The organism is Paraburkholderia sp. IW21 (genome assembly GCF_041321145.1).
In the GTDB taxonomy this organism is placed as follows: Bacteria; Pseudomonadota; Gammaproteobacteria; order Burkholderiales; family Burkholderiaceae; genus Paraburkholderia.
This window is the reverse complement of sequence record NZ_JBGGWA010000021.1, coordinates 1-57671: the sequence shown is the minus strand read 5'-3', so window position 1 is coordinate 57671 and position 57671 is coordinate 1. Positions and strand designations below refer to the sequence as shown.

Below are 57671 nucleotides of genomic sequence, written 5' to 3'. Positions count from 1 at the left end.
AGCACCTCGAAATCGAGCGCGTCGTAAGGCGTCTTCAGCGACATGATTGGCTGCATTTCGAGGAACAGCCCGGCAAGCGGCAACTCGCCGTTGAAGCGCTCGATCAGATTCAGATCGCGTGCGCGTTCGACAAACATCGCTGCATCGCGCGTATAGACGACGACCCGCCCACTACCGTTGAGTTTGGCTTCCCGGCAGGCTGCATCAGCGGTGGAGATCGCATCCTCCGCGCTGAGCCCCGGCGGAGACTCGATCAGTCCAAGCGATGCACGGACATGAAAGGCCCGCCGACCGATCTGGTAGGGCTCGCGATCAATCGCATCGATGATCGACTGCGAAATCGACGCGGCCTGCTCGATCGAGGATTTCCGGAAAAGAATGACGAATTCGTCGCCGCCGATGCGGCACACGCGGTCGCTCGGACGCAACTGCGATTCGATCCGCAGGCAGACCTGCTTCAATACCTCGTCGCCAATGTGATGGCCGAACAAATCGTTGATCAGCTTGAACCGGTCGAGATCCAGGTAGGCGATGATGAGCGATGCCGCTGGGTATGCAGACGAATTTTCCGTGTGGCCGATTTGTTTATCGATACCGCGCCTGTTCAGCGCGCCGGTTAGCGGATCGTGATCCGCCAGAAAGCTCAAAGTGCGTATCGCCTGTTGCCGCTCAGTGACATCCTGAATGGAACCTTCCAGTTGCGAGCCGGCGTAAGCGGCCCTGACAAGATAATGTCTCCGTTTGTCGCCGCCAGATCTGGGGGCGGCGATCACGCCTTCATACGTCGGCAGGCCGATGCCGGGTGTGGCCGCGGTATCTGCGACGCAGTCACTTCTCTCGCGCGACAATTCGACTTCAGCCGAGTCGCTATTCAATGCGTGGCTATAGATCAGTTGCCAGCTGTCGGCGGCGAAATAATCGTCCCAGTGGCGGCCTGTTGTGCCGCCTTTCATGTCCAGCATGGTTTCGAGTGCTGTGTTCCACCGTACGAAGCTACCGTCCGAGGCAAGCGTAAAAAGACCGACCGGTGTGGCTTCATAGGCATGACGCAATTCGGCCTGCACCCGCAATCTCTCGGCCCGCTCGGCGCGGATCTGCTCGGCGATCGCCAACGCGGCCATCAGGCTGGACACTAGCGCTGCGGTTACGCTGTTGAGCGCCGGAAAGAAGAAATGCGTTTTGAAGGCTGCGGAGGCGACCTCGGAGAGACTCGCGAGCAGCGCTACACCCAATGCCGCGCTGTACCAGAGCGCCGTTCTCGACGGGGCGAGCACCAGCAGGCGCGCGAGCATAAAAATCAGCACCGCGATCGCGCAACTGGCTATTCCCCACATCACAGGAAGATAAAGGGGCACCGGCAACAGGATCGATGCCAGAAGCAGGACCGGACCCAAGGCAAGCACCGTTTGGAAGAGGCGTCGATATCCCACGCGGGAGAGATCGTTCCTGAAAAGATTTTGAAATAGTGTGCAGGTCAAAATGTAATAGACCGGCACGGTGATCTTGCGGATTAGCGAAATCCAGCCAAAGGGTATGGGATAGCCGAGCCAACGATCGTCCCATCCCATCGAGATCGCACCGAGCCGCAAATTACCGAAGAGCCACGCGGCGAAAAGCACATAGACCCAGTCACGATTAACGACCGCCGTAATCAACACGAAGGCGGCCAGCGTCACCAGCCCGCCCTCTAGCAAGCCGGAACGCCGATAGAACGTGTCGTTTCTTCGTTTTAGCTCGTCCGTTGACTGCTGAGACGCGCTTAGCACCGCGGGTCCGCTGAAGATGGCCCGGCAGATCACGCCGCCTGGCCGCTCGGAGATGAGCGCAATTCCGCTGCCTGAGAGGGTCATCTCGCCGGATGACGCCTGGTTCCTTGATACGCTGCCGATCGGTACCCGCGTCCTTGCATCGAAACAGGCGATCTGCTGGATATGGCGGGACGGGAACAGTGTCGTCGTCGCGTTCGCCCTCTCCGACCGAGACGTGTGGATATCAAACCAGATCGGCGTCTCGCTAAGATGCGTGTCGTAGCGTGTCTGCAAAGGCTGAGAGGGAAGCGCGGCGGCGGCGCCGTCCACGCCGAGGTGGCCGTCCGGATCGCTGAGTACGTGCATCCACAGCGGTGTACCGCTCTCGGGCTCCGGCGCGGCAGCTGGGTACAGCGACACGAGCAGCGACAGAATGCCGATGGCAACCGGCACTGCATAGTAGGAAAATAGCTGCGAGAATGCGTTAATCGTCAGGCCGGAACGGCTCCAGGTCCGATACCGCTTGGCTTCAAACCATTCCATGCAAACCTGCCCGTCAAGGTGGAGCTTTGTCATCTTTCCCGCCAGTGAAGTCGTGGGTTCGGGCGGCGGGGCTTCGTTAAGCATCGTCAGCACCAGAAACGCGCTGACGATGCTTCTTCATCGTTTTACGGCAAATCAACACTTAACATGAGGCTGTCTCGTGTATCGACTACCGAAGCACGGCGCGGTCAATCAAGGCAGGCAGCCTAGACGGGCAGAGCATCTGCGCTGTTCTGCAGCGAGCCAGACGAGCTCGTCGTATCCCCGAAGGAACTCGCGCTTCTGACCCAGTTTAGAGAAGGCGCAGCGCTCAGGTCGATGTCCTGATGATGCGTTACCAGCATGAACTCGTAGAGCGGGTGCCGCGCCTCACGCCACCGCCGCTCGGTGGTGCCGACGTCAAACGCCATGATACGGTGCGGGATGTTGGTTGCGTGGGCAAGGGGAATAAACTCTTTGTCGCCATAAACGTCGCGAAAAAGCAGCGCTGCGTATTGCCGGTCAAGTGGCGTCCGGGCTGCGATGGCCATCCAGTCGATCTGCTCACGTACGCAGTATAGATACAGCGCCTTGAAGAGCCCCAATTTGACCATCCGGCCTGGCTCGCCGGCCTCCACGCCAAGTCGCGTGGCGCCGACAAGTCGGCCGGACAGCCAGTCCGGCAGTTCCAGAGACTGCTCGAGTGCGAGGGGGCGGAAACAGTTGCTCTGGATCCTCATCGTCCCGACCGGACTGCGGTCGAGCTTGGACTCGGCGAGTAGCACGAGTCCACCCGGATCGCGGTCATACGGCTCTTCCCGATCCATCGTTCGTGCGAACTCCGGCACGTGTCGATGATAGGCCGCCTGCCGCATCCTGAGTGCGCGTAATAGCGCTTCATCGTTATCGACTACACGTACCGTGAATGGCAGGCGCGCTTCGGCTTTGCGCCGCGACATTCTGTCAGTATCGTAGTCCGTGGTTGCCGGAATGGAAAATGCCCCGTGAGTATCGTCGGCGTTCGCGGTTTGGTTCTTGTCTAGCATTGTAAAAACTCCCGATTGAGCTGCCCCCGGCTGGTGGCAGTAGAGGGAGCTTCGCACGGCCACTAACGGGCTGTTTGAAACGGCGCCGTGGCGCACCGTTTCCGCTTTTTTCGCCAATGCGTCGCTGCCGAGGAAGTCTGGAGCGGTCGCATCTTGCTGATTGGCGGCCCAACTGCGTGGGGAGCCGTCACGCCCAGTCAAAAATGCGGCGATCAACCGTGGTTGGCCAGAATGGACCGACGTTGGGTAGCAGATGTTGGATCTCGATGCATCCCGGCCAGTGTGATGGCGCATGGCGTGACGGATACTGCGTTGCCCGGCGATTCCGCGTGGCGGATGGCTGCCGGAAAAGGTAGTCCCAAGCGACGACACGCTGCGACCGTTGCCACCGGCGTCATTCGCAGCCACCGGTCACCCGTTGGCTGGTGCATGAGAGCTTGTGAGCAGGCACCCCGTTGCGTGTCCGAAATCCAGCAGGAAGCAGAGCCGCTGCGCAGCCGGCTCCCCCAAACTGCCCGAATGCTCGAGCGGTTCGCGGCAGGCGCATGACATTCCCACCTGCATTCTGTCAACGCGCGGACGATGCCAAAGGGCGTGGCTTGACCGGCACCGCAAACCTTGATGCCGCCGAACGGGTTGGCCAGCACATAGATAGCGCTACTCGATCGATGGGCCTACGGAACGGGCGCGCGATAACCCCCTCGCTACCAACGCACTCCGGTTGGGGAATGGCCCGATTTATGGGCTCGTGTCTTCGTATCAGCCTTTCCTGGAAGGCTCACCTCGCCAGCGACATAGGTTTGGATGGAGCGCCAACTGACGGTTGAATTTATTGATTCCAGCATCCGTACTGCCGTACCGTGCCCCGCAATAAGGATTTTCATCCCAGAGCGACCACAATATCTTGTGATGGAATCGGCAACTATCTGTTCGCCGGCGCTGACTCGGGTGGCGAACGTGCCGCCGCGATGTGTTCGCTGATTGGCACCTGCAAGTTGAACGGCATCAATCCGCGTGTTTACACGGACTTTGTACTGGCCCACATAGCTGACCATAAAATCAATCGCATCGACGAACTCCTGCCCTGGCGCGTAGCCGACAAGCTCCGCAAACAGACCAGCCCACTGCCTCCTGATGCCTGACGCGACCAATCCAGATAGATCATGTCCATGATCGACGACCATGGACATGATCTCACCCGATCTACCCGTAACTATCCATGTCATCATCATGCCTCACGCGCGTGTGCGAAATCGAGCCCGCGCGTCGTGAGCCGCTTACAATCCGGCAGCATTTCGCGTTGCCCAGACATCAAATGAACGCGGCACGTCATCGTGCCGTACTCAAAGAACGCTTCGCGACATGGCATGGTTGGACTGTTACTGGCGCAGTCGAGAAATTTATCTGATAAGGATAACTACTCTTGAGCTATACAGGTAGTCTACGCCCGACAACTTGACGGAGCCCTCGTGTGTAACGCGGGTTTGAACCACGCCCTTTACATGAAGACTTCGACGCCAGCGGCATCGAACGTTCCCTCTTCGATGACGAAATCAGAGCCGTCTTTGGTGCTTGACACCTCGAGTCGACACGAGTGCACATAATGGGTCGCCCTTCATGACGACACGTCTAACCAGAGGTGATTCATACGCTTCGCTACAGCTGCTCACTGACTGCCATTAGCCAACCGAGTCACCAGCACGCGCAGCCGCTACTCTGTCGCCGATCATGAAACGGACACTTCGCGCTGCCGAATGTCTGTCTAAATATGTTCGGTGTCACGCAGTCGCTTCAATGATCGCATGGCGTAATCGTTTGCACGCGGAAAGAATTTAGCCCGCCAGCACAACTCGCCGCCGTGTGAAGCCATAAATAAAGGATTGCCATGCCTACGCGAACCGCCTCCCTCGCCTTGCGTGAAGCCTTTCGATGCTCTGGCCAACAGTTGGATGCCATACTGCAGTTTGCCCAGGAACAGGGCCTAGAGGAACAGCCATTTTGGTCAGTGGTCCTCGAATGGTGCCGTATCGTGACTCCAGCTAGCTCGCTCGATCTGCTTCGAGAAGGTCATCCAAAGTGACACACCGCCGCCTCGAAGCGGCAGCATAGCCAGACGGCTCGACTTCGTGACTGATAGTGGGTAGACGCAGGCCACATACACGCTGAAAAACGCGAACGACAGCGCAAGGATCAACAGTCCAGTCATCGAGGATTTATCTTGAGGTAGTCGTCCTTTCCGTGCATGTACGGACCCGACGCCTTCCTTCAATCCAATGGGCATGCGCACCCAGCGCGTACCGCTATTTCGCCGCCATCCGCAACGCGCCATCAAGACGAATCACCTCGCCGTTGAGCATGACGTTCTCGCAAACGTGTGCGACGAGCGCTGCGAACTCGTTGGCCCGTCCAGGTCGCGCGGGAAACGGCACGGACTGTCTCTAACGCTTTCTGCACCGCCCGGGGCATTCCGGGTAGATGGGTGTCTCGAAGATGCCCGGTGCGATGGTCATGACGCGGATGCCATCACGCGCAACTTCCCGCGCGATAGGCAAGGTCATCCCGCAGATCCATTCCATTTCCTTGTTGCTCAAGTTAGAGACACTGCATGCCGCCCATGCGCGGCAGCCGACGTTACAGCGCGTCTTTTGCGTTGCGTTCCCTGCCCGGTGTGCGATCAAAAAACTTCCGGTAGCAACGGCCAAGATGGGAGGCACCGGTGAACCCGCAGCGCATCGCGACGTCGAGCAGCGAGTACGTCGATTCATGGAGCAGCTTCTGCGCCGCCTTCAGCCGCAACTCAAGATAGAACTGTGACGGGCGTACGTTGAAGTGCTTGAGCCACATCCTTTCGAACTGGCGAGGCGAAATTCCGACCAGTGATGCGATGGTCTTCATCGGAATAGGACGTTCGATGTTCTGTTCCATCAGCGTAATGGCGTTGACAACGCGCCGGTCCTCAATACCGTAGCGCCACTGGATCGCCATTTTCTGGCTTTCCTGGGATGCCCGCATTCGCGTATGGATAAACTGGTCGGCAACTTCGGCCGCTAGTTGATGACCATGCTGACGAGCAATCAGGTCAAGCATCAGGTCAATCGCGGCGGTACCTCCCGCACAGGTCAGGCGATCGCCGTCGATGCAATAGAGCTCGCGGGTCACTTCGATGGATGGAAATTCGTCGGCAAGCGCCCTCAAGGCCTCCCAGTGGATCGTGCAGCGCCGCCGCTCGAGCAGCCCGGCCCGCGCAAGGATCAGTGTGCCGAGACTGATGCCTCCCACAGGCCGACCTGTCGCGGCATACCGCCTCAGAAACTCGAAAGTCTGCTCATTGCGATAATTCTCCACGCCGATGCTTGCCACCACAAAGAGATGACTGAATTCGGGTGCCGAGGTCATCGCGAACCCGGGCAGTAATGCAAAGCCGGAACTCGAGGACACCGGTTCGCCGTCAGCACTGATGAGATGCCAGCTATAGAGAGGCTTGCCAGCCAGCCTGTTGGCCGCGCGCAGCGGCTCGGTGGCCGAACTCAGCGCCATCATCGAGAAATGCGGAACGAGGAAGAAGCCCACCTGCTGGGTCGTCGGGTTGCCTTTAGTGTTTTCTGATGGGTCCATGAGGGCGTGTGGATCGATGACGGGTGAGGTCGCCAGTATTCGGGCAGGTACATATGACGGCCCCTTCGTCGAAGTCTCGAAGGGACGTGCTGGTTGACCTTGCAGTTAGACCCGGATTTCGCCAAGCACCAGGTCGAGGAATGGCGCGATCGGGGTGTCTTCCGAGCCCAGTTCGTCGACGCGGGCCGCCAGTTCCTTCGCCAGCCGCTCGCCGCACGTGCCCTCTGCAAAGCGGCCGAACTTCTGCCGGATCGCGGTGGCGCCGAACGGCAGGTCCGGATCACCCAGCGCCTGGGTCGGACCGGACTCAAAGCGGCGGCCGTCGTTCAGTTCCACACTCACCTCAGCCATCCGTTCATTCGGAAAGCGCGCGGTAAATTCGGCCTGTTCCTCCGTACGTATCACGTGGCTGAGGCGCAGCACTTCGGCGTCTGTGAGACCGTCGCCCTGGATCGCGTCGAAATTGACCATGCCGTGCTTCAGCGCAACGGCCACGGAAAAAAGCAGGCTGTACTGCGCCTCCTCCGTCGTCGCCGGCTGCGCATGGGCGAGGCGCGTTGCATGATGGAATGTTGCGACGCGCACCGAGCGGATCTGTTCGCTCGCGAAACCGTGCCGCTGTTTGAGTGCCTGCGCCGCATCGATGGCCGGGTGCGCCCAGCGACATACCGGTTGCGGCTTGAAATACTGTTCCATGATGCGCCAGCGCTCGCCGAGATCACCCCAGTACGCCTGTGCTTCAGGCTGCTCGACGGTAATCGCCGGTGCCCCGGTGAACCCCTGCTTTGCCAGAAAGCCGGCGCTTAAGCCCGCCATGCACCCCCATCCCGAACCGTCCTTCACCATCGTCGGATGGTCGATGCACCGCATCATCTGGCTGCGCGGTCCGTGGTATTCGGCAATGCCGAGCGCCTCGCGCGTCTGCTGCGCATCGAGCGGCAGCAGGCGCGCGACGAGCGACGCTGCGGCCAGCGCGTTCCACGCTCCCGACGTGTGATAGTCGCAGGCGCTGGCATGCAGGGCAATGCCTGCACGCGTGCCGATCTCGTAACCCAGCACGAGCGACGTGAGGAATTCACGGCCGCTCATGTCGGGACGTTGCTCTGCGAGCGCAAGCAGCGCCGGAAGCACGGTCACGCCCACGTGACCCTTCGTTTCCGCATGGCCGTCGTGGCCGTCGCAGCTATCGATGGTCATCGCGCCCGCGAGGCCTGCGCCGATCGGGCTGGCTATGCGGCCGTCGAAGAGAATGCGCGAGCGCCGCCTGCCAGCCGCGAAGAATTCGACCGCGTGATCGCACGCGATGCGCGATAACGCGGTCTGCCGGCCCGCCAGCGCAACGCCCAGCAGGTCAAGCAGACACAACCTGCCCTGTTCGACGACGGTGCCAGGCAAGTCGCCGAACGTCAGATGATGGATGAACGGAATAGCCGGGGTGCCCATCAGTCAGTCTCCAGTAAAAATCGGGGGGCGTTTCTGAAAAGTCGCCGCGAGCGCTTCGCGATGGTCTGTAGTGCGATGCGCAATGCCCTGAAACGCGGCCGATAATTCCAGCAGGCTGGGCAGGTCCATCCGCTGCCCTTCCCGGATGAGCCGCTTGGACATCCGCAAAACGCCAGGCGGATTGCTGGCGATCGCCCGCGCGAGCGCGAGCGCGGCATCCATCAATTCCTCGTCGGGCACGACCCGGGACACCAGCCCCCATTCGTGGGCGCGCTGCGCATCGATCGGCGTGCCGGTAAAGATCATTTCACTGGCTCGCGAAAGCCCGATCGCGCGGGGCAGCAGCCAGGCCCCGCCGTCGCCTGGAATGATCCCGACTTTGGCGAAGCTTTCCGCGAACACCGCGCTGGCCGCGGCGATGCGGATATCGCACATCAGTGTCAGGTCGCAGCCGGCGCCATGCGCCGGACCGTTCACGGCCGCGATGCACGGCACATCCAGCTCATGAAAGGCCTTGGGAATGCGCTGGATGCCGCGCCGGTAGTTCTCGCGGATCTGCGCCGAGTTGCCCGCAAACGTGCCGACGTCGTCGCGCATGTGCTTGATGTTGCCACCCGACGAAAAGGCTGGCCCCGCGCCGGTCAGCACGATCGCGCGCACGGCGGTGTCCGCCTGCGCGCGCTCCAGACTCGTCACCAGGGCATCGACGACGTCCATCTCCGTCAACGCATTGCGCGTGGCCGGCCGGTTGAGGGTCAGCGTTACGACATGCTCGTCCTGCTCATACAGTACTGCGTCGCTCATGATCAGGCTCCTATCACCAGTTTTTGATAGACCGCTCCGGCCAATTCGTGCCGCAACACCTTGCCGCTCGGATTGAGCGGTAGCTGGTCAATGAAGAACACTTTTTTCGGGCGCTTGTACGGCGCGAGGTCGTCGCTCGCCTTGCAGAACGCGACGACGTCCTCTTCAGTGAGCGCGGCATCGCTGCGCACCACGAACGCGGTAACCGCCTGCCCCCACTTCGGGTCAGGTACGCCGATAACCGCTGCCTCCTGCACGCCGGGGCAGTGATACAGGACTTCCTCGACTTCCCGCGGATAGATGTTTTCGCCGCCTGACACGATCATGTCGTCGGCCCGGCCGTGGAAGTGAAAATACCCGGCTTCGTCGACACTGAAGAGATCTCCGGTATACAGCCAGCCGCCCTTGAACTTCCTGTCCGTTTCGACCGGATTGTTCCAGTAGCTGCCGGCCAGTTGCGGACCCTTCACGATGAGCTGGCCCACTTCGCCCGCGGGCACGATTTCGACCGGCGTCACCGCCCGCTCCGGATCGTTCGTCACCACCCGGCAGGTGCTGATCAGCGTCGGCTTGCCACAGGAGCCGAGATAGGCCAGCGCATCGCGCGGATGCAGCAGCAACGTCAGGCTCGCTTCGGTCATCCCGTAGCCGTTGAAGACATTCGGGCAGAACGCGTCGATCACGCGCTGCATGGTGGCGGCCGGGATCGCCGCTCCGCCCGTCGTGATCATGCGCAGACTGCTGACGTCGACCGACGCGAAATCCGGGTGGAACAACATGTCCTGGATCTGCGTGGGCACCGCGAACAGCGTCGTGATGCGATGCCGGGCAATCGCTTCGAGCGTGGCCAGCGGCTCATAGCGCGGCAGGATCACGTTCGCCGCGCCCACCATCATGTGGGGCACGAAATAGGCCTGCATGCCGCCAACGTGGTAAAGCGGCGCGATATGCAACGCGGCGTCAGTGCTCGTCAGGCTGTATTCCATCACGCAGTTGGTCGCGATCGCCACGTCGTTGCCGTGCGTGTGGATCGCGCCCTTCGGCCGGCCGGTGGTGCCGGACGTGTAGACGAGCGCGGAGATGTCGTCTGGTTTCAGTTGAGGCAGCGGCGCATCGAGCGCCTCAATGCCGTCGATCAGCGCGTCGAAGGAATGGTGATGCGCGGGCAGGCCCGACACGTCGGGTGATTCGCCGCAAACACAGACGAAGGTGCGCAGGTCCGGCAACGCCAGCTCGATCTTGCCGATGACCGGCAGCATCGAATCGTCGTAGATGACGGCGCGCGCACCGGCGTCCCGCAGGATGAACGCCGCTTCGTTGGCCGAGAGCCGGTAGTTCATCGGCACAGCAATCGCGCCGAGCAGCTGGCACGCCATATACGCCGTTGGCGTCGCATCGGAGGTTTTCTGCAGGATCGCCACGCGATCCATCTGCCGGACACCGAGGTTGAACAGCGCCTGCGCGAAGCATCTGACACGGTGGTTCCATGCCGCATAGGTGAACGTAGTGTCGCCGCAAACGAGTGCGAGGCGGTCGGGATATTTTGCGACCGTGTTTTCGAAGAGGGACGTGATCGTGAGCATGGGACGGTGTGAAGCTATCTAGAGATTGATCCGGATGTCCGGAAGGTCGCGACCTGCGATCAGGTATTTGGCGATCTCGGATGTGCCGCCGACGATCGTGAGCGCGCGGGCATCGCGATACAGTTGCTCGGCGCGTCCGAACTCCTTGGTGATCCCGTCGCCGCCGAGGATCTGCACCGTTTCGTTCGCGCAGTAATTCGCGGTTTCGGTCGCTACCAGTTTGGCCATGGCGGCCTCCTTCATCAGCGCCTTGCCATCGGCCCCCGCGTCGTACATCTTTGTCGCCCGGTAGGTGAGCAGTTCCGCTGCGTCGATCCGCCAGCTCATCTGCGCGATCTTGTCCCAGATAAGCTGCTTGCAGCCGAGGGCCTGCCCGAACGATTGACGCTGCTGCGCATGCGCCGTGGCAATATCAAACGCGCTGCGCGCGACGCCCAGACCCGAACCGCCCAGAATGGCCCGCTCGAAATTGAACATGCCGCGCATGATGCGAAAGCCGCCGCCCTGCTCACCGAGCAGGTGATCAGCCGGCACACGGCAGTCGTTGAATTCGACCTCACCCACGATGCAGCCGCGCCGACCCATGAACGTGTAATTGCGCGGAAACCGGATGCCGGGTGCGGTGCCAGGCACCGCGACGGCCGTCATGCCGGCCTGGGACGGATCTGTGCCGGCCGCGATGCCATAGACGATGTAGACGTCGGCTACCGACGCGTTGGAGATATATCGCTTGAAGCCGTTCATGACCCACTCGTTGGTCTTTGCGTCAAAATCGATCCGCGTTTCCATGCCTGCGGAATCGCTGCCGACGTTGGGTTCGGTCACGCAGATCGCACCGATCGCGGTCCCATCCAGAATCGGTGCGAGATAAGTGTCACGCAGCCGCTCGCTGGCATGACGGTGCAGCGGATAGGCGCAACTCAGCGCGGTCGCAATGGTGGTTTCAAACGCGTAATTGAGGTACGCGGCTTCCTCGGAAAGGATCGTGGCATGGGTGAGCCCAGGATTCGTCAGCGTGCCCCGATACAGATCGGGAAACATCAGCCGCAGATAGCCGGCCTCGCCCAGCGAGCGGACGACGTGCTTCACGGCCGACCAGTCCTGACGGTCCTCGATGTCGGTGACCCGCGGCGCCAGTTCACGTCGAAGGAAGTCGCGCACTTCTACACGAAACGCCCGGTCGGCGTCGTCAAGAAGAAAATCCTGCATCGTCGTACCTCAGGCCGGTTGGAAGTTGAAGTCACGCGTTCCCGCACGCTCGCGCGAGGCAAACGCCCTGGCGTCGCGCACCGTGGGCAGCAGGAAACGCGCACGACGGACCGCTTCGTAGTCGAGCTCGCCGACGACGAGGCATTCTTCTGCCTCCGGACCCTGCGCTACCGTCTTGCCGAACGGATCGAGGATTCGCGATCCCCCCCAGAAACTCATCATCCCTTCGGTGCCGATGCGGTTCGCCATCACGATGCCGACGCCGTACGTGAGTGCATGAAAGCGCAGATTGACATCCCAGCCGGCAGGATTGTCGAAGCCCTCCCCGACCGCTTCGCGCGCCGAACTGATCGATGCAGCAAGCAGCGTAACGCCATCACAGGCGAGCTCATGCACAAGGGCCGGATTCCACAGGTCCGCGCAGATCGGCGTCGCAACGTGCCAGCGTTCGTCTAACGCGAAGCTCTTCGGCGCCGGACCCGCCGCGAAGTACAGCCCCTCTCTCAGCTTGCCGTATGTGGCGAGCATTGCCTTTCGATGGACGTGGATCAGCCTGCCGTCCGTCACCGTCGCGGTGCTGTTGTAGAACTGCCCGGCAGGCGCTTCCTCGATAAAACCGAACACCGTGTGCATACCACCGCTTGCCTCGGCGAGTTCGCGGATCGCCGGGTCATCCCGCCTCATCGCGAGGCGTAACGCCTCCTTGCCGGCGCTGTGGCCATGGAGCGAGAGCTCCGGAAACACCAGGAAACGCACACCGCGCGTGCGCGCGTCGTCAATATGCGCAAGATGTTTGGCGACATTGGCCAGCGCATCGCCATATGCAGTTTCGACCTGCGCGGCGGCCACCTTGATCAGGGTGGGCCCGGCGGCGCTCGCAGCAGTCTGTGATGTCATGGTGTTGATCCTGTTAGGCGTTGTGCGGCGCGGGGTTGCCTTGTGTTGCTGGCAGCTCAGATCAGATCAGATCAGACCGGACTGTTTCAGGAATTCGTGGGCGACGTCACTGAAAGACTTCTTCGACACGTCGACGCTCGCGTTGAGCCGGGCCATCGTCGGCGCATCGAGCTTCGCCGACAGTGAATTCAGGATCGGTCCCAGCGTCGGGTTCGCGTCGAGCACCGCCTTCCGGATCACCGGGGTGAGCGCATAGGCGGGGAAGTAGCCCTTGTCGTCTTTCAGGATCACAAAGTTGAACGCCGGCACGCGGCCATCGGTTGCGAACACCAGCGCGATGTCGACCTGACGGTCCTTGAGCGCCTGATACGTGAGACCCGAGTCCATCCGCTTGACTTCATCCTGCGTAAACTCGAAACCGTACATTTTCTCCAGCGGACGCAGGCCATCGGGGCGCGCATAGAATTCGGAATTACACGCGAACGTCAGTGTCTTGCCGGCCTTGATCGCTTTCGCCAGATCGCTGATGGTCGAAATGCCGAGCTTTTTCGCTTCGTCCTGATTCATCGCGAACGAATACGTGTTGTTCGCGCGCGATGGGTTGAGCCACACGAGACCCTTCGCTGCGTCGAGCTCCTTGACCTTTTTATAGGTGTCTTCGGGACTGAGCCGGTCATTGACCTTGTTGTAGGTAATCAGCGAGGTACCGGTGTACTCCCAGTACACGTCGACCTGACCGTTTTCCTGCGCCTGCCGCAGCACGGCACTCCCCATCCCGTCCTTCTTGGTCACCGTGAAGCCCTTCGCTTCCAGAAGCTGGGATGTCATCTCCGCCATCAGTTGCTGTTCGGTGAAGTTCTTGCCGCCGACCACGACCGTCGCAGCAAGCGAAGGAATCGCCCACAGCGAGGCAAGCAGGACACAGATCAGCGCGAACGCGCACGCAAAGATTGAATTTTTCATGGTCTCCTCAACAGGTGAATACAAGCAACAGGGGGTTCAGCTTTAGGGGGTGACGCCGGGCGAGACGAGCCGGCGCTGCATCTGGCCGACGAAGGCGTCGGTTAAAATCGCCAGCAGCGCGGTGGGTATCGCGCCCGCCAGCAACATGGTGAAATCGTTCAGGTCGATGCCGGTAAAGATCAGTTCGCCAAGTCCGCCGCCGCCAATCAGGAAGGCGAGCGGCGCGGTGCCGACGGTAATCGCCAGCGCGGTCCGGATGCCTGCAAAGATGACGTACAAAGCATTGGGCAATTCGACGCGCCAGAGAATCTGCAGCGGCGTCATCCCCATCCCCGTGGCCGCCTCGATCAGCGGGCGCGGCACGGCTCGCAGCCCCTCATAGGTATTCAGGGCGATGGGCAGCAACGTCGCCACCCACAGGCCGAAGATCGCCGGTACCCTGCCGATGCCCAGCACACTCATTGCCAGCGCCAGCAGGGCGAGTTTCGGAATGGCCTGCCCGACGTTCAGCGTCTGCATCACGACGGCCGAGCCGTGCCGTTGCGACGGCCGGCTCATGTAGATGCCGACCGGCACTGCGACAACGATCGCGAGCACGCCGGCAATGGCGACCATCGTCATCTGCTGGATCGACTGGTAAATGATGTCGCTGCGATACTGGGCGACGCCGGACAGCCAGTTATCCGCGCGAGCCGCCGTACACCCCAGCGTGAGCACCAGCACGATTGCGGCGCCGACATACGTTGTCGCGCCGATGTGTCGTTCGCGTTTCATGCCTGCTCCCCAACCGGTACGCGCAGCAGATCGACGATACGCGCCTGGCTGACATAGCCGACAAACCGGCCGTCGTCGTCGACCGTCGGCAGCCACGATGTGCCGCCCGCGAACATCGACGAGACCACCGCGCGCAGATCATCCCTGGCGTTCGCCGTGCTCTGGACAGGCAGAGCGTGAGCTGAGCTCAGCGCACCCTCGACCGCGTGAAGCTGTGCTGCCGTGAAATAGCCTTGCGGCCTGTCGGCCGCGTCGAGCAGCACGATCTGGTCGACGCCGTGTTCGGCCATCATCGCCCTCGCGCGTGCCCCGCTTTCACCGACGCGAACCGAGCACTCGCATGCCGACAGCGCATCCCGCGCACGGACCAGACGCAGGCGCTTGAGGGCGCGGTCCGCCCCGACGAAACCCGCGATGAACGGATTGGCGGGTCGCGCGAGGATGTTGTCGGGTGAATCAAACTGTTCGAGCTGGCCACCGCGGAAGATCGCGATCCTGTCGGCCATCTTCACGGCCTCGTCGATATCGTGGCTCACGAAAACGATGGTCTTCCTGACCTGCTTCTGGATCCTGAGAAACTCGTCCTGAATCAGCTCACGGTTGATCGGATCGATCGCGCCGAACGGTTCATCCATCAGCATCACGGCCGGATCGGTCGCGAGCGCGCGCGCCACGCCGACGCGCTGCGCCTGGCCGCCCGACAGGTCCTTCGGGTAGCGCGTCAGATAGATGGCCGGATCGAGCGCGACGATCTCGAGCAGTTCCGCCGCCCGCCGACGTGCCTTCGCCTTGTCCCAGCCGAGTAGCAGCGGCACCACGCAGATGTTTTCCTCAACGGTCATGTTGGGGAACAGCCCGATCTGCTGGATCACATAGCCGATGCGACGGCGCAACTCCACCACGTCGAATTCATCGGTATCCTTACCTTCGAGGTAGATCTTGCCGGAGGTAGGCTGGACCAGACGATTGATCATCTTCAGCGTGGTCGTCTTGCCGCAACCGGACGGGCCCAGCAGCACGCAGATTTCACCCGCGCCCACTTCCATGTTGATCCCGTCGACGACCGGGGCGCTTGCGCTGTCATAGCGCTTCGTAACGTTCGATAGCTTGATCATGGTCATTGCACGTGCCGTGGATGTTTGCGAAAGCCCCTCAGCGCACCGAACCGCAGCGCGAAGTTCGCCGCCCGGGAAGGGGTACGCAGTCCCCTGGGCGTCAGGAACCGTTGAACATGGCCGAGCCCGAAGTCGGCCAGAATGGCGAGCGCGCTGACCAGGATCGCCCCGGCGATCAACTGGCGGGGATCCGACTGGGAGATGCCGCGGCTGATGAGCTTGCCGAGACCGCCCGCGCCGATGTACGCCGCAATGGCCGCGACGCCGACGTTGATGACCACCGCCATGCGCACGCCCGCCATGATGATCGGCAGCGCAATCGGAAGTTCGACCTTGCGCAGCCGCTCGCCGGTCGTCATGCCCATGCCCCTTGCCGCTTCGCGAAGCGCCGGATCGATATTGGTAATCGCGGTGTACGTGTTGCGCACGATCGGCAGTTGCGAGTAGAGAAACAATGCGATGACCGTAGGCAGAAAACCGATGCCCTGCCCGATCACAGACAGCACCGGAATCATGATGCCGAACAGCGCCACCGACGGAATCGTCATGATGATCGACGCGGTGTACAGCACGATTCTGGCAACGCGTTCGTTGATCGTGATCGCGATGCCGAGCGGCACGCCGGTGAGGATCGCGAAGCCGACGCCGACGCCAACGATCTCGATATGATCGAGCGTCATCCTGGCAATGGCCGCCAGATTGTCCCAGATGAAAACAAGCGTTTCCATTGTGTCTCCTGGCCCCTACGGGGCCACGTTTATCGTATGTGCTGCTGTGCCTACAAGATATACAGAGAGTGGCTTACCCCGGTAACCCGAAATCGTCGTTGTTTGTCACAAAAGCGACACCTGCCGATCATGATGATTTTTTATCCATATAAATCAATGTACTATAGGGAAATCCCGTAGATCGGATCTGGTCAGATCCCTGTGGTCTGCCGCTCGACGAGGGCTGATCAAGCGTCCGCCAACCGGAACGCCGAAAGCGCGCTTAGCGGGCGTGGCGGGGCGGTCTGTGAGCTGTCAGACTGCGCAGCGTGGAGCAGCTCAAACGGCCGGGCGCTGTGGAACAGAAAGAGCATCAGACTGCACAGGGCTGATAGCAGCGGGACGGCCAGCAGGACCGTCCGGCGGTCAAAGCGGTCCGAGGCCCGCGCCACAGGGATTTCATTCCCGGTCAGCGAACGAGGCCCTCGCGCGTGTCTTTCATCAGGGCAGTCGGCTCAACATGACCGTCTGTAGCACAGCAGCCCTTCACCTTCTCACATGACGCGGCAAGGCAACATCGCAACACCAGAAGACCGGATTGGTGCTTGCGCTTAATGGGGAAGCCCTCCTGTAGTTGCCTTGATTTACGTGGATAAAAAGGCACCATGGCCGGCGCACGTCGCTTTTGTGACAAACGATGCCGGTCTCATGTTAAAGGCGGGATTCACTCCCCATCTATCCTGTAACCAAAGCAGCCAACACTCTGGACAAGGCGTGTACGGGGCCAGGAGACAATGTGGAACCCCTGCTTTCAATCTGATTCATGCAACAACGCTCACATGCTGCGCAAAGGGCATGCGCGGCGCCAGCGTGGTCAGGGGGTCCGTCCGCTGCGCAGCAATTCTACTCACTCGCTACATCAACAGGTCGCCGCCTCGGCGGATTCTCGTCCCCAATCCTTACTGGGACACAACGTCCTTAAGCGCGTCCGTCTCATTTAACGCAGCGTTGGAAAATCAGCAGCGGGAAGGTTTCATAAACCGTTCGCTAAACTAATGACTTATGAGAAAAAATCCTACCCCGTCCGCACCACGCGTCGTTGGCTCACGTCGCCTCCAGGCAATCTAGACCAATCATGATCGACCGGAAATACATCGGAACCGAGTTGCCGAAAGCGGTGCTTGAAATCGAGAAGGGCCGGCTGCGGTTTTTCGCGAAGGCGATCGGCGAGACCGATCCGATCTACACCGACGAGACCGCGGCGAAGGCCGCCGGATACCCGTCGTTGCCAGCGCCACCGACGTTCATCTACGCCGCCGAGCTCGATGCCGGCACGCTGGAGCCCGCAATGAAGGCGTTGGGTATCGACCTCACGCGTACCCTCCACGGCGAGCAGCATTTCACGTATCACGGCCCGATCTGCGCCGGCGACACGATCACGGTCGAGTCGAAGATCACCGACATCTACGACAGGAAGAACGGTACGCTCGAGTTCGTCGTCAGGGAATCGGTCGTCACCAACCAGCAGGGGAAGCGGGTCGCGGAAATGCGCAACGTTCTCGTCGTTCGCCATTGAGGAACAATGCCATGGCTGAGCTTTCCTTTGCCAGCGTAAGGGTCGGCGACACGCTGCCGCCGCTCACCCTGCCCGCGCTCGACCGGACGACGCTGTCGCTGTTCGCCGGGGCGTCGGGCGATCACTTTCCCTACCACATCGACACCGATGCTGCCCGCAAGGCCGGGATGCCCGATGTGATCGGCCACGGGATGCTGTCGATGGCGTATCTCGGGCGCCTCGTCATCCACTGGGTGCCGCAGGCCGCGCTGCGCCGGCTCGATGTGCGCTTCGTCCGCATCACGCATCTCGGCAACGTGATCACGTGCACCGGTACGATCAGGGAAAAGGAAGAACGCGACGGCGAAAAGCTGGTCCGCGTCGAGATCCAGGCCGCCGATCAATTCGGCGAGGTCAAGACGGCAGGCGAAGTGTTGCTTGCGCTGCCCTGAACACTCGATAGGAGATCACATGAAAGCGATGCTATGCAAGGAATTTGGCCCGGTCGAACGGCTCGTGCTCGAGGACGTGCCATCACCGGTGGCCGGCAAGGGGCAGGTCGTGATCAGCGTCAAAGCGGCTGGCGTGAATTTTCCGGACGCGCTGCTCGTGCAGGGGAAATATCAGCTCCGGCCTCCACTCCCGTTTGCGCCCGGCAACGAATTCGCGGGCCTCGTCAAGGAAGTCGGCGAAGGCGTCACGCACTTCCGGCCCGGTGATGCCGTGATTGGACTCGCCGCGCATGGCGGCTACGCGCAGGAGGCGCTGGTCGACAGCGCGGCGGCGTTCCCGCTGCCTGCGGGTACCGACCCGGTGGTCGCGGCGGCGTTGTTGACGGTGTACGGGACCGCGCTGCACGCGCTCAGGGACCGTGCGCAAATCAAGGCCGGTGAAACGCTGCTCGTGCTCGGCGCCGCCGGTGGCGTCGGGCTCGCCGCAGTGGAGATCGGCAAGCTGCTCGGCGCCAAAGTGATCGCCGCCGCTTCGTCTGACCAAAAGCTCGACGTGTGCCGGAGCCGCGGCGCCGACAGCGTCATCAACTACGCCCGCGAGGACCTGAAGGAGCGCGTACGCGCGCTGACCGACGGTCGCGGCGCGGATGTCGTGTGCGACCCTGTCGGCGGCGACTGCACCGAGCCGGCGCTGCGCAGCGTCGCGTGGAACGGCCGCTTCCTCGTCATCGGCTTCGCGGCGGGTGAGATCCCGCGCATTCCGCTCAATCTGCCGCTGCTCAAAGGCTACGCGATCGTCGGCGTATTCTGCAGCGAGTTCGCCCGCCGCGAGCCCGCGCGCTATCGCGAGAATATCGACCAGTTGCTCGACTGGGTCGCCACCGGCAAGCTGGCGCCGCTCATTGGCGGGCGTTATCCGTTGGCGCGTGCAGTCGATGCCTTGCACGCGTTGCTGCATCGCGAGGTCACAGGCAAGCTGGTGCTTCTACCTTAAGACTTCATCACAACCCGCCGCGGATGGAGGTCGCAATAAAGGCGGATGCCAAAGCTGGGACTTCGTTGCAAGCAGAAACGCACGTTCAGAAATACGACAGATTCGAAGCACGATTTGCCAGTCGCACCGAATCTACTGGAACGCAATTTTCAGTCGGCCACGATAAAGCGGCGCAATTGACGCACGAATTCCGCGCGGGCGGCGGCAGGCAGTTGCCGTCCGACGGGAATACGCTGCCAGCCGTCGCAAAGGTAGACGGCGCCATCGCTGGCGTCGAGAGACACGGCCAAGCGGGCCGCATTCATCCGATGCGTCGTGCGGCGTCCGCGCTCGTGTACTTCGACGATCACGAACGGGGGCGCGAACGTCAGCACCTCGCCGTCTGTCGCGTGCCTTGAGTAGGCGATAAAGGCGATGCCGACGGCCACGGTGCAAAGCATCGAGAACGGCAGCGTGAGCCACGCGCCGAATGCGAATGCCGCTGCCACGCCGATCGCGAGGTCGAGCGCCATGAGGAACACGGTCGCGGTGAGCGACTGCCGCGGCGTGAGGGAGCAGTTGCGCTTGATGCGCCACTCGCGGCTCGGCACATCTCCCTCGTCGTCGAAAGGGCCATGCCCGTACGACCGCCTGAAGTATGCGTACATGATCGAAAGTCCCGCGTCCTGGAGCCATTCGTGCCGCGCGCCCGATCTGCCTTAGTAAGTTTCACACGTTCAAAAATCTGCGTCACGACTTCAGGCCGGTCGAGCGTTTGGACGGCTGGCATTCAAGCTGATCGAGGAGCCCAAGAAAACTTGGCGCCGCATTTCCTTGTGTTCGCGGGCTTGGCTTTTCTTTCGTCTTATCTGGCCGACCATGACTATCTCGACGAGGTGCTCATGTTATTGCGCGGCGAGCCTTTTCTGCTCTGGAGACCGGTCGATCAACACGGCACCGGACTACGAGGAGCCGCCCGCGTCCGCCTTGACCCCGCGGGATGTGTTGCGCTCCAGTCTCATGTACATGTTCGCCGCCACGATACCGAAGATGATGTGAACGAACAGGCTGGCCAAGTTGCGTGCTTCTGCAAACCACGGAAAAAACTGTGTCATGCCGTAGAAATTAATCAGGTAAACGGCTACAGCGAAAGCGCCACCCGCCAGTGAAGCCATCCCCATGCTCGAGTCAAGGTTGAATGACGTCATGATCAGACCGAGGATAAGCGCGAATACGATGGCAAGGGCAAAATGCACCACAAAGGCCGCGAGCACGATGCCAATTGAGAATGCTTGCGGCGATTGCAATGCGCCTCGTCCCAGCATGATCGCGGCGACCATGCGTGGGGGCTCCAGCAGACTTGCGCCCGTCATCAGTGCCATCAGGATAACCCCTAGCGCCAGGAACACAACGCCGGCGATGACGCCTGCCAGCACGGCTGCCCGCCAGTCAGGCTGACCGTGTGTGAAATGATGGGAATCCATGTGAAGTTCCACAATTTCTCTCCCGATTGATTCGGATAATTCATTCTAGTCCTCCAGATCGCGAGACTGATAGCTCCGCATGGCTATCGCCACCCCGACGGATGATCCTCGTTCTGGCGACGACGTGGCGTGATGAACTGTACGTGCAAGAGACCCTTGAGGCACGTCAGTTGTTGGTCGCGGCAAACCTGTCAGCGGATCGCTAATTAATCTTTTAGTTCGCAGTGGAGGATCAAATGCCTGCGAAACAACGGGTCGATCGCTACGCCGCGATGGACACGGCCCAACGCAAGACGTTCCGGGACCGGCTGGGGCTACCGTCCACTTTCCGCGCGCTTCTGTGTGGGCATTTTTTTGCGGACTAATTAGGGAAACGAAGAAAACATGCGGTGTCAGGCGCCCGCTCCCCGCATCGAAGTTGAAGCAGAAAACGCATGGCTAACAGGCGGAATGGCTATGAGGTAGCGGTGCCCGCCGTCGACGGCTTCGACGCAGACGTTCTGCCGGGCGGCGAGGTGAACGGCGACACGATCCGGTTGCTGCCGCAGGCCCAGGCTTTCATCAAGGCCGACGATCTGCCAGTGCGCTTTACGGCGCACGTCGACGGCGAGCCGGTTGAGTGCGGCAATTACCGCCGAGGCGCTGGAAGATCATTTCGGCGCCCATTCCGCGCTGGAATCCGCCTTAATGGCTGCTTTCGACAACGGCCACAATCCTATCTGTTCGGTTTGCGCGGAAGCGATCGACCAGAACGGCGGCAAAGGAGTAGTGTTACATAGCGGACAGTTCAGAGCGGACGGCATGTAACCCGATCGCGGCACCACGGCATAGTCCCGGCGCGTGCCACCGCATGCACCTCTGTCTCGGCGCGGGTGAGGTGGGGCGGCATAGTCTGCAACCGCTAGTCAACGATCGAAGGAGGCCACATGTCACTCATCGTCGCAGCACGCTTTACGACATTCCCCGCCGCTGAAGACGCGGTGCAACGGCTCTTCAATGCCGGTTTTGTGGAGGAGGACGTCACACTGTTTTTCGTCAATCCGATCGGCCAGCACGCACGTTTTCGGCCCGGCGGCGAGATCAGCGCCGACGCAAACGCGAGGGAGGCGCCGAAGGGTGCCGAGATAGGCGTCGCGATTGGCGCAGCGGTTGGCGCCGTGGTCGGCGTCGGGATCTTCGCGGCGTTTTCGGCGCCGCTTATCGTGTCGCTGATCGCGGCCGGGGTGAGTGCGTATGTCGGTTCGTTGGTCGGTGCGATGATGCGCACGCATGAAGCCAGCAACGAAGAAACCCGTGATTCCGGCGTGCTGGTTGCCGTACACGTGTCGCTGGACAGCCAGTCGGACGCCGCACGGGTGCTGCGCGATGCGGGAGGCGCGGCGATCGAACGCGCGACCGGCCGCTGGCAACAAGGGCGGTGGGCCGACTTCGATCCGCTCAAGCAGCCTGAGCCGCTCAATGAATTCAGTGAGCGGCACGCCTGATTTGAAGGTGTTTTTCGTCGAGATTTTCAGCGAGCCAGGAAACAAAAGCGACCCGGCATTTGTGAACTGCCCCCGCAAAGTTGGACACTGATCCAACCTTCGGGGTGCAGTTCATTTGTCGGGTCGTTTTGTATTCAGAGCGGTGCGTTGCAGGCACTCGCCTGAGGAACGGTCGGCACAGGGATCAGTGGAAGAAGAGTTCCCGCATGCCGAAGGTGTGATGCGCTTCGGCAGCCATCAGCACCATCAGCACCAACAGGCCCAAGGGCGGTATCAGGATGGCGTACACCAGCGCCAACCGCTCCCACATCATGTGCATGAAAATCGACACGATCAGCCCGGCCTTGGCGATCATGAGCACGACGATCAGCGCCCAGCGCAGCAGGCCCTGCACGTGGAAGTAATCCACCATGTACGACATCGTGCTCAGTAAGAACAGCAGGCCCCAGATCTTCAGGTAGATGCCGATCGGATGCTGCTGGCCGTGCGCGGCGTCGGGTCGATGGGCGGGATCGGTGTGGTCCATGGTCTGCCTCACCACAAATAGAACAGCGCAAAAATGAACACCCACACCAGGTCGACGAAGTGCCAGTACAAGCCGGCAATCTCCACGATCTGGAAGTTGCCGTGCTCGGTGAACCCCGGCTGCAGGATCTTGCGTGCGGTCAGCAGCAGGTAGATTACACCGCAGCTCACGTGAAAGCCGTGGAACCCGGTGATCATGAAGAAGCACGCGCCAAACTGCGCCGCGCCCATCGGGTTGCCCCAGGGGCGGATACCTTCATGGACGATCAGCTTGGTCCATTCGAAGGCCTGCATCGAGACGAAGGTCGCGCCCAGCAGCGCGGTCGCCAGCAACAGTGCGGCGGCGCGCTGTGCGTTACGCCGGTAGCCAAAGTTGACAGCCATCGCCATGGTGCCGCTGCTGCTGATCAGGACGAACGTCATGATGGCGATCAGCAGCAAAGGCACATCCACGCCGCCCACCGTGAGCGCGAACACCTTGGAAGTGTCAGGCCACGGCACCGTGGTCGACATCCGCACCGTCATGTAGCCGATCAGGAAGCTGCTGAAGATGAAAGTGTCCGATAGCAGGAAGATCCACATCATCGCCTTGCCCCACGGCACCTTGAAGGCTTCCCGGTCGGCCGACCAGTCCGTGACGATGCCGCGCCAGCCGTCAGGCCCCGCACCCGTGGGCGTGGTGGCAGCGGATTCGGTGGGGAGCGTGGGTGTGGTCATGGCGCGGCTCCATACAGCGGCCCGCAGATGGCGCCGACGAACTCAGGGGTGATCCACCACATCGCCGCCAGCAGCACGAGCCAGACAGCCAGCAGGAAATGCCAGTAGATGGCGCAAAGCGCGATGGCGCGGTGGGCTCGGAAGGGGTCCGCGCGCTGGAGAAGCGCGATCGTCACGGCCCAGGCCACCAGCCCGCCCAGCACATGCAACCCGTGCAGGCCGGTGAGCAGGTAGAGGAAGCTATTGGAAGGATTGACGGTGACGGTCTGCCCGGCCGCCGACAGCATGCGCCATACGGCCAGTTGTCCGGTCACGAACACGGCCGCCAGCACACCGCTTGACACCAGCCACGCTGCGCGGTGCAAGGTAATCTGCCGGGCACGCTGCATGGCAATGCTTGCCAGCACCAGCGCACCGGTGTTCCACCACAGCAGCGCTGGATGCGGGATCGGCTGCCAGTCGGGCTCGCGCATACGCATTGCATAGGCGAACAGCAGCAGTGAAAACAATGTCGTTGCCACCGCCATGAAGACGATCAGGCCGATGCGGCTCGCATTCGGCGAGACAGGTGGCGCGTCAGGAACGAAGGAGCGCGGCAGTGTGGTCATTCGCGTGCCTCGCCGGGTTGAAGCGTCGGGTGGGTGGCCGGTTCAGGCGCCGTCACAGGCGGCTGGTTTTGCGGGACGAAGTCTTCCTCCTGCCCCGGCGGGCTGTATTCGTACGCCCAGCGGTAAACGACGGGTGGCGCTGCGCCCCAGTTGCCATGCGCTGGCGGCGTTTGCGGCGTCTGCCATTCCAGCGTGGTGGCCCGCCAAGGGTTGCTGTCGGCACGGTTGCCGCGTACCAGGCTCCACGCCAGGTTGTACAGGAACAGCAACTGCGCCACTGCAACGATCAGCGCAATGACGGTGATGAACGTGTTGAGCGTCTGCGCCGAAGATGGAATGAAGCTGTAGCCCTCATACGCGTAATACCGCCGCGGCATGCCCAGGATGCCGAGATAGTGCATCGGGAAGTAGATCGCATAGGTGCCGAGGAAGGTGACCCAGAAGTGCACGCGCCCGAGCGTGTCGTTGAGCATGCGGCCCGTCACCTTTGGATACCAGTGGTAGATACCGCCAAACACCACCAGGATCGGCGACACGGCCATCACCATATGGAAGTGCGCCACCACGAAGTACGTGTTCGACAGCGGAATGTCCACGCTCACGTTGCCGAGATAGAGCCCGGTCAGCCCACCCAGGACGAAGGTGCTGATGAATCCGATGGCAAACAGCATCGGCACGGTCAGGTGGATATCGCCGCGCCACAGCGTCAGCACCCAGTTGTAGACCTTGAGGGCGGTCGGGATGGCGATGATGAGCGTGGTGGTGGCAAAGAAGAAGCCGAAGTACGGATTCATGCCGGCGATGAACATGTGGTGCGCCCAGACCACGAAGCTCAGCGCCCCGATGACGACGATGGCCCACACCATCATCTTGTAGCCGAAGATGCTCTTGCGCGCGTGCGTGCTGATGAGGTCCGACGCAATGCCAAAGGCCGGCAGCGCGACGATGTAGACCTCCGGATGCCCGAAGAACCAGAACAGGTGCTGGAACAGCAGCGGGCTGCCGCCGGCATGCTTGAGCGTCTGCCCCATCGACACCACGGCCGGTATGAAGAAACTGGTGCCGAGTGTCCTGTCGAGTAGCATCATCACCGCCGACACGAACAGCGCCGGAAACGCCAGCAGTGCCAGGATGGTCGCGATGAAGATGCCCCACACCGTGAGCGGCATGCGCATGAGCGTCATGCCGCGCGTGCGCGCCTGTAGCGTGGTGGTGACGTAATTCAAGCCGCCCATCGTTGCCGCGACAATGAAGATCGCCAGCGACACCAGCATCAACACGATGCCCCATTCCACGCCCGGCGTGCCCGGCAGGATGGCCTGGGGTGGATACAGCGTCCAGCCCGCGCCGGTCGGCCCGCCTGGCACGAAGAAGCTCGCCACCAGCACCAGCACGGCCAGCAGGTAGACCCAGTAGCTCAACATGTTGAGAAACGGGAACACCATGTCGCGCGCGCCCAGCATCAGCGGGATCAGGTAGTTGCCGAAGCCGCCCAGAAACAGCGCCGTCAGCAGGTAGATCACCATGATCATCCCGTGCATGGTGACGAACTGGTAGTAGTGGGTGGCGTCGATGAAACTGAACTTGCCCGGAAAGCCGAGCTGCAACCGCATCAGGTCCGACAGCACAAGGCCGACCAGGCCGATGGCGATGGCCGTCAGCGAATACTGCACGGCGATGACCTTGTGGTCCTGGCTCCAGACATAGCGGGTCCAGAAGCTTTGCTGGGCGTGGTTGGCGTGCGCGTAGGGCATTGCGTCTGCTCCGCTAGGGTTTGGCTGCGCTGATGGCGGCCGGGCCGCCTTGCGATTCGATGTAGGTCACCAGCTCGGTCAGCTCCTGCTCGCTCAGGTCGAAGGTCGGCATGATGGGCGCGAAGCCCTTCACGACGCGGGCCTTCGGGTTGCGGATAAAGGCGCGCAGATAGGCTTCGTCCACCTTCGCGGTACTGCCGTCGGCCATCGTTTCGGTCTTGCCGTACAGGCCCTTCCAGGTGGGGCCCACGCGCGGACTGCCGTCCACGGTATGGCAGGCGAAGCAGCCCTTGGCCTCTGCGAGCCTCTTGCCCTGGTCAGCAAGCGCCTGGGCGCTGCCGCCTGCAGCGGCGGGTGCGGCCTGCACCTTGGCCTGCTGCCGCTGCGCGAACGTGCTCTGCTGTGCCAGCCAGCGCGAGAACGATGCTTCGTCTTCCACCACCACCACGCCGCGCATGTTGGAGTGCCCGATACCGCAAAGCTGCGCGCACAGGATGTCGTAACGCCCTGCTTTGGTCGGCGTGAACCAGAAGGTGGTCACCATGCCGGGCACTATGTTCATGCGCGCACGGAACGGCGGTACGTAGAAGTCGTGCAGCACGTCGCGCGACCGTGTCAGGACCTGGATCGGCCGGTTGAGCGGCAGGTGCACCTCGGGCGTCTCGATCAGGTAGTTGTCACGGCCGTTGGGGTCGCCGGGGTTCAGGCCGAAGGGGTTGTCGTTGCTGATGTAGCGCACGTCCGTCGTGCCCAGCTTGCCACCGGGGCCGGCAAACCGGAAGCGCCATTGCCATTGCTGGGCGAGCACTTCCATCTGCAGCACGTTGCGCGGCGGCCGTACGAAGTCTGCGTAGACGAAGAGCCCCGGCGCCAGCAACGCTGCCACGCCGACAGTGGTCAGGCCGATCAGCCACCATTCCAGCCGCTTGTTGTGCGGCTCGTAAGCAGCGCGATGACCCCTGCGGTTGCGGTAGCGCACCAGTGCGATCACGATGAACAGGTTGATCGCGATGAAGAGCGCGCCGGTAATGACGAGCGTGATCGTCAGCATGTCGTCCATGCGCACCCAGTTCGAGGCGATCGGCGTGATCCACCAGGGACTGGCAAAGTGAAACCCTACCGCCAATACGATGATCAGGCTCAGGGCAATCGCAAGCGCCATAGTCCACCTCGCTGCGCGTCACTCGCTGGAGCCGCTAACAAAAAAGCGCCTGGCGTCATTGTGCCGCCTTGCCGTACTTCGTACTGGCTGCGCCGGCACCTCTGCCAGGACCGCTTCGCTGAGCATTGTAAGCGGCTCTAAATCAAAGGTAGTCCTCTCCTTTGCATCGTGCAAGCCAGCGCCAGGGGGAAGCGTGTCCCATATACGGATCGCGCGAATGGAGGAGTCACTTGCCGCGATGCAATGCAAAACGGCCGCCTCCAGTATCGGTTGCCGAGGCGGCCGTCTCCCGAGGGCGCCGGGTGTTTAGGGTCTGTTCACGTGTGCGACGTGCGTACGACGAATTGCTGCAGTCGCGGATCACATCGCGACATATCCATGTCCTCGCGAATCACAGTGTCGCACTCGAACAGTTACCCGAGGCATTCTTGCTGCAAAGCAGCGACGTCGTGCACTCGCTCGAATGCGGCGTGGCGCTCGGCGGTGCGACCGGCGCGCTTCTCGGCCTCGTGGCACTGGTATACCCCCCCGCGGAGCTCGCCATTGCGGGCGGCGCCGTCGTCGCATTGACATTGGCAGGTACTGGCTTCGGGGCCTGGACGGCCACGATGATCGGCGTCGAGATTTACTGCCACGCCGCCCTCAGGGAATTCATTCGCGCATGGGCACTGGACACCAAACATTCCGATTGACATGGAAAGTCATTGTGTCTTAAACGAACTGAGCCAATGGGGTGGCTCCCGCCACTCATCGCGTGGCGAACGCCTGACTCATCTGCCCGGCCCGCTTGACCTCAATCTACCGACACAGCGATGAAGGTTGACCGCGCCACCCTACCCGATCGGTGCCGGGTCGCGCAGATTGCCCGCTGCGCGTTTCTGAATAGTACGGACGTGGGTCCGTTGAATGCATGTCAGGCGGCATGAGAGCCCTGCAAAATGCAGGTCTGGACGAACCCGGTAACGTGAGCGTGAGGAGCGGACGATGAGGCCGGTTGCGCAAGTCCCGATCGCCCGCTGAACTCATAGGTTGTTATTCGCAAGGTAAGCCTACTTCAGGTGAATGAGGACTGATCCCTCCGATATCTCCGGCGCGCCTACGCCCGTGCTTCCGGCGTTTTTCGCGATCCAGTCTTTCGCCTTCTGCACGCTTTCGTCAGTGCCTGTTTTGTCTTGGCAAACAGTCACTGAGAATCCGCCATCGCCGCTGCGTGCGAGGGTGTAGCTGACAAAGCCTTTGACCGAACGCATCAGTTCTTCGACGTCAGCCGTGCGCTTCTCCAGCAGATCGAACAACTCCTTTGCACCCTTTCCGGAAAATTTCCTTATAACAGTTTGCATGATTGCATCCTCCTGTTGACCAGCGAAACGAGCACGCCGCACAAACAATGTGTGCAGCGTGTAACTGCTCTTTCCGACAGCGTGTAGTGCGTGGATGTAATTGAGAAGGCCGCGCACCTGACTTTCGCGCCCCATACCAAGTGTACTAACTGTACCGTCGTAGTAAACCTGAGAAGCGGTGCAAAATCCTGTGGCTTTCAGCCAACGTCCGCAATTGGCCGACGGCTGCCTGTCGTGAGCAACATGAAGGCACTATGACGGGCGGAATACGCGGCAGGGGTATTTAGAGGCGACGCATGCAAACAGAATGACTGCCGGTTCCCCTGCCGATATAAGCGTTCCTCCCGATCGGCTCCCTATGTCGACGTGCGTTGCAGTTCCGACATCCAATTGCAACCGTATGCCGCTATCGAGCGTATAAATTGCAGGAGGTGGACGAGCCACCGTAAGGACACACAGCCGTGAAATTCATGATGACCTTCCACTGGGCACCGGATACCCAACAGCGTGCCGAAGCCATCACGCGCTTTCAGCGAACCGGCGGCCTCCCGCCTGACGGCGTCCGTTTGGTGGGCCGATGGACGCGAGCCGATCTGGGCGCCGGGTTCGATCTGCTCGAAACAGATGATATGAAGAAACTCACCGAGTTCGCCTATCAGTGGAGCGATCTGATGGGGCTGGACATCGTCCCAGTGCTTGACGACGCCGAGTTGAGCGAGGTGCTGGGGCGCGTAGTGAAGTAGAGGGTTCAACGTACGTTCGATATCGACGCTTATTCGACATGAACATAACCGGGCGCGCCCGCATGCACGGCCTGCGGCACTGCGTAATCCTTGCAGCCCGACCAGGACGCTGGCGACGGACGATCCTGGCCCTGCTTGTCGTTCTGATCGGCTATGCCGCCGCCGATCTCTTCTGGCCGTTGCACCGTGACCTGAGCCGCTTCGATCCCATCGCGACGGGCACGCTCGAAATGAAAATATGGCGCTCGTACTACGACCGCCAGCACGTGACGCTCTTTCTTGAACTGGCGCAAACCCTGCGCATGCAATACCGCTTTCCCTGGCTAAGGTCGTACGTCGGCGCTTACTACGGCGCATCAGCCGCATTCACCTTCAAGGACGGCAAGGAACGCAGCGATTACGAAAAAGCATTGCCGGCGCTGCATACCTATTTCAGCCTGATCCGCAACACGGGGAACCGCGACTTCGATGTCTCGCGCACCACCGCGCTCGAACTGGAATGGTGGATCGTGCACCGGCAGCGTGAACGTTATCCGCCCGGCGCGTTGGGCAGCGCGTGTGCTCAAGCTGCCGCATCGCTGTATAGGGTACCCGCGGGCTCGACACTCGAACACGGCCAGTTGCGCGCGCAAGCGATGCTGCTTCGCGACGCCCGCGAAGAAGCGGGCAGCGTCACCGACGCCGATTGGGCGACCATCGAATCGCTACTGCACCGGAGCTACCTGTCGCTTAGCCATGCCGTTTCGTCGACAAACGATGTCGCAGGCGCGCGATGAGCGATGCGCCAGCCCGTTCGAGAGGCCACATTGATGCGCCGCTTCATGTGGCTGCCGCGACGAAATGTGTCGGCCGCGGAGATGGTGGTATCGGGCGAGATGTCAGTTCCCACCGCGACGGAATACGGACTCGAGGAAATCGGTGCTGCGATCGTCCATGCCGAGAAGGGCGGCAAAGTTCTGCTGAAGGTGGCTAGTTAGAAAAAGGGAAGCAGCGGAGGCTGCGCCCTGATTGTCAACGACGGGTGTGCATCTCCGCACCGGTGGCGGGATTACGGCCGATCCGTGCCGCACGCGCCCCGGTCGCAAACGTACCTTCGCTACGAGCTCAGCTTCCGCGAGCTGGTCGAGATGATGTCCGAGCGGGCTGTCGCTGGCGCATACGACGATCATGCGCTGGGTTAAGCGCTTCACGCCGGAGTTCGTCAAACGCTGGAACCGCTTTGCCACGGCTGCCGGTCAGTCGTGGCGAGTCGAAGAAACGTACGTGAAGGCGCCGTTACGATCGCCAGCATCGAACTGATGCATCGCATTCGAAAAGGTCAGTTCGACCTCACCAACTGCCTCTCAAAGATACTGCTGCGCCCGCTGTCTGGAATGGCGTTCTGTCTGCATCTTGAAGCAACCCATCAACGAGCCGCGATTCCTCGCACCTATTATTTGCACCACAGCCCAACGGACAACGGTAGCCCGTAAATCAAGGTCGAACGGCATTGGTGCGAAGTTGTCCGCAATTCCGCTTTCGATGTCATAGGCTCGTCGGGGGCCGCGACGCCGGATCTTGTTAGCGAATATGCGCGCGCACTGGTGGTGGATCACGCGGTGCCGCTACCGGTTGCGCAGACGCGCGGGTTCGTGGAGGGGAGTTTTCCGCAAACAAAGTAGCTACGGATGATGAACGCGTGGATGCCAACGCGCCCCTGCAGTCGATGTCAATCGTCGCTGGTTCCCAATTATCCGAGTTGCTGATTTGACCGTTCATCGGCCTTAGCCGTCATTGGGATGGGCTGGGTTCTACGTCAGCAATGTGGTTGATTGCTGACGATGGTGGCATCGAGCAACCCGACGGCAGCATCCTGCACCAGTGAACTCACACTCTCGACCCGAAGCGGTCAATGATGCTGCTTTATAGCAGCCATTCCGCGAGAGCGTTGGTCAACCGAAACTTCGGATAGCATGACCCCGCAGAAGCCGACGCCGAAGTGCAAAGCACGGAAGGAGCAACAAGCGCAGCTTGCTGACCTGCACTGGGCTGACCAGTTAGGCCGTTTTTAGCGTGGTGTGAACATAGTCGAAGTCCCACGTAGCGATACCCTCGCAGCCAGACACAAGATAATTAGATGGTACTGGTACTTGTGGATGCCCCATTAGATTCATTCTTTCGAGCGCCTCGCGCGTGGCGCTCTCGTCGAGGCTATCCCACCACGAAATTCGTATTGCATGGTTCTCGCAACACAGAGAAAAACGAAAAAGAGCGTCTTCGGGCCTCTCGCCCTTCGCAACTCTAGATGCTAGGGACTGAATAAAGGGGAGGCAGGTTGGATTGCTTGAGACATGCCAAGCAAAACCAAAGGCCCATCCGTTCGATACCGGCGCGGTAAAGAATGTGACGAGGTCTAAAGGAATGTTCCGCTCTCTCAAATCTTGCAGGAACCGCCCTTCGAAATCAAAGTCAGGATAGAGGAGCCCAGATAACTGGATGTTGCAGGGTTTTGAAGAAGTAAAGTAAGTGAACTCGAATTGCTCGTAGTCTTTGGTCAGCAGCGCTCGGTCATAGAGTACTTTGTGATGCTGCAGGCCAGCAAGGCCGATGCTCTTTCCAAGATGGACGGCTTCCAACATCGAACGCGACTGTGGAGAAAGATTTTCGTAGTCCTTCATCGTCTTCGTCACCGCAACGGCATTTTCTTTCACGAAGAGCTCGCGACAAATGCATCTGTAGGCGTAAAGAGCCACCTGACGCTTCCCCGGCTCCAAAGGAAAGTTGTCAATTGGCTCAAAAAGCGCATTGTCGTGACTTTTGCAGAAGCCAGCGAATGTTGAAACCTTCTTAACGCCAATCTTTTTGAGAAGCGCCCGTCCATCGGTCTTTTTTAGATTTGAAAGGTCAGCGTCTAAGCGATAGACGTGTCCAGCTTCGGCGATGAGGTTTAACTGACCTTTGCTTTGTATTGAGTGTGCCGAGATGATTTCGTCACAGCGTGTTCCATTTGAGTAATGGAAACAGCGGCCACGATTGCTGTGTCGCTTCGATTCACGTTGATAGTCGCTGATGAAGCTCATGTTTTGTGGCTTATCTAGAGTCTTGCGATTGTCAGCGAATCGAACGGTCATGTCGAGTGACGGTTCATGGCCGCACTGAGCCGGACGGCGACTGGCTCAGGTTGACCCGAAACCGACGTTTGCGCTCTCCGGCTACGACGGTCTCCTCCCGACCGATATCGGAAACCGTCGACACGATAAATTTTAGACTTTTGCCGACAGCAATAGTCTTTGGTCAGGGGGCGAGGAAGGCTGCTTTGATACCCATACCAATAGCTGCACTCTTGCGAACCGACACAGACAGTCGTTGTGATTGCTCGTACCTCCTGTAGGTTGACTGACTAACACCCATTCGCAACCCCATCTCTTTCTGCGTTAGGCCTAGGTGCTCACGCCACGCCCGCAGAGGGGGCGTGCCATTCACCATCCGCCCAACCACGTCATGGGGCATGACACCCGATGGACTATCTTCCGGTGCGTCGTACCGTTCGAACAGCCGAGCTGAGGGCGGTCGGTCTCGGCTGTAGCTCGCGAACTGCTCATAGACGCTTGACCGTAGTTCAACATCTTCTTCACTTTCATCAGGAAATGCGCCTGTCTTGGCCATCCGGTCCAAATGCGCAAATCCAATGGGCGGCGAAAATCCATTGTCAGCGCAGTGGGCTTTTAGCCACTCGAATGAAAGTGCAAACGCAAGGTTTACAGGCGGCGATCGGTAACGCTCTTCCATCGTGGTCCACGCCAATACCAAATAAGCGGAGATTCTTCGATTAACATCATCTTTATAGCTGGGGGACGAAGATGCAAATTCGACAGCAATGTTCTCAACAAGGGATAACATATACAGCATAAGGTATGGCAATCTACCGTAAAGGTAAGACCATTGATAAATCATCGATTCGCTATTTGAAAAAATAAAGTTTATATTTAGCTTCTCAGTCCGTATTGCGGAATGTTCGGTAAATAGATGCATCGCCTTGTTGCAGATTCCGTCGAATGAATCGTCCGATTTTTTGTCATATCTGAGACGGGCGATATATTCAGCATTGAACCGAACACCATCATCGAGTTTGTCGAGCACGGCTTGAATGCGTTGCGTATGTCCGTCGACCCCACCCGCGTTTTGTGGTCGAAGCTTCAAAGGATCGTCAGATAGTTTTCCATCGAACCCAACTCTGTCAATGAAAATGGATTCAAGCACATATAGGCTTTCCTGAAGTGGCTTTCTGATAAGCATGAACGCAATGGCCAGCTTCCCCTTCCTAGAGGATTCCAATGCCTCGTAGATGCAATGCAACATGTCGGAAAGCACCGCTGGCATTACAGTGCTCACTAAGACCTTTGTGCGCTCTTCTAATTGGCCTGTTTGGTGGAGCCAGTCTAAAACGTTTTCAGATTCCTCAAGGGAGATGCGTTCCTCGTCGCTTCTCAGGTCGAAGCGTGCGTGGAATATGCCTGACCGCATACCTTCTACTATCAGCTGGGCCATGAGGTCATGAAGTACGAAACAAAGGTCGTGCGCCACGTCGAACTGTGGTGGCAAATGTCCATCTTTATTCAACCGAATTGGCTCGTACATTTACCCGCCACAAAAAATTATTAAATTAAAAAGCGCCGTTTAGTTTTATTCTCAAAGAAATAAGGGACGGTCGTTTTCGAATTGTTTGCAAGATTGTCGAGCATATGCGCATCCGCTGTTTTGCAGCCAAACATCCAGGAGAGTCTGGTCGCACTCGAACAGACCACGATCGTCTCAGGTTGACCCATTCCTTCCCGTCCGCCCTTCGCGAAATTAGTGACGGCTTCGAAAGTACCACGGCCCGTCACCTTGTCGGTTCGGGCGATGGCACATGACCGTTGTCCGCCTGCTCGCCGATTGCCCTCATTAGCGAGGCGCAGCAGCACCATGTTGCCCAATGCAGCACCTGTTTGGCGGTTGCCTGTTTAAGTCCCTCCCAAGGCGAAACTCCATGTAGAAAGTCGATAAACGGCTTCATGTCGTCGGCAGTCAGGGTGTAGTCGAGTTGGTGGCCGAACTTGTTGCGCAGACTATTCAATCGCTTGATGGTGGGAACCGGATTAAAAGGCTGACCCAACCGCTCTCCCCACGTAGTCAACAGCGCGGCCCGCTGGGCAAAGTTCATCTTCGCGTCTTTATTCTGCCAATCCAGTTCCGGGAAATGCGTCTTCAAGAACTCGTTGATATAGTGCTCGACTACCAGATGGCAGGACAGGAGATACCCGATCAAATCGAAGTCCAACTGGTCGAGGTGCTTCCATTTCTTAGCACCGCCGTCAGCCACTTGGAACATCGGTGGAAGGCCCTCACCGAGGTCTTCGGATTCGAACTTTTCAAAGAATGCGGATGTGCTGGGTTCGCTCATGCGGGTCTCCGGCATGCAGTGGCGATACGGGCTAGAAAAATGCCCTCCAGAAATCGGAACGTGGTTTAGCCCGTGTGATTGTATTGAGCCATTCGGCGACCGCCGTCAGCTCTGCTTCAGCTCGTTGATCGTCTAACTCACCCGCCAGCCAGGACGTCCACACCTTCTCGAACATGTCCTGGATGATCGCAGGCGGATAGATGTTGTCGTTCTGCATGATGTGTTGAAAGGGCTCGCCCCTCCATTCGGGGTCCGGTCATCCCGCCAGTCAGTTCGGCCCTCTCTGGCCCCCATTGTTATTTCCATGCAGTTTCGTTCGAGTTCGACGGTGTACGTGTCTTCGTGCCCCCAACGCGGGCTGTAAATCGATAACTCAATTGTGGCCATGCTCGCCTCCGAGATGTGGTTGACCTACCTGACCGTTTAATCTTGTTCGTGCGTTATCGGCTTGAAGAGGAACGTCAGCTCGCCGATAAACAGCGGCTTCCTGTCGATGAACTCGTCCAACGTGGGCGCCTCTGTCTGTGCGTGCGGTGTGCGGAACGTTAGCAAGTCCACGGTCATCACGTATTCGAGCGAGTCGAACAGCAGGGCGAGTTCGAGCAGGCGGCGAATATGTTCGAACGTGCTTCCCGGCACAACAATCGTAAATGCGACGAACTCGTTGCCGTCGAGCTAGAAGAAGTAGATCGCCGCGTGCGATTGATCGGGAGCCTCCTGAACGCGCTCGTACAATCCCTCCGCGTTAGGGTCGATGTGGAATTCGGACTGGCTCGGAACGGTGATTGTCCATTCGCACGCTACCTCTTCAATCCGCTTTAGTAGCGCATTATCAAAGCGTGTGTGATCCGCAGGACCGCACTTGTAAAGACCCGTGCCGCCGAGGATTGGAACGCCCGCTTCGGACACGCGCAATACAAGTCCGTCTCGTCTACCCGTAATAGACCAACTCATCTTCGCCGCCTTCTCATTTGCCCCCGTAGTTACATCATACCAACGGACGAATCCTAGTCAGCGCGAAGGTCTGCTGTTTGAACTGAACAGCCGGTCGGGTGTCCGCGTGCCGAAATGGCGAGCGCCGGAAACTGGCCGGTTCTGGCCCGGAAGTGCGCGTTCGCATAAACCGCCGGAAAGCTGCCATTGAGAATTCAACATCCTCGGGGCACCGTCATCGAACTGGTGCAATCGGCCACTAGCCGTCATTCGCGCGTATCGTAGGTCGGACGTTCAGACGTCGGCTCAGCTCTGCAATCGGCCATCAGACTTCCAAAGGCGAAAACGTTACTCGATCCGCCTTTGAAGTCATTCGCGCAGCCGCTTTGGTTGGGCGGTTACCTATGTCGTGTCACGCATGGCGTGTTTGCGTCAATTATCCCGGTCACCAACGCTGATCCGGATTGGCGAGTGCCAGCACTATTGGCGCGCGAGCGAGATTCGCAGCTACGTCATCACGCGTTAAGCCTGTGCAAGCTAGGCGACGATGGATCAAGCGCTGCCGGAAGCGAAACTTGGGGGTGGCGTGACGCGAGAAGGTGATGCGAATGCCAGGTCGCAGCGACGCACAAATCGGCAGCTAGTGAGGCTCCTTAGGGTCGCGTGCTTGCAAGTTGACATCGGGCTAAAGAAAGCACTGCAGATAGCCGATAATGGTGGCACACCCCGTGCCTGACTGGCAACTCGCTTATCACCAAAACAACATGAATGCAGACATCGACCACCATCTAAGTACCGGCGCTCAACCATCCATCGTTGAGCATTTCAGCATTGAAAATCTATACGGCTACCGCTCTATAGGATTATCTTCGGCGTATGCGGCTACGGTACTGATCGCGAAGAACGGTTCGGGAAAAACGACGTTGCTCGGGGCGCTAGACGCGTTTTTGAAGGGCCAGTTTGGCCGACTTAGCACATTGAAGTTTGAGACGATCACATGCAAGTTGCGCGGGTTAGATGATCCACTAATTCTCCGATCAGAAGATATTCTTGCTTCGCAAGCGGCTCTCTCAGATCCTTTCTTTATCGATCACGCCGCGCGCATTGGTTTGGAGCCCATATTGTTGTTAGATTTTTTTGACTACGATTATCGGTTGTTGAAAAATGCAAAATCGCTGGAAGATAACGAAGTTTATGAAAAAATCGTCTCAAAGTTTCGGTGGTCCCGCGTAGAAGCTAATAAGGTGTGTGAGAGCATCTATTCTTCACTGCGTGGAAGAAATGCAAACATAGATAGAATTAGAGACGCCCTCGATGAAGTCGTGGGCGACATGGAAATTGTCTATCTTCCCACGTATCGACGTATCGAACTCCCGCTGTCCAGTGAAAGTGATGAACCCTATTCAAAAAAGAAAAGCATCCAATCACGGCTCGGAATATCAAAGCGCGGATTGCTTAATGCTGATATACGATTTGGTCTGTCAGACATATCAGAGAGACTGTCCGCACTAAATCAATCGATTCTATTCGATTCAAATGAGGGCTACCGGACCATCAGCGCAAACATAATCAATGAATTGATTAGTGGCGCGATAGAAAACGAAGACTTGAGTCTCGAACAACGGCCAAGCAAAGACGCCTTGGAGCTTTTTTTCTCGAGAATCCGAGATGGACGTCGTCGCATGCACATGGGACCATTTCGAGATGTGGTCATACCTGATATCGACAAAATCTATAGCGGTGAAGACATACCGCAGCAATCTAATAAATTCCTGACTTATTTCCTAAGTAAGCTAAATACGGTAATCGCGGCCACTCGTGATATCGAGCTCATGGTCGAAGAGTTTATTACGAACTGTAACCGATACCTGTCTTCTGAAGATAAGACGACTGTGGCCCCAACGAACCAAGGCGCAGAAAAGACGTGCTTTCCCCCGGACGATAGTAAGGTACTGAAGCTTGATCGCAGGAACCTTCAAGTCAGCGTGGAGAGCATTGCGGCTCGTAAGAAGGTTCCGCTTGAGTCGCTTTCATCGGGCGAAAAGCAGATGATTTCATTGTTTGCACGGCTTTACCTGTTCCCAGGAAAAAAGGTCGTATTAATCGACGAACCGGAACTCTCACTTTCCATCTATTGGCAACGTCAAATCCTCATGGACGTAGTTAGCGCTCCTTCGTGCGCTCAAGTAGTTGCGATTACCCACTCGCCATTCGTTTTCGATAACGCCTTGGAACCATTCGCCAAGGCGCTTTCGTCGTCGTTCAACTATCAGATGGAAGAAGCCAGCACGAACGAAGACGAGGACGATACCAATGCTTAATCAAGTTCAAAACACCGAACAAGAAGATTATCTTTCAGTTCTAAAAGCATCGCGCAAGGGGCCAGCGGTCCTGAAAGCTCGCTTGGTGACGTTCCGGTCCAGTGTGCCAAGCGGGTTGGTTTTCGCCTTCGAAGGAGACGACGACAAAATTGTCTATTTTCATTGGATCAAGCAGATCGATCCAAATCTTCGATATGAACCTTTTCCATGTGACGGCAAGAAAGATGTGCTGGATCTTAAAGAAATGCTGGACCGTGATCTCAACAATCTCGGGAAGGACGTTTATTTTTTTGTAGACCGTGATTTCGATGACCTTCGTGGCATGAGCGAGTCGAAGGCGGTGTTTATGACTGATTCATATTCGATTGAGAATCATATCGTCGAAGAAGCGGTTTTGGACGAACTGCTTAAGAATGAATTTCATTTCCATGCTCAGCCTGAGTGCCGCCAGAAGGTCGCCGCTGTTTTCAGTAATCTCTATGACACTTTCATCGACATAACTAAGCCTGTGAATTTCCGTCTATTCCTCGCTAGGAGATTGAACATAGAGCTTCGGGCGCCGCTACCAACCAAGATCAGCAGGCTTGCGGATGTAAGCCTTCTCGAGGTGACGGCGACAGCCGACGACGCGTCAGTAGTTGTCCAACTCAAGAGAGAGCCTTCCGGAGACGAGATTGCGGTTCTTCGATCCGACTTTGAAGCCCTTTCGCCGAAAACCCGGTATAGAGGAAAGTTTGCGCTTATGTTCTTCGTGAGTTGGCTTCACGCGTTGGCAGACGACCGAAACGGGAGCGCCCCGCGCTTTGGCCCGCGTGCTAGCACCTCCAAAGTTCATCCGCAAAGGCTCACTCTGGATACACTTGCCTCGAAGTCGCGAGTTCCTGAAGGCCTGCGTGATTTCTTAGCAACGTTGTCCGCTCCCGTTGCCGCTTGATTCCCAGTTGCCAGCGCGCTCGGCGGGTTCAAAATTGACGCGCCGGCCGAGCGCGATTGCAACGGAGGGCTTGACGTCAACTCGCCAGTCCCCCTGCGACGGGATCGAGGCCTTATCGGAAACGACACAGGGACGTCGGCTTTAACCGAGCCCTTGTCGGTCGCGGTGTCCAAGCGAATGGGCGTTGTGGCCCGGTAGCTGCCATCGAAGCGTCGCTGGGAGGGCGGCGGTTGTGGGTCGGGAGTGTGAGTTCACTGGTGCAGGATGCTGCCGTCGGGTTGCTTGATGCCACCATCGTCAGCAATCAGCCACATTGCTGACGTAGAACCGAGCCCGCCCCAATGTCGGCTCCGGCCGAAATTGAGTCGCTCATACGACATTGGCGCAGAAAGCCCGAACACGAGAGCCGCGGCTGTTCTTGGCAACGTGGAGACATGCGCCGCATTTGGCGCAAGGAAGGTTCTAGGCGGAGCGAAGTCCTCACCACTCCACCGGCAAATCGTACGTTCGCAGCAGCAGAGTTTGCGGACCTCCCGTGAAACAGGCAACGCGGATGGGGCGTCCAGGCCTCTGGTTGCGACATTCGCGTGCGTCGCACCCGTTGCCAAATGGTGTTGAACTCGCGGCCATGCGTGACGATTTGCGGCACACGTCGATTTCGACCGACTCCACCTATCCTCAGGCAACAACGCTCGCTCGTTTGGCATGCTGCTGTGGGCTTCGCCGCAATCAAGCACGTCAGTTCGAGGCATTACCGACGCTGTTCGATTGACGCCGACACGCGTCTCGCCCGGCCACCGCATATCCGCTGCCACAAGTTCGGTCCGAGGCCAAGCCGCCTCGGCAGCGCTCTGCTTGAGTCGGACGGTTCAATCAGCTGGAATGACGCGTCCGACACCCTGTAGTCCAGAGGGGGTTTCGCACTATTCTGGAACCTCCGTCTGACCGACTGGGCTTTACCCCGCGATCCATTGCAAGGCTCGTGGTACGCGTTCTTCCATTCGAAAGAGTTGCGTGCAAACTGGAAAATGGGCAAGACGAGAAACGCCCATATTTTGCAAGCGTGGCCAACGCGAGCCACAGGAGCCTCAACTCTCGTCTCTGTAGCGGGCCCACCTGCAGATCAGCCGCGCTAAAAATTGTGCGCCGCATCATGAAATTCCGTTTGGCCGCAGACCTTGTTGTATCTGAACAGCCGTTCTTTCGATCCTGCAGACTTTGTTGCACGTCCCTAGATGTGAAAAATCAGTTTGACAAACTATCTTAAGATATATATCTTAAGATACATCTTAAGACACAAATGGGAGTACCCACGATGCGTCATCCCCATCGCTTTTTGCATCCGCGTGGTGCGGACGAAGATTTCTTCGCAGGGCATCACCGCCCGTCGCTGCACGCGCTTTGGCACGCGTTCGCTCGCCACTACGAGTATCGCGGCGAGCGCGGCGGCGATGCACGCGGTGAAAACTTTGAACGCCGTCACGGCGGGCACGGCGACCGGCACGAGTTTCATGGCGCAGAACGCGGCGCCAGTGACCGGCCCGAGTCTGGTGGCAACGAGCGTAGCCATGGCAGCTGCGGCAACCTCGGCCAAGGCCACCGCTTCGGCCGTCACGGCCACGGTCGCTTCTCGCTGCACGCGTTGTGGCACGCGATCGGCCGCCATCACGAGCACGGCGGCGGCGGGCGCGGCGGGCGCTTCGGCGGCGGTGGCCCGGGCGGCTTTGGCGGCGACGGTTTTCCGGGCGGCCGCAAATTCACCTCCGACGATCTGCAGTTGCTTCTGCTCTCGATGATCGAAGCGCAACCGAGCCACGGCTACGAGCTGATCAAGGCGCTCGAAACGCGCTCGAACGGCTTCTATAGTCCGAGCCCAGGCATGGTCTATCCGGCGCTCACGTATCTGGAAGAACTCGGCTACGTGACCGTGCAACTCGAAGGCAACCGCAAGCGTTACGAACTGTCGGAAGCGGGCCGCGAGTATCTGGCCAGCAACCGCGACCGCGTCGAATTGATGCTCGCCAAACTGACTCATTTCGCCCGCAAGATGGATTCCGTGCGCCGCGCGTTTGCCGGCGAGGAACCGGCCGACATCAGCGAAGGCGGCTGGCTGCCCGAACTGACCGAAGCGCGCCGCGCGCTGAAGCACGCGCTGCTACGCCGCGACGACGTGCCGGCCGCCGAACAGCGCCGCATCGCCGAGATCCTGATGCGCGCGACGAAGGAAATCGAAGGCGAAGGCAATCCCGGCAGCGATAACGGCCGCAACAAGCAGACCCGTTGAGATCGCCCTGCGCGGTCCTCGCGTGCTCTTGGCGCCTATGTGCGCCCGCGCGCGCCGCTCAACCAACAGAGGAGTAGCACCCTTATGCTGACAAAAGACAACCAAGCCGATCTGACAGTCCATCGCGTGCGGCATCCGTTGAAGTTCCGTCTGTTGCGGGTCAAGCAGGTGCATGCGCTAACCCCGCATCTGATTCGCGTCACTTTCACCGGCGAGGATCTGCACGACTTCGTCTCTGCTTCGTTCGACGACCACATCAAAGTGTTCTTCCCGGAACCCGGCGCCGACAAACCCGTGCTGCCGGAAGCCGGCCCTGACGGTCCCGTTTTTCCCGTCGGCCAGCCACGCCCGACTGCACGTGATTTCACGCCGCGCCGCTTCGATGGCAAGGCGCGCGAACTCGACATCGAATTCGCGATGCACGAAGCCGGGCCGGCCGCGATGTGGGCCGCGCAAGCCAAAGTGGGCCAGTATCTCGGCGTTGGCGGCCCACGCGGGTCGCTGGTGATACCGACCGGTTTCGACTGGCATCTGCTGATCGGCGACGATACCGCGCTGCCGGCGATTGGCCGCCGCCTCGAAGAGCTGCCTGCCGGCACGCGGGTCGCCGCGGTGATCGAAGTGGTCGATCCGTCGGCACAGATCGAATTCACGACGCGGGCCGAACTGCATATCGTCTGGTGCTATCGCAGCGAATCGGGCTATCGCGGCGAGGCGTTGCTGCAAGCGGTTCGCGAAATCTACCTGCCCGAAGACGGCGAAGGTTACGTCTGGGCTGCCGGCGAATCCGCGACGATGCGCGCGGTACGCTACCACCTGTGCACGGAACGCGGCGTCGACAAGTCACGCATTCGCGCGGCAAGCTACTGGAAACAGGGTGCCGAAGCAGTACACGAATCGCTCGACGACTAACCGTCCGCAGCATGCGCGCAATCAATGGCGGGCGTTGGGTGCGCCATGTGAATAGCGTGAACTGCGTGAGCCATGTGAACCATGCAAGCCGTGTGAGCCAGTGGTCCGCATGAGCCTTCCGAACCACGTACCCGGAACAAAGAATAAGGAATTGACCGATGTATTCAATTAGCACTCGGCAAGAGCGCCGTTTGCTGTGGCTGCTTGCGCTAACGCAGTTCACCATCATCATGGACTTCATGGTGATGATGCCGCTCGGGCCGCAGATCATGCACTCGTTCGGCATCACGCCTTGGTACGGGAACCATAAAACTTTAACTTCGGAGTTAACTGCTTCCTTTTTGCGGTCTGAGCGCGCAGCGGAGCCAAAGCTGCACCAGTTAGGTGCTTCATGCATTACCAAAAAATTTCATTTAGCTTTCGCGAATACGGGACTTTGTCGCTTTGTGCGAAGGCAAAGCTTTTGAGTCTTGCCCGAGCGGAGCAGCCTCGTCGCTGTACCCTTACGACAAGACCACACACGATGGCCGCGATTAACGGCCGCACCCGCATCTGTCTGGTTCCGTCATTGAGAACCTTCGGGGTCACGTCACCTGATCGCCGGCCGATGCAGCGCGATCAAGAGGGACCGGCTTGGGGCCGGCAATTTACGCCCTGCATCCAAACTGCGAACACGATTTCGAGCGGGATTTCAAAGGCATCAGCCAACTGGATCTGTCGACGAAGTGGCAGTAGTGCAGCACACGTTTCAAACCGGCTTATCGTTTCCTGCTGCACCCCCGCATTCCGCAGATTCAACGCTGCCCTCGTGTCGTCGGCGGCCTATCCGTCGCCGCAGTAGCCATTATTCATCGATGGCTTGAGGCAACATTGCGATTTGCCGCACCGCGTCCTTGATTATTGAACGCTTCCAATCAGTCGAAAATCGCCCAAAGCCTCCACATTCCATGTCGACCTGCCTCCTGCCGGGTGTGATACCGCGTGCCGCACATGCCGTGATAAATGCCATAACCTTGGCTTGATATTTTGCTTTCTCGGCCCGCGCTTCCTCACCCATGAATTCTGCATGCATCTGCGCAAGACGTGACGCCAACTCGCGTTCGCGCCTCCACACAGTTATCGCCGTTATGTTCAGGCTTGCCGCTACAGCACCTACCGACTGCGTTCCACCATCTGCGAGCGCGTTGTTGAGGCGCATCACAAGATCGGCACGCGACTGTAATCGACGCGACACCGATCGCTGAACCTCAAAACTCAGCTTACGTCTCGTGCTTCCCTCCAAATCAAACTTGTTAGTGACGAAGATCTGCTCCATCGTCGCACCTGTCGCGTAACTTGCGCGAACGAACAGGCGCAAAGGTGCCGGAAACGTACCGGCGGAAAAATGCACGACCTGCGAAGGCAAGATTCCCAATGCGCGCCCCATCTGTGCAGATGATCCGCAAAAGAAGACATCACGTAGCGCGCGCACTGCCACTTCAGAGGAGATTAGACCGATGTCGTCTCTGACGTTGGACAGCGACAATGCCTCCTCAACGGTGCGCGAAACGAAGATGTCCAGCGCGTCGATAGACGTTGACTCGTCCTGAATCAATCTCCCCAACCACTTCCCGCATGCGCGACAGCAGCCTACTCGTGTAAAGGCACCGAATGATGGTTGCCGACCACGCCCACAATGCGGACATTGAACCTCGAGATGTACGCAGTGATGGGGGCAAACGACTACGTCCGCGACACGCCACGCAAGTGGTTCATAGACTGTCCTTCCGTGGCGCAAGAAATTATCTAGACAGATAGGGCACCATGCACGGTGTGTTCTGACCAAGGCCCGCGGCGCGAGAGTCTGACGCCACGGCAACAGCGTCGCGCGCCGCAAATCTGAGCGACTCAAGAGCGAGTTCATGGCCTTCACCCACGCGGCTGCGGCCTGTAGCATGCCGTCCACGGTTCCGTTCACCGGAATACCCCGCCCATCAGGCATCGAGCGTCCCACGTAGATGCGCGGCGCAACAAGCTCGCGATAGAAATCGCGAAATGGGACCGACAAGCGTTCCGCGCACCTCAGAGCTAGGCTACTGAGCTGCTCTCCACGCCCCCCAACCTCGGTCGCCAGTTCGATGTTCATGCCGCACCCCTAATACATTGATGTTGCCTTAATCTTACTGTGTCATTAAATCAAAGCGTCTTCCCAGATTCCGACAGCATGGACACACGTCGAGTCCGGCGACAAGCCGGACCGTAAGTTCGTAGCGAATGGTAGCAATCGAGTCAACCGTGTGGCGCTGTGCGCGCCGGACTTCCCCGCGCAATGTAATCGTCGGGAACTGCAGGTGTCTGGCGTGCTGCGAAGTTTTTTTTGGCGCTGACCGGGGTTCCGGTAGCGAGGCGCTCTGAGAGCAGAAATCCGTAGGCCGCGATGGCCAGCGCTGCGTGGTGATGAAACCCACGCCATCCTCGACCTTCGTAGTGTCCAAGCCCCAATTCCTGCTTCAGATCCTGGTAGTCCCGCTCGATGCGCCAGCGCATGTGCGCGTGCGCCACGAGCTGCTCGAGCGCAGTATCGGCTGGCAGGTTGGAGAGATAGTATTTCAGTGGGTCAGCATCGCTGGCGGGCCACTCAATGAGCAGCCACTGCTCGGGGCGCAGCCGCGCCTTGCCGGTATTGCCGCCCGCGTGACGCACACGCACCGCAGCGAAACGCCCGCTGAGTGTTTCGTTCGAACCCTCCCGCCAGCTGAGCGTGGTAAAGGCAGTAGCAGGCAGTGAATGCGCCAGGTCCTTCACGTTCACCGGCTGTCGGGCGCGTGTACGGCGCGGTACCACAGGCGGGCGGCCCATGCCGCCATACGGTTTGGGCGGTAATGGTTTGACGCCCGGTGGCCAGACCACGAGAGCCGATGTGATGCCGACCACATAAGACAATCCCAGATCGTCCAGATGTTGCCGGAAAGCGTTATCTATTCCATAGCCTGCATCGGCCAGTACGCAATGCCGGGGCCCACCGGCAGCCAGCAGAGCCTCAATTTGTCGCAATGCAATCTGCACCTTCGTCTCAAACCCGATCTGTGCGGGAATGCCGGCTTTCTCGCGCCGCTCATTGTCCTCTGCCCATTCACGCGGCACGTAGAGCTGCCACGCAACCGGAATGCTGGCCTGCTCACAAGCCAGTGACACACTGACCGCAATTTGGCAATTATCCTGTTTGCCCAGCACCCCGCAATACTGACGCGCAACGCCTACCGAATGGCGGCCCTTCTTTGGAAATCCCGTGTCGTCCACGATCCAGAAGCCGCCGCCGGAAAAATCCATCCGGGGCACGACCCACTGGCTCACCCGGCTAAGTAACTCGTCGTCCGACCAGTCGGCCTTGGCAACAAAGTGGTGCAGTGCCTGATGCCGCGCGCTGGCGTGAAGCGGATCCACACTGGCGGCCATCGGCTCGACGCTCTTGCGGGTCAACGGCAGCATCAGGCCTGTGCAGTAGGCCTTCAGTCCAGAGTGGCGATCCGCATGACCCAGGCCGCCAGCCAGATGCTCAATGTACTGCTCAAACCGCGTTTGTGCGTTCATTGCTTATCGCCTTATGCCTAGGTATCCTTATTATTTTCAGGCAAACGCAGCAATATCGCAATTTCTTAATTTATGACACAGTAAGATTAAGTGACATTAAGTATACTAACCACAGGGAAACGACGTGCTGACGCGTCGCCCAGAAACGAATAGTTCTACCAATTTCAATGTCCGGAAAAAACTTCCTCCAATCCCCGGCGACCACTGTCGTGGTCACCTCGACGCCCCCCGATGCCACCTCGCTATCAATAAAAACGTGTGAACTCTGCAGTTCTCACAAGCGTTTCTTGAGTGATTGCTAGGACGGAGAGATATCTGGATTCCTTCTCGAACACACAACTCGAGACTATACGTGGAACGATTGAGGCTCATTGCCAACACATCTGGATGCTGTCCAAGTGGACGCGTCGTGCGCATAAAAAAATCGGAATCCTGATGGCGTGCTCACCACGCCGACTCTTCTATTTTTTTCAGTCCTCTATAGTTAGCCAATATTCAATTTCGCACTATCCCGATTAACTTTCGGATTTTTAGGGCGTTGACGTCTCCAATGGGTCTGCCCTTCAACTAGACGCCACTCTTCAGCGAGCATGTCTTTGACGCAGCTTCCATCAAGGTGTCTAGTGTCGACCCCAGAAATTCTGGCCATTTTCGCAAATGACGGGTACACACCAGCAGCGATGAGCGTCCTGAACGCGTTGCGCATTTTGGCCAACTGGGCCTGTTTGCGCGTCGCCGCCCTTTCCAACCTGAACGTCTTTCCTCTCTGGACGATTCGAGAGACGGAATCCGGAAAATGCCTATGTGCCGAAGCCTGGTCTATGTTAATCAGCTTGCAACATTTTTCCAGGTTGGTGCATGTCGGGTCCATAGCAAGCTTTTCAAACTTAGGCCCAATTGACTCCCAGTCTCGTCGTGAACTTCCCGTCCACACCTTTATTCGCGAACTGGCGCTGCGGCTACTCCTCCAGGACTCGACCTGACCCAAAATCACTCGATGAAGCGGTTGACGCGAAATAGCAGCGACCGTTGCCAAGACCGACAGTTGAGGCAACGACGGTGCGCGCCCGTAGGCCTCGATTCTTAGAGGCGAAATGTCAAACTTCGAGATCAACAGATCACGCACCTCACTTACCGTCACCAACTTGCGCAAGGTTGAGTACCCGTTATGCCCGTGACCATCGAACTTGGCAGTCCGTGCCAGCAAGCTCATGATCGCGCTTGACACCCTGACATCGCACGCGTCAGCACTCGGAAAGCGACGAGCTGCTCCCTTCGCTCCCAGCCACGCGCCGCACCGGTTACAACACCCCACCCGGGCAAAAGACCCAAGTACGCGTTGTCGCGGCGCCATGCACACGTGGCAAGATTCAAACAGGTCGACCCGGTGTACCGGACACACCTTGACGGCCTGTAGGCGCCATAACAGAGGCTCGTACACACATGGCCCAGACAGCATTGAAGAGAGACACAGGGGACACCAAGCTCGGTATTGACGCAGCAGGCTCCTCTCAGACAAAAGCCCAGCAAACGGAAGAAGCGTGCACGCCTCGATGCGACCTGACGCGACCAGGCTTCTCAGCGGATCGAGATACAAATTTGAAAGGCCGCCTAGTCCATCGAGCCCGGGAAAATGACTCTCGCGCAGGCGTTGAGCGGTGACGCTGCGCGCATGGTCGGGTGGTGCTTGCCGCCCGTCAAACGCCCACCTCGTCAGGTCCGAGAAACTGACAGACACGCGCTCAGCCGCACGTTTCCAGAGAGACGACGATGCCTCGACGAGACCGGTGCCAACGCCCAATGGTTCGACCAGGCCAGAGTTACTCGTAGGGGTGATTGCGCGCATTGGTATTTTTTGTGGTCCCTACACGGCCACTTCTTTTGCCATTTCCAGATACCGGTGTCCTTTTAGTGATGGCTGCCTCCGCGGCAGCAACGATGAGTCTGCCGGTCACGCGTCGCTCCATCGCGAGGTCGTCTGCCGCAGCTTGCGAAAATTGATCGAGATTGCTCTTGTAAAGTGCCCAATCCAACTGGCGCTTTCCCCCGTGCTGGCTTAGAGCATCAGTCGTGAGTCGAACCGCCAAGCCACACCGACCGTCCACACCTCGACGAATTTCCGCTGAGTGTGCCGAGAGGCAGAGGGGTTTGCAGTACTTCGGACCAAGCCGCTTTTCCATTTCTTCGATGAAGACCCGGAAGCTTGCTTCGTCAGCTTTACTGTCTCCGTAGGCATCTTGCATCAGAACCTTGGTGCGTACTTTTAGCTGCGTGTCATGCTCGACGATATGCCTGATGGCGGACGTTCCACCAATTATGAGTGGCTGCCTTGTCTGAGCGACGATGTACTTCAGCGCGTGAATGGCACGCCCAACTTGAAGCTGCGACAGCGTCACAGGGATCGTATTACCCTCATCGACGATGGTGACGAGACGCTCCAGTTGAATGTTTTTGACGAAACTCTGCCACAGCGCCTCCTCCGCTGCTGCGCCTGAAGGATTCACCGGAACGCGTCGGGGTGCGCCCTCGGTAATTTCGCCATACACGATCTTGTTAAATGGCAGTATCTCATTGCTTGACACATACGCTTCGGTGATTGCAGCAGTCCAATTGAACCGGCCTCGTGCGTCGGGAGGAGGCACTGAAAATCTGAAACATCCCCTCTGCTTTCCCGCCTGCTGCGCCAGCGCATCGGTCATCCCAGCTATCGATTCAAACAAGGTTGTTTTTCCGACGCGGGCAGGGCCAATGACGACAATCAGCAGGTCCCGGGATCGCCCCGAGATGGCGTTCATGATAATTTGCTGCATTGAGACAAATCGGGTGTGCAGACAGATCCACGCGTTAAGGTCGTCGATTGCTTCGCTCACATGCGCTGGTGTAAGGTCTAACTGCTGCACCATCGCTCCATAATCGATTTTTGCCATGAGATGCCTCCTGATGGTGGTTGACGCTAGAAAGATAGCCTGGCTGGACGTACGGCGATTTCGAAGTCCTCATCGTTTGTTCCCCCGTCAGGCACATCAGTACGAGAGTCGCCAGTGGCGGCGTCGACGACTTCGGCGTCGGGCGCCCCGCCCTTTGCCTGCGAGGCGGCATCCCCAGCATCCCCAACCATAGCAGCTTCGGTGCTCACGACCCGTTCGGCGGTGCATGGAGGTACTTCGCATTCCTCGGCAATTGTGTCGGCGGTTGCGCCGGCCATTGCATCCGCTCTGACATTGGGCGGCGCATTGAAGTAACTCCCAGAATCTGGCTCAGTCTTAAGGAGAGACGGTGCGCGGTTCATCAGGCTGTCCATCTGCCGGGCAAGGTAATCGCAACGCGCAGGATCGCGCTCCAGTTCCAGAAGTTTTTCTGCGAGCGCTCTCGCGATGAAGGCAGGGTCCCGGACGCCCCGCAGTCTCCCAAGCTTGAGTTCAGCGAGAACGCCAAGCAGCTCGCGCCTCGAATAAAGAGCAAAAAAATCTGTAAAAATACTTTTCCCATCTATCCACCCAACGTCCTTGCTCACATAGATGTAAACAAGACCAGGATGGATGAGATCGGGGTAAACATGTACCGTCTGGCCTCGGAATCGCTTCAGGTCTTCCGAGAAATAAGCCAGATTGTTCACCACTACGTAACCTTCGTCCCGAACCGTCCGCCGCCCCTCATTCGAAGCACGTGGCATGCAAAGGCGTCGGAATGCGAGGGTAAGTGCGATGGATTTTCGGTGTTCGACACCAACTTCCGTTGCGATTCGCGCTTCGTAGTCCTTTATGGATTCGTCTCCTGTCCGCGCAGATCCCACTTCCATTTCCACCTCATCGAACACACCCTTGAGGTAAGCATTCAATTGCGTGAGGGTCATCAGTTCCGGACTACGCGCAATAAAGGTCCGAGAATAGTCATACAGGCTCTTCACCGCAACTGTGTTGCCCGCCAGCATCTGCAATACCTGGACCGTGATCTTGTGGTTGGCAGCCTCGACCGGGCCACCATATCTGGGATGGTAAGCAGGGCGCCATAAAAGATGGGACTCGGCCTCCTGCAGGATGCGGTGCATAACGATGGAATCAAACTCAGGAGCATTGTCGACCACGATGAATCGCGGCAAGCACCCGTGCCTGTCGATACATTCGAACAAAACCGCTGTGACCGCTGCAGCACTCGGCACGCCAAACGAAATCGTCCACGCGAGCTTCCTGCCAGTCGCTGCGTCGATCATCACGGTGAGCCACACCTGACACTTGATACGTCGACCATTGGCCGAATTCTCGATTCGGATCCCCAAGGGCGTGTGGTCAATATGCGCGAGAAAGAGCGGCACGCCAACCTGATAAAGGCGATTTGCTGTACCGGGCGGAGCGAATCCTGCAATGGCGTAACGAGCTGCGCTACCGTCCCGGAAGTGGACGAAGACACTCCGGTCGCATTCCTTGTCGCGCACTTTGGCGGTCCTCTCTGAAAAAAACGGGAGACCGAGACGTTGCGCCAACGTGCTGAACATACCGTGCGTGGCACGAATACTCCATCGTTTCTTAAGGCGATATTTCAGGAAAACATGATCCCAGAGCCGCTCGCTTTCTGGAAACCTCTTGGCCCTGCTACCACGCTCGTGCCATAGGGGAATCAGCCCATATACCGCATTGTCGTACAGCAGCCTCCCCGACTCCGCCCGTGACCGCCAGAGCGCTTTCGTCGAGGGAGGTATGAGCTTGCCCTCCCTCGCGGGACCGCTTCCGGGCCACCAGTATGAGATTGGCTCAGAAAGCGTGGCAAGCTTGTGCCGGGCGTGATCGTACGCTTCGGGCGACACCAATTGAATGAAATCTGGCTCGGGGTTGGGCGTCGTGTCGAGCGATGGCTCTTTGGCCACCGTATCGAGCGATAGAAATCCATCGCTCGCGGCCTTGGCCGCCTTGAAGACGTCATACGCAGTGGCGTCCCTGTACACTGCAGACGAGCGCATGTCAGTCACATCCTGCGACTGCAGCGGGAAGAACACGCGACGGGTGACGATCAGACAGTTTAGATCACCCGGGCTGATCAGTTGTCGCTCGATCAGTTCGCGCCGAGTCATGTATCCCCTATCCTTTACCATCGCCATGACCACCGTGCACGCTGCGGGATCTCGAATCTTGTAGTCAGGCTGATGATAGGGGTTGAGCAACCCCATGTTCAACAAATACCACGGGCCAAAATGTTTCTCCGTCAGTATCTCGTAACGGAGGCCGTACTGTGACAAACGCTCTGCCACGGCAGGACAGGTCCAATGCCCCTCATCCAACTCCTCGTAAAGCATACTACCGTTCATCGCACTCTTTTTCATCATCGACGTCGGTAACACATCGACGAATCCGCACCATTGATCAGTTATCTTTAATAAAAATGGTCTGATGACGTCGACCTGTGTACGGGTCCCATGGCTGACTCCGTACCGGATACCGCCAATTTCCGTTGGCCAACTATAGTATTCGAGACATGCCGCCTGCGGATCGTCCAGCTCGTGTAGCAGCGCTGACTGCAGTGTGACGTCGTTTAGCCGGACCGCAAAACCCATCAGGGGACTGACGTGTTCGCCCCGAATGCGCCCGGCGCGCACCCGTGGTTTGGGCTCCAGGGGCGCCCCCTCCCGGATCGCATGAACCATCTCCATCCCCTGCTTAGTCACACACAGGCGTTGGAGCAGCGCGTCGAGCGCGTCAGCACTGATTCGATTCACCATCCGTCATCCCGACGCCTTCCGGCAAACTTGAACAGTTAGAGCAGCGCCGCCCGATCACGACAGGTTCGATCAGCAGCACTCAACGTTCGCAGGGCCCACAGCCCCACGCAAACGGCGCAACATTTGGCCTGGCGCCGCATCGTAGCAAGCCACGGATGTGCCGGAAGGCAGACGAACTCTGGTACTCCAAAAATAAGAGATCGCGCACACTGATAAGAAAATCTTGATTTGCAGCACGCAGGCCGCTCTTCTCCGTCGGCACCGCGGTGTTTTCTGCTGTCCATCTCCGAGGCGGGCTCCATCCGTTGGCGACGATTACTGCATCGTCAGGCGCACAGACGAACGTGCACTAGCTTTACCTTAACCGCTGAAGGACAACAGTCAAGGCGCGCCAATCGTCCGTACAGCCAAAACAAGCCTGCTGCATCTACCGGCCAAGGCGCTTTGGATAACAGGGATCGATAAAGGATTCGCTACCAAATCTCGCAGGAATTATTTATTTAGTTTTCCATATTAATTTACGCCACACGGGGAGGGTTTCTCCCACTTTTTAATCAAATACGACTGATCGCATTTCTGATACAGCGTGTATGGCCGGTGGCAACCGGGCAGCTTGTAGGAAATTTTTCTCGCGGGGAAATTGCGCAGAAAATTTTTTTATGAGTTTGCGAGATTTGGACCCGAGATCGCTATCATGGGGTCAAAACGAGAGCGCGACGGAGACAATGTATGCGCGCTCGGCGGGTTTGTACACCCAGGACACGGTTTAGCGGGACGCAGGGCGAAACCGCCGCCCTTCTCCGCGATCTGGTTCAGGTCGAAGTCGCGTCGGGCCGCTGGGCGACCAATAGGCCAGCCGTGCGAATCCGCTCGTCTAGCCTGGCGGCTTCGGCGACCTTCTGGCTGACCGCGCGCGCCGCGAGCAAGTCTGCGTCAGCATTGGCCTCGCCCAGAGCAGTTCGAATGTCGTAGCGCAATTCCAGGAACTCGCTGCGAAAGTGCTCCGCCGTCAATCGTTTGAGCGCTGATTCGATCCAGCTCAGGGCACCTTGCGCATCCCCTTGGGCCAACCGGGCGCGCGCCATCAGTCGCTGCAGCCACTCGCTTTCGGCCAAGCGTTCTTGCTTGTTCAGCATTGCCTCGCCGTCGCCGGGGCGCCCCATATCAATTAGCAACTCGGCTTGCCTTTGCAGGCGGAAGGCAACGGGTTTGGTTAGGGCCTCGTAAAGGGTTAGGGCTTTGGCGCGAAGCCGGTCGCGATCGCTGCCGGGAAGCTTGGCCGCTTCAGCGTAAATCTCTGCCCAAGCGAATCGATCACCATCGCTGTCGAGGCTCTCGACGCCAGGCTCAGGCAGCTGGCGGAGGATGGTGGAAAAAAGAGCGGGGTTTTCGCCGGACAAGAAGCGTCCGAGAGGCGCAAAAGCACTGAACGCCTGACCTACGCCAAGATTAGCCGCCTCCACGATCGCCCTCTCGATCGTCCCGGCATGTCGGGCGATGATGTCGTTCCGCCAATTTCCGTGTCCGGCGGGAAGTCGCTCGATAACACCCAGCAATACCGAGAAGGCCAGCTCGTGGTTATCAGCGAACTTTTCGAAGATCCCATCGACCAAGGCGATCGTCTCAGATGATTTTTCGGGGTTGCTCCGGTAGATGTCGATCAGTTGCAAGCGCGCCTCGTCCAAGCGGCAAGGACCGGCGAGTACGGCCTCGAACAAAGCCGCCGCTTCGGACGCTCGGCGCAGCCGCTTTAGCGCCTTCCCCTTGTGGTGCTGGATCTGAACACGTTCGAGATCAGTCAGGTCGGTGAGCTCCGCCATGACGTCAAACGTTGGCATGCGCTCGTCCAGACGTTGCCGGGCGACCTCGTCTCCGTCAAGCTTATCGAGCAAGTACAACTGCTCGACCGCCTCGATGACGGCGATGACGGCGAGTTCGTCACGTTTTTGTCCCACCAGCAACTTGACGTCTACCAGCGGATCGCCCACGAGGACTCTACGAATTTCGGTTGTTTCCCACACGCACAGAAGCGCGTAGAGAAACGCGGTACGTCGATCACCGGAGGAAACCAGGTTTTCAAGCTTGGATTTCAGACTGCGGGCGATGGTCCAAAACTGCAGTCCTACTGTGCCTGCGATCTTGGTCAGGTACATTTCCAGAGCATCGGTAAGCTCGGCGTCCCGCGCCTCGTCGCACCAAATCTCACCCTGAACGGATGCGAAGACAATGTCATGTAAACGCACGGTGCCGGAACGGTCAGTTGCGGTCAGGCCGGCGTCCCGCAGCTTTCGCACCCCTACGGGTGCGAGCACTTCAACAAGAAAATCTTGGTTGACCGCCGCAAGCGCCGCCCATTGAAAAACGGAAAGCTCCCGCTGCAGCATCGGACGCAGTCGCGCCAGCATTCGGTCGGCCAACCGCTGCCCTTCGTCGTCAGGAAGCTCACCCACCACGCGACAGTCGAGCGCAATTTCAGGCCAGTTAGCATTGTGTTGCTGGACGGTCGCTCGGAGCAGATTGAGGCTCAAGGGGTGGCCGCCGACGGTCGACCAAATGGTGCGAAAGATGTCTTCAGGACACGGCGTGCCGGCTTGCTCTAAGATGGTCCACGCTTCGCTTTCGGCAAGGAGAGGCAGGTCGTAGGCTTGAGCGCTGCGCTGGCGCTGAGTGAGAATAATGTGCGATCCCGGCCCGCACAGCGTCGAGAGCTGACTGCTTGTAAGACCCGGATCAGCGTCGTCAATCACTAGCAGACAAGCCCTGGTTTTGAGGAGCGCGGTTATGTTGCGTGTTTCGCCTGCCCGGATCAGCGGCAGCGACTTGAGATCTTCGACCCGCTTACATTCCCCGGCCTTAAGCCACACGACCAAATCATAGTCGTCACTGTGCTTCTCTGCAAAAGCAGCTGCAGCGTGCGATTTTCCAAGCCCAGCCATACCCGCGATGGCAACTACAGGCGTGATGGCAAGGCGCCTGGACAGCTCACAGTCCACATCCGGGCGTAATAGGCTGGCGGGCTCGGGACCCGGCGTAAGAGCGCTCGCTGCCTCCTCTTCCCAAAGTCGCTGGAGATCGGGCAGGTAATGGGAAAGCCTCCGTACCACCGCGTCACTGACAATCAAATGGTCGATGATTTTGGCGGCGATCTCCTCGCTGCCCCAAAGATGGAGCGTCCTACCCCGCATCTGGGGGCGCCCCGTCACAGCCTTAAGGAATGTGTCGGCCTTCTGGGGCCGTCGCTGCGTTCCGGACAGTAAGAAAATTTCTGTAGCTTTAGGTTTGTCGCCTAAGACCTTGGCCAAATCGTCCTCAGCCTTCTTCATTTCGCCGTCGAAATAGTCCGCACGATCAGAGTACTCGACCGCGGTGGCCTCGTCTTCACTGAGAGAATCGACTACGCCTGGAACGGGGTAGCCCAAGAGATTGGTGCCCGCGTGCGTCATCGGCACTTCCAGCAGAGCGTCCATGAACACGGTGCCAAACCGCTCGAACTCAGGGCCGATACGGGTGATCCCTTGAGCCAGGATCTGAATTTGCGCCGTGCGCCGTTTTGGATTCATGGCGAACTCTTGTGGTCGCTAGTTGGGATCTTGCGTGGTTCGTGAGGCAGAACTTTGGGCAATTGAGCATCAACAAGGTCAAGTAGTTGAGACAAATATGACCAAATATTCGATTCAGCGCCCAATCCCGCCGGACGGTCCTGCCGGGCTTTCTTGGAATAGGTCAGAAAGTTATAGGTAGCTTCGAGCGCCATTCTTTTTGCCTCGCTGTGACGTCAATATCATACAGCGAGTATCCGGAAGCTCAACTGTGCGCTGCTGGAAAGACTTATCGTCTCGCAAGAACCGCGGAAAACGGTGGATCTGTTTTTTTAACCTTCAACATTGCTATCAACCCACGTCCGCACACCGTGGCGGCTAAGGGTAAGCGCGCAGCAAACCCATCTTGACGGGTCGGGTTAGTCGACGATCCCCGTTGGTTGCCAGCGATGCGGCAGCAATGCCGAGATGTCGCTGGCCTTGTGGATAGGAAGCCGCGTGAGGATGTCCTTCAGATAGGCGTGCGGGTCATGGCCGTTAAGTTGTGCCGACCTTATCAGGCTCATGATGGCGGCAGCGCGTTGACCCGCCCGTAGCGAGCCGGCAAATAACCAGTTGGCCCTCCCGATGGCCCATGGACGGATCTGGTTTTCTACCCAGTTGTTATCTATTGGCACGTGTCCGTCGTCGAGATAACGCGTGAGCGCCTCCCAACGCTTGAGACTGTAATCCAGCGCTTTTGCAATCGCTGAACCTTCCGAAACCAGCTTGCGCTGCGCCACCATCCATTCGTAAAGTGCGTCGCACAATGGTTTGGCCCGGCTCTGCCGCAGTTTGCGCCGTTCCTCTGCATCGAGCACTGCAGCGTCGCGCTCGATATCGTAAAGCGCAGCGAAGAATGGCATGGCCTGTCCGGCAACCTGACTGCTGTGATTGGCATGCAGGTCGAAGAACTTGCGCCGTGCGTGCGCAGCGCATCCGATTTCAGTGATGCCCTGCTGGAAGCCAGCCTTGTAGCCGCCGTAATCGTCGCACACCAGTTTGCCCTGCCAGTCAGCGAGGAACGCACGGGCATGTTCGCCTGCACGGCTGACGGCGAAGTCGTAGACCACAGCGCGAAGCTCGTTGAAGTGCGTGGGTGTATACGCCCACAGGTACGCCCGGTGTGTCTTCCCTTTACCGGGACTGAGCATCTGCACCGGTGTCTCATCCGCGTGCAGCACGCCCTGCTGCAGGAGTTCCTGATGGAGCGCGTCGACCAGTGGCTGCAACTGTGCGCCGCACGTGCCAACCCACGCACCCAATGTCGATCGCGGTATCGCCAGACCCGCCCGCGCAAAGATCTGTTCCTGACGATACAGCGGAAGGTGATCCGCATATTTGGCGACCAGCACCGAGGCCAGCAGTCCCGTAGTCGGGATACCCTTGTCGATGACGTGTGCGGGCACCGGCGCCTGAATCAGCGTTTCACAGTTCTTGCACACCCACTTGCCACGGATATGTCGCTCTACTGCAAAGACACCGGGCGTGTAGTCCAGCTTCTCGCTTATGTCCTCACCGATTCGCACGCGCTCGCAGCCACAGTGACACAGGATGCTGTCCGGTTCGTGGTGGATCTCCGTGCGCGGCAGTTGCGCTGGCAGCGATGTGCGCTTCGGTTGCTGGGTTGACCGGTCGGCGGGCGCTTGTGGCTGAAGCTGCTCGAGCTCCAGTTCGATGGCGGCCAGATCGGCGTCGATTGCTTCGTCCAGCAGGCTCATCTGCTCGCTGGTGAACTGTTCGCTACGCCGGCCAAACTGCTGGCGTTTGAGGATGGATATCTCGTGGCTTAACTGCTCGATACGCGTCTGCCGGTAATGCAGTTCGCGTTCGTTCTCTTCGACCTCCCGCGTCTTCTCCCCAATCTCCCGGTCCCTGTCCTGCACCTGGGCAATCAGCTGCGCGGCAAGGGCGCGTGACTGTTCCGGGCTAAGGGCGTTGAGGTCGGCGGGCAGGGTCATGCAAACCAGTCTGCCAGAACCCCAGGCACCGTGGAAGCGCAACTGTTTACGTCCCTGTTGGCCTCATACGACGCGGATCACACCATTCGGGCCGATGCGCTGCCACGGCAAGCCCACCACCAGAGCGGCGAGCTGTTCCTGCGTGAGTGCATGTTGCTTCGGCTCGCTGCCAGCGTGAGGCCAGGCGAACTGTCCCTCGTTCAAACGTCGCGCTGCCAGCCATATTCCGATTCCGTCGTGAACCAGCACCTTCAGGCGATTGGCCCGCCGGTTGGCAAAGAGGTAAGCATGGTGCGGATGCGCAGCGCCGAACACCTTGACCACACGCGCCAGTGCGGTGTCGAAGCCCGCACGCATATCCAGCGGCTCGACTGCCAGCCACACTTCATCAATGCGGATCACGCGAGCCACTCCCGCAGCCAGGCGGCGCATTGCGCCGCCTCTGATGTCGGCCAGCTAACCGTAATCGACTGGTCCGCGCGACGAACTTCCACGCGGATCTCAGCCGCACGCGCGGTCCGCGTCTCCAGAGGAAGCGGAACGAACGCCGGTGCCGCTACTGATGGTGCTGATATGTCGCCACGCGCCACCAGCACGCAATCGTTCCTTTCGGCCTGCTCTACCCAACGTCGCAGCAGATTCGCGTTCAGCTTGTGGTGCAATGCGATGGCCGCGAGCGACACCCCGGGGCCTTGGCAAGCGTAAGCGCGAATTAACGCACACCACAATGAGCCGGCGCGTAGGGCTAGATCATGCAGGAACCAATACGTCGCGCGGCTTGGCAACGTTGAACGGCAACAGATCGCTGATATCGGCATCCGCT

General features: G+C 59.1%; 46 protein-coding genes and 10 pseudogenes (1 of these 56 running past the window's edge). 17 read left to right on the top strand and 39 right to left on the bottom strand.

Features of this window, described 5'->3' with window-relative positions; translation table 11 throughout:
* Both ACAX43_RS31845 and ACAX43_RS31840 read right to left on the bottom strand, forming a co-directional pair.
* Nucleotides 1-2324 carry the 5' portion of an EAL domain-containing protein gene (locus ACAX43_RS31845; RefSeq protein WP_370712305.1) on the bottom strand. It extends 742 nt beyond the left edge of the window, so only the first 2324 of its 3066 coding nucleotides appear in the window; its start codon is at nt 2322-2324; the stop codon falls past the left edge of the window.
* A gap of 173 nt (nt 2325-2497) precedes the next feature.
* Nucleotides 2498-3316, bottom strand: a complete 819-nt coding sequence (locus tag ACAX43_RS31840) for a hypothetical protein (RefSeq protein ID WP_370712304.1) — start codon at nt 3314-3316, stop codon at nt 2498-2500.
* Between the two features lie 911 nt (nt 3317-4227).
* Here ACAX43_RS31840 and ACAX43_RS31835 point away from each other — a divergent pair.
* Nucleotides 4228-4458: pseudogene (locus ACAX43_RS31835) on the top strand (transposase domain-containing protein); the annotation flags it as partial.
* Between the two features lie 860 nt (nt 4459-5318).
* On the opposite strand, the gene ACAX43_RS31830 reads toward ACAX43_RS31835, so the two are convergent.
* The 12 genes and pseudogenes from ACAX43_RS31830 to ACAX43_RS31775 all read right to left on the bottom strand — a co-directional run bounded on the left by ACAX43_RS31830 (nt 5319) and on the right by ACAX43_RS31775 (nt 16447).
* Nucleotides 5319-5522, bottom strand: a complete 204-nt coding sequence (locus tag ACAX43_RS31830; RefSeq protein ID WP_370712303.1) for a hypothetical protein — start codon at nt 5520-5522, stop codon at nt 5319-5321.
* Nucleotides 5523-5616: 94 nt separating this feature from the next.
* Nucleotides 5617-5883: pseudogene (locus ACAX43_RS31825) on the bottom strand (SDR family oxidoreductase); the annotation flags it as partial.
* A gap of 64 nt (nt 5884-5947) precedes the next feature.
* Nucleotides 5948-6931: a GlxA family transcriptional regulator gene (locus ACAX43_RS31820; protein WP_370712302.1), complete on the bottom strand. Its 984-nt coding sequence runs from the start codon at nt 6929-6931 to the stop codon at nt 5948-5950.
* A gap of 105 nt (nt 6932-7036) precedes the next feature.
* Nucleotides 7037-8374 (bottom strand): MmgE/PrpD family protein, encoded by a 1338-nt coding sequence (locus tag ACAX43_RS31815; RefSeq protein ID WP_370712301.1) that lies wholly within the window; start codon nt 8372-8374, stop codon nt 7037-7039.
* 3 nt (nt 8375-8377) lie between these two features.
* Nucleotides 8378-9178, bottom strand: coding sequence for a crotonase/enoyl-CoA hydratase family protein (locus ACAX43_RS31810; protein ID WP_370712300.1), 801 nt, complete (start codon nt 9176-9178; stop codon nt 8378-8380).
* A 2-nt stretch (nt 9179-9180) separates the two neighbouring features.
* Nucleotides 9181-10761 carry a class I adenylate-forming enzyme family protein gene (locus tag ACAX43_RS31805; protein ID WP_370712299.1) on the bottom strand — a complete coding sequence of 527 codons (1581 nt, stop codon included), beginning with the start codon at nt 10759-10761 and terminating at the stop codon, nt 9181-9183.
* An 18-nt stretch (nt 10762-10779) separates the two neighbouring features.
* Nucleotides 10780-11970: an acyl-CoA dehydrogenase family protein gene (locus tag ACAX43_RS31800; protein ID WP_370712298.1), complete on the bottom strand. Its 1191-nt coding sequence runs from the start codon at nt 11968-11970 to the stop codon at nt 10780-10782.
* 9 nt (nt 11971-11979) lie between these two features.
* The gene (locus ACAX43_RS31795; RefSeq protein WP_370712297.1) at nt 11980-12867 is read right to left on the bottom strand and encodes a nitrilase-related carbon-nitrogen hydrolase; all 888 of its coding nucleotides are present in this window, start codon (nt 12865-12867) and stop codon (nt 11980-11982) included.
* A 66-nt stretch (nt 12868-12933) separates the two neighbouring features.
* A complete protein-coding gene (locus ACAX43_RS31790; RefSeq protein WP_370712296.1) occupies nt 12934-13830 on the bottom strand; it encodes a glycine betaine ABC transporter substrate-binding protein in 897 nt (298 codons plus the stop codon).
* A 42-nt stretch (nt 13831-13872) separates the two neighbouring features.
* Nucleotides 13873-14604 carry an ABC transporter permease gene (locus ACAX43_RS31785; RefSeq protein ID WP_370712295.1) on the bottom strand — a complete coding sequence of 244 codons (732 nt, stop codon included), beginning with the start codon at nt 14602-14604 and terminating at the stop codon, nt 13873-13875.
* Nucleotides 14601-15719, bottom strand: a complete 1119-nt coding sequence (locus ACAX43_RS31780) for an ABC transporter ATP-binding protein (protein WP_370712320.1) — start codon at nt 15717-15719, stop codon at nt 14601-14603. Before ACAX43_RS31780 ends, ACAX43_RS31785 begins: the two co-directional genes overlap by 4 nt.
* A gap of 2 nt (nt 15720-15721) precedes the next feature.
* Nucleotides 15722-16447, bottom strand: a complete 726-nt coding sequence (locus ACAX43_RS31775) for an ABC transporter permease (protein WP_370712294.1) — start codon at nt 16445-16447, stop codon at nt 15722-15724.
* 1114 nt (nt 16448-17561) lie between these two features.
* Between ACAX43_RS31775 and ACAX43_RS31770 the strand changes: the two genes are divergently transcribed.
* From ACAX43_RS31770 to ACAX43_RS31760, 3 genes are read left to right on the top strand one after another with little or no spacing between them, the layout of a single operon-like run.
* The gene (locus ACAX43_RS31770; RefSeq protein ID WP_370712293.1) at nt 17562-18002 is read left to right on the top strand and encodes a MaoC family dehydratase N-terminal domain-containing protein; all 441 of its coding nucleotides are present in this window, start codon (nt 17562-17564) and stop codon (nt 18000-18002) included.
* Nucleotides 18003-18013: 11 nt separating this feature from the next.
* Nucleotides 18014-18433: a MaoC family dehydratase gene (locus ACAX43_RS31765; protein ID WP_370712292.1), complete on the top strand. Its 420-nt coding sequence runs from the start codon at nt 18014-18016 to the stop codon at nt 18431-18433.
* Nucleotides 18434-18452: 19 nt separating this feature from the next.
* Nucleotides 18453-19427: an NADPH:quinone oxidoreductase family protein gene (locus ACAX43_RS31760; RefSeq protein WP_370712291.1), complete on the top strand. Its 975-nt coding sequence runs from the start codon at nt 18453-18455 to the stop codon at nt 19425-19427.
* 149 nt (nt 19428-19576) lie between these two features.
* On the opposite strand, the gene ACAX43_RS31755 is transcribed toward ACAX43_RS31760, so the two are convergent.
* From ACAX43_RS31755 to ACAX43_RS31745, 3 genes are all read right to left on the bottom strand, one after another.
* Complete coding sequence (locus tag ACAX43_RS31755) at nt 19577-20074, bottom strand: DUF2244 domain-containing protein (RefSeq protein ID WP_370712290.1); 498 nt, start codon at nt 20072-20074, stop codon at nt 19577-19579.
* A 294-nt stretch (nt 20075-20368) separates the two neighbouring features.
* Entirely contained in the window at nt 20369-20890 is a 522-nt protein-coding gene (locus ACAX43_RS31750; RefSeq protein ID WP_370712289.1) for a hypothetical protein, read from the bottom strand.
* Nucleotides 20891-21282: 392 nt separating this feature from the next.
* Complete coding sequence (locus ACAX43_RS31745; protein ID WP_370712324.1) at nt 21283-21489, bottom strand: hypothetical protein; 207 nt, start codon at nt 21487-21489, stop codon at nt 21283-21285.
* On the opposite strand from ACAX43_RS31745, the pseudogene ACAX43_RS31740 reads away from it, so the two are divergent.
* Together ACAX43_RS31740 and ACAX43_RS31735 are read left to right on the top strand one after the other, a co-directional pair.
* Nucleotides 21421-21697: pseudogene (locus tag ACAX43_RS31740) on the top strand (DUF1488 domain-containing protein). The gene ACAX43_RS31745 and the pseudogene ACAX43_RS31740 sit on opposite strands and share 69 nt — an antisense overlap.
* A gap of 119 nt (nt 21698-21816) precedes the next feature.
* Nucleotides 21817-22374 (top strand): hypothetical protein, encoded by a 558-nt coding sequence (locus ACAX43_RS31735; RefSeq protein WP_370712288.1) that lies wholly within the window; start codon nt 21817-21819, stop codon nt 22372-22374.
* Between the two features lie 184 nt (nt 22375-22558).
* Here ACAX43_RS31735 and ACAX43_RS31730 read toward each other — a convergent pair whose 3' ends face one another.
* Genes ACAX43_RS31730 through ACAX43_RS31710 form a run of 5 tightly spaced genes read right to left on the bottom strand, consistent with a single transcriptional unit; the run spans nt 22559 to nt 27140 of the window.
* The gene (locus tag ACAX43_RS31730) at nt 22559-22900 is read right to left on the bottom strand and encodes a cytochrome C oxidase subunit IV family protein (protein WP_370712287.1); all 342 of its coding nucleotides are present in this window, start codon (nt 22898-22900) and stop codon (nt 22559-22561) included.
* A gap of 8 nt (nt 22901-22908) precedes the next feature.
* Nucleotides 22909-23616 (bottom strand): heme-copper oxidase subunit III family protein, encoded by a 708-nt coding sequence (locus tag ACAX43_RS31725; RefSeq protein ID WP_370712286.1) that lies wholly within the window; start codon nt 23614-23616, stop codon nt 22909-22911.
* The gene (locus ACAX43_RS31720; RefSeq protein WP_370712285.1) at nt 23613-24224 is read right to left on the bottom strand and encodes a cytochrome c oxidase subunit 3; all 612 of its coding nucleotides are present in this window, start codon (nt 24222-24224) and stop codon (nt 23613-23615) included. The genes ACAX43_RS31725 and ACAX43_RS31720 overlap by 4 nt, the downstream gene beginning before the upstream one ends.
* The gene (gene ctaD / locus ACAX43_RS31715) at nt 24221-25978 is read right to left on the bottom strand and encodes a cytochrome c oxidase subunit I (protein WP_370712284.1); all 1758 of its coding nucleotides are present in this window, start codon (nt 25976-25978) and stop codon (nt 24221-24223) included. Before ctaD ends, ACAX43_RS31720 begins: the two co-directional genes overlap by 4 nt.
* A gap of 13 nt (nt 25979-25991) precedes the next feature.
* On the bottom strand, nt 25992-27140 hold the full coding sequence (locus tag ACAX43_RS31710) for a c-type cytochrome (protein ID WP_370712283.1): 1149 nt from the start codon (nt 27138-27140) through the stop codon (nt 25992-25994).
* Between the two features lie 302 nt (nt 27141-27442).
* Between ACAX43_RS31710 and ACAX43_RS31705 the strand changes: the two are divergent.
* Nucleotides 27443-27760 (top strand): annotated as a pseudogene (locus ACAX43_RS31705) (DUF1269 domain-containing protein); the annotation flags it as partial.
* A gap of 429 nt (nt 27761-28189) precedes the next feature.
* Here ACAX43_RS31705 and ACAX43_RS31700 read toward each other — a convergent pair.
* Nucleotides 28190-28480, bottom strand: coding sequence for a hypothetical protein (locus tag ACAX43_RS31700; protein WP_370712282.1), 291 nt, complete (start codon nt 28478-28480; stop codon nt 28190-28192).
* Between the two features lie 461 nt (nt 28481-28941).
* Here ACAX43_RS31700 and ACAX43_RS31695 point away from each other — a divergent pair, with 461 nt between their 5' ends.
* The 3 genes from ACAX43_RS31695 to ACAX43_RS31685 are packed head-to-tail and all read left to right on the top strand — an operon-like array spanning nt 28942 to nt 30200.
* A complete protein-coding gene (locus tag ACAX43_RS31695; protein WP_370712281.1) occupies nt 28942-29223 on the top strand; it encodes a DUF3303 domain-containing protein in 282 nt (93 codons plus the stop codon).
* A 38-nt stretch (nt 29224-29261) separates the two neighbouring features.
* A complete protein-coding gene (locus tag ACAX43_RS31690; protein ID WP_370712280.1) occupies nt 29262-29999 on the top strand; it encodes a hypothetical protein in 738 nt (245 codons plus the stop codon).
* A gap of 3 nt (nt 30000-30002) precedes the next feature.
* The gene (locus ACAX43_RS31685) at nt 30003-30200 is read left to right on the top strand and encodes a hypothetical protein (protein WP_370712279.1); all 198 of its coding nucleotides are present in this window, start codon (nt 30003-30005) and stop codon (nt 30198-30200) included.
* Nucleotides 30201-30234: 34 nt separating this feature from the next.
* Here ACAX43_RS31685 and ACAX43_RS31680 read toward each other — a convergent pair whose 3' ends face one another.
* Nucleotides 30235-30282, bottom strand: coding sequence for a hypothetical protein (locus tag ACAX43_RS31680; RefSeq protein WP_370712319.1), 48 nt, complete (start codon nt 30280-30282; stop codon nt 30235-30237).
* Nucleotides 30283-30311: 29 nt separating this feature from the next.
* Between ACAX43_RS31680 and ACAX43_RS31675 the strand changes: the two are divergent.
* Nucleotides 30312-30492 (top strand): annotated as a pseudogene (locus tag ACAX43_RS31675) (IS6 family transposase); the annotation flags it as partial.
* Between the two features lie 767 nt (nt 30493-31259).
* Here the strand turns inward: ACAX43_RS31675 and ACAX43_RS31670 are convergent.
* The 5 genes and pseudogenes from ACAX43_RS31670 to ACAX43_RS31650 all read right to left on the bottom strand — a co-directional run bounded on the left by ACAX43_RS31670 (nt 31260) and on the right by ACAX43_RS31650 (nt 35284).
* The gene (locus ACAX43_RS31670) at nt 31260-32282 is read right to left on the bottom strand and encodes a hypothetical protein (protein ID WP_370712278.1); all 1023 of its coding nucleotides are present in this window, start codon (nt 32280-32282) and stop codon (nt 31260-31262) included.
* A 214-nt stretch (nt 32283-32496) separates the two neighbouring features.
* Nucleotides 32497-33840: a helix-turn-helix domain-containing protein gene (locus ACAX43_RS31665; RefSeq protein ID WP_370712277.1), complete on the bottom strand. Its 1344-nt coding sequence runs from the start codon at nt 33838-33840 to the stop codon at nt 32497-32499.
* Between the two features lie 244 nt (nt 33841-34084).
* Nucleotides 34085-34645: a hypothetical protein gene (locus tag ACAX43_RS31660; protein WP_370712276.1), complete on the bottom strand. Its 561-nt coding sequence runs from the start codon at nt 34643-34645 to the stop codon at nt 34085-34087.
* A 31-nt stretch (nt 34646-34676) separates the two neighbouring features.
* Nucleotides 34677-35032: pseudogene (locus ACAX43_RS31655) on the bottom strand (hypothetical protein).
* Between the two features lie 36 nt (nt 35033-35068).
* On the bottom strand, nt 35069-35284 hold the full coding sequence (locus tag ACAX43_RS31650; protein ID WP_370712275.1) for a hypothetical protein: 216 nt from the start codon (nt 35282-35284) through the stop codon (nt 35069-35071).
* A 1022-nt stretch (nt 35285-36306) separates the two neighbouring features.
* Between ACAX43_RS31650 and ACAX43_RS31645 the strand changes: the two genes are divergently transcribed.
* From ACAX43_RS31645 to ACAX43_RS31625, 5 genes and pseudogenes are all read left to right on the top strand, one after another.
* The gene (locus ACAX43_RS31645; RefSeq protein WP_370712274.1) at nt 36307-37899 is read left to right on the top strand and encodes an AAA family ATPase; all 1593 of its coding nucleotides are present in this window, start codon (nt 36307-36309) and stop codon (nt 37897-37899) included.
* A complete protein-coding gene (locus ACAX43_RS31640) occupies nt 37892-38833 on the top strand; it encodes a DUF4435 domain-containing protein (RefSeq protein ID WP_370712273.1) in 942 nt (313 codons plus the stop codon). The genes ACAX43_RS31645 and ACAX43_RS31640 overlap by 8 nt, the downstream gene beginning before the upstream one ends.
* A gap of 1315 nt (nt 38834-40148) precedes the next feature.
* On the top strand, nt 40149-41117 hold the full coding sequence (locus ACAX43_RS31635) for a PadR family transcriptional regulator (RefSeq protein ID WP_370712272.1): 969 nt from the start codon (nt 40149-40151) through the stop codon (nt 41115-41117).
* Between the two features lie 84 nt (nt 41118-41201).
* Nucleotides 41202-42029, top strand: coding sequence for a siderophore-interacting protein (locus ACAX43_RS31630; RefSeq protein WP_370712271.1), 828 nt, complete (start codon nt 41202-41204; stop codon nt 42027-42029).
* 158 nt (nt 42030-42187) lie between these two features.
* A pseudogene (locus ACAX43_RS31625) lies at nt 42188-42322 on the top strand (MFS transporter); the annotation flags it as partial.
* A gap of 551 nt (nt 42323-42873) precedes the next feature.
* Here ACAX43_RS31625 and ACAX43_RS31620 read toward each other — a convergent pair.
* The 3 genes and pseudogenes from ACAX43_RS31620 to ACAX43_RS31610 form a co-directional block, all read right to left on the bottom strand.
* Nucleotides 42874-43623, bottom strand: coding sequence for a hypothetical protein (locus ACAX43_RS31620; protein ID WP_370712323.1), 750 nt, complete (start codon nt 43621-43623; stop codon nt 42874-42876).
* A gap of 111 nt (nt 43624-43734) precedes the next feature.
* Nucleotides 43735-44154 (bottom strand): annotated as a pseudogene (locus ACAX43_RS31615) (TniQ family protein); the annotation flags it as partial.
* 143 nt (nt 44155-44297) lie between these two features.
* Complete coding sequence (locus ACAX43_RS31610; RefSeq protein WP_370712270.1) at nt 44298-45599, bottom strand: IS701 family transposase; 1302 nt, start codon at nt 45597-45599, stop codon at nt 44298-44300.
* Nucleotides 45600-46222: 623 nt separating this feature from the next.
* Here ACAX43_RS31610 and ACAX43_RS31605 point away from each other — a divergent pair.
* Nucleotides 46223-46582, top strand: a complete 360-nt coding sequence (locus ACAX43_RS31605; protein WP_370712322.1) for a hypothetical protein — start codon at nt 46223-46225, stop codon at nt 46580-46582.
* Between the two features lie 404 nt (nt 46583-46986).
* On the opposite strand, the pseudogene ACAX43_RS31600 reads toward ACAX43_RS31605, so the two are convergent.
* From ACAX43_RS31600 to ACAX43_RS31570, 7 genes and pseudogenes are all read right to left on the bottom strand, one after another.
* Nucleotides 46987-47445, bottom strand: a pseudogene (locus ACAX43_RS31600) (TniQ family protein); the annotation flags it as partial.
* Nucleotides 47420-48526: a hypothetical protein gene (locus ACAX43_RS31595; protein WP_370712269.1), complete on the bottom strand. Its 1107-nt coding sequence runs from the start codon at nt 48524-48526 to the stop codon at nt 47420-47422. The gene ACAX43_RS31595 and the pseudogene ACAX43_RS31600, both read right to left, overlap by 26 nt.
* A gap of 26 nt (nt 48527-48552) precedes the next feature.
* Nucleotides 48553-51309 carry a transposase family protein gene (locus tag ACAX43_RS31590; RefSeq protein ID WP_370712268.1) on the bottom strand — a complete coding sequence of 919 codons (2757 nt, stop codon included), beginning with the start codon at nt 51307-51309 and terminating at the stop codon, nt 48553-48555.
* An 812-nt stretch (nt 51310-52121) separates the two neighbouring features.
* Nucleotides 52122-54869, bottom strand: coding sequence for an NB-ARC domain-containing protein (locus tag ACAX43_RS31585; protein WP_370712267.1), 2748 nt, complete (start codon nt 54867-54869; stop codon nt 52122-52124).
* Between the two features lie 398 nt (nt 54870-55267).
* Nucleotides 55268-56848: an IS66 family transposase gene (locus ACAX43_RS31580; protein ID WP_370712266.1), complete on the bottom strand. Its 1581-nt coding sequence runs from the start codon at nt 56846-56848 to the stop codon at nt 55268-55270.
* 63 nt (nt 56849-56911) lie between these two features.
* Nucleotides 56912-57250 carry an IS66 family insertion sequence element accessory protein TnpB gene (gene tnpB / locus ACAX43_RS31575; RefSeq protein ID WP_011488195.1) on the bottom strand — a complete coding sequence of 113 codons (339 nt, stop codon included), beginning with the start codon at nt 57248-57250 and terminating at the stop codon, nt 56912-56914.
* Nucleotides 57247-57671: pseudogene (locus tag ACAX43_RS31570) on the bottom strand (hypothetical protein); the annotation flags it as partial. The gene tnpB and the pseudogene ACAX43_RS31570, both read right to left, overlap by 4 nt.

Excerpts from the sequence above, each read along its gene's own strand:
- ACAX43_RS31750 (WP_370712289.1), bottom strand. The coding sequence starts at position 20,890 with ATGGATTCCCATCATTTCACACACGGTCAGCCTGACTGGCGGGCAGCC.
- ACAX43_RS31735 (WP_370712288.1), top strand. The coding sequence starts at position 21,817 with ATGTCACTCATCGTCGCAGCACGCTTTACGACATTCCCCGCCGCTGAA.
- ACAX43_RS31785 (WP_370712295.1), bottom strand. The coding sequence starts at position 14,604 with ATGAAACGCGAACGACACATCGGCGCGACAACGTATGTCGGCGCCGCA.
- ACAX43_RS31595 (WP_370712269.1), bottom strand. The coding sequence starts at position 48,526 with ATGGCAAAAATCGATTATGGAGCGATGGTGCAGCAGTTAGACCTTACA.
- ACAX43_RS31755 (WP_370712290.1), bottom strand. The coding sequence starts at position 20,074 with ATGTACGCATACTTCAGGCGGTCGTACGGGCATGGCCCTTTCGACGAC.
- ACAX43_RS31590 (WP_370712268.1), bottom strand. The coding sequence starts at position 51,309 with ATGGTGAATCGAATCAGTGCTGACGCGCTCGACGCGCTGCTCCAACGC.
- ACAX43_RS31765 (WP_370712292.1), top strand. The coding sequence starts at position 18,014 with ATGGCTGAGCTTTCCTTTGCCAGCGTAAGGGTCGGCGACACGCTGCCG.
- ACAX43_RS31665 (WP_370712277.1), bottom strand. The coding sequence starts at position 33,840 with ATGTACGAGCCAATTCGGTTGAATAAAGATGGACATTTGCCACCACAG.
- ACAX43_RS31760 (WP_370712291.1), top strand. The coding sequence starts at position 18,453 with ATGAAAGCGATGCTATGCAAGGAATTTGGCCCGGTCGAACGGCTCGTG.
- ACAX43_RS31730 (WP_370712287.1), bottom strand. The coding sequence starts at position 22,900 with ATGGACCACACCGATCCCGCCCATCGACCCGACGCCGCGCACGGCCAG.
- ACAX43_RS31585 (WP_370712267.1), bottom strand. The coding sequence starts at position 54,869 with ATGAATCCAAAACGGCGCACGGCGCAAATTCAGATCCTGGCTCAAGGG.
- ACAX43_RS31725 (WP_370712286.1), bottom strand. The coding sequence starts at position 23,616 with ATGACCACACCCACGCTCCCCACCGAATCCGCTGCCACCACGCCCACG.
- ACAX43_RS31770 (WP_370712293.1), top strand. The coding sequence starts at position 17,562 with ATGATCGACCGGAAATACATCGGAACCGAGTTGCCGAAAGCGGTGCTT.
- ACAX43_RS31805 (WP_370712299.1), bottom strand. The coding sequence starts at position 10,761 with ATGCTCACGATCACGTCCCTCTTCGAAAACACGGTCGCAAAATATCCC.
- ACAX43_RS31660 (WP_370712276.1), bottom strand. The coding sequence starts at position 34,645 with ATGAGCGAACCCAGCACATCCGCATTCTTTGAAAAGTTCGAATCCGAA.
- ACAX43_RS31670 (WP_370712278.1), bottom strand. The coding sequence starts at position 32,282 with ATGAGCTTCATCAGCGACTATCAACGTGAATCGAAGCGACACAGCAAT.
- ACAX43_RS31795 (WP_370712297.1), bottom strand. The coding sequence starts at position 12,867 with ATGACATCACAGACTGCTGCGAGCGCCGCCGGGCCCACCCTGATCAAG.
- ACAX43_RS31635 (WP_370712272.1), top strand. The coding sequence starts at position 40,149 with ATGCGTCATCCCCATCGCTTTTTGCATCCGCGTGGTGCGGACGAAGAT.
- ACAX43_RS31780 (WP_370712320.1), bottom strand. The coding sequence starts at position 15,719 with ATGATCAAGCTATCGAACGTTACGAAGCGCTATGACAGCGCAAGCGCC.
- ACAX43_RS31840 (WP_370712304.1), bottom strand. The coding sequence starts at position 3,316 with ATGCTAGACAAGAACCAAACCGCGAACGCCGACGATACTCACGGGGCA.
- ACAX43_RS31820 (WP_370712302.1), bottom strand. The coding sequence starts at position 6,931 with ATGGACCCATCAGAAAACACTAAAGGCAACCCGACGACCCAGCAGGTG.
- ACAX43_RS31830 (WP_370712303.1), bottom strand. The coding sequence starts at position 5,522 with ATGACTGGACTGTTGATCCTTGCGCTGTCGTTCGCGTTTTTCAGCGTG.
- ACAX43_RS31710 (WP_370712283.1), bottom strand. The coding sequence starts at position 27,140 with ATGGCGCTTGCGATTGCCCTGAGCCTGATCATCGTATTGGCGGTAGGG.
- ACAX43_RS31815 (WP_370712301.1), bottom strand. The coding sequence starts at position 8,374 with ATGGGCACCCCGGCTATTCCGTTCATCCATCATCTGACGTTCGGCGAC.
- ACAX43_RS31810 (WP_370712300.1), bottom strand. The coding sequence starts at position 9,178 with ATGAGCGACGCAGTACTGTATGAGCAGGACGAGCATGTCGTAACGCTG.
- ACAX43_RS31685 (WP_370712279.1), top strand. The coding sequence starts at position 30,003 with ATGCGCCAGCCCGTTCGAGAGGCCACATTGATGCGCCGCTTCATGTGG.
- ACAX43_RS31790 (WP_370712296.1), bottom strand. The coding sequence starts at position 13,830 with ATGAAAAATTCAATCTTTGCGTGCGCGTTCGCGCTGATCTGTGTCCTG.
- ACAX43_RS31775 (WP_370712294.1), bottom strand. The coding sequence starts at position 16,447 with ATGGAAACGCTTGTTTTCATCTGGGACAATCTGGCGGCCATTGCCAGG.
- ACAX43_RS31720 (WP_370712285.1), bottom strand. The coding sequence starts at position 24,224 with ATGACCACACTGCCGCGCTCCTTCGTTCCTGACGCGCCACCTGTCTCG.
- ACAX43_RS31640 (WP_370712273.1), top strand. The coding sequence starts at position 37,892 with ATGCTTAATCAAGTTCAAAACACCGAACAAGAAGATTATCTTTCAGTT.
- ACAX43_RS31630 (WP_370712271.1), top strand. The coding sequence starts at position 41,202 with ATGCTGACAAAAGACAACCAAGCCGATCTGACAGTCCATCGCGTGCGG.
- ACAX43_RS31700 (WP_370712282.1), bottom strand. The coding sequence starts at position 28,480 with ATGCAAACTGTTATAAGGAAATTTTCCGGAAAGGGTGCAAAGGAGTTG.
- ACAX43_RS31690 (WP_370712280.1), top strand. The coding sequence starts at position 29,262 with ATGAACATAACCGGGCGCGCCCGCATGCACGGCCTGCGGCACTGCGTA.
- ACAX43_RS31580 (WP_370712266.1), bottom strand. The coding sequence starts at position 56,848 with ATGACCCTGCCCGCCGACCTCAACGCCCTTAGCCCGGAACAGTCACGC.
- ACAX43_RS31800 (WP_370712298.1), bottom strand. The coding sequence starts at position 11,970 with ATGCAGGATTTTCTTCTTGACGACGCCGACCGGGCGTTTCGTGTAGAA.
- ctaD (WP_370712284.1), bottom strand. The coding sequence starts at position 25,978 with ATGCCCTACGCGCACGCCAACCACGCCCAGCAAAGCTTCTGGACCCGC.
- ACAX43_RS31610 (WP_370712270.1), bottom strand. The coding sequence starts at position 45,599 with ATGAACGCACAAACGCGGTTTGAGCAGTACATTGAGCATCTGGCTGGC.